The organism is Nocardioides sp. BGA-UO-ETr-FS32 (genome assembly GCF_059567905.1).
This window is the reverse complement of sequence record NZ_JCAQOX010000004.1, coordinates 1-56,973: the sequence shown is the minus strand read 5'-3', so window position 1 is coordinate 56,973 and position 56,973 is coordinate 1. Positions and strand designations below refer to the sequence as shown.

At 67.8% G+C, this 56,973-nt stretch carries 54 protein-coding genes and 1 pseudogene (1 of these 55 only partly in view); 24 read left to right on the top strand and 31 right to left on the bottom strand.

Annotated features, from left to right (window positions below; translation table 11 throughout):
• Positions 1–439: the 5' portion of a fibronectin type III-like domain-contianing protein gene (locus AC57BS_RS01575; RefSeq protein WP_496409776.1), read on the bottom strand. 188 nt of this gene lie to the left of the window's left edge; the window shows 439 of its 627 coding nt (coding positions 1–439); it begins with the start codon at positions 437–439; its stop codon lies beyond the left edge, outside the window.
• Positions 440–781: 342 nt separating this feature from the next.
• Here AC57BS_RS01575 and AC57BS_RS01570 point away from each other — a divergent pair, with 342 nt between their 5' ends.
• Both AC57BS_RS01570 and AC57BS_RS01565 read left to right on the top strand, forming a co-directional pair.
• Positions 782–1,318: a hypothetical protein gene (locus AC57BS_RS01570; RefSeq protein WP_493824501.1), complete on the top strand. Its 537-nt coding sequence runs from the start codon at positions 782–784 to the stop codon at positions 1,316–1,318.
• 63 nt (positions 1,319–1,381) lie between these two features.
• Positions 1,382–2,038 (top strand): STAS domain-containing protein, encoded by a 657-nt coding sequence (locus AC57BS_RS01565; protein WP_496409775.1) that lies wholly within the window; start codon positions 1,382–1,384, stop codon positions 2,036–2,038.
• A gap of 1,217 nt (positions 2,039–3,255) precedes the next feature.
• Here AC57BS_RS01565 and AC57BS_RS01560 read toward each other — a convergent pair.
• The 3 genes from AC57BS_RS01560 to AC57BS_RS01550 all read right to left on the bottom strand — a co-directional run bounded on the left by AC57BS_RS01560 (position 3,256) and on the right by AC57BS_RS01550 (position 8,504).
• On the bottom strand, positions 3,256–4,752 hold the full coding sequence (locus AC57BS_RS01560; protein ID WP_493824499.1) for a S8 family serine peptidase: 1,497 nt from the start codon (positions 4,750–4,752) through the stop codon (positions 3,256–3,258).
• 162 nt (positions 4,753–4,914) lie between these two features.
• Positions 4,915–7,794: a M36 family metallopeptidase gene (locus AC57BS_RS01555; RefSeq protein WP_496409774.1), complete on the bottom strand. Its 2,880-nt coding sequence runs from the start codon at positions 7,792–7,794 to the stop codon at positions 4,915–4,917.
• Positions 7,795–8,339: 545 nt separating this feature from the next.
• Positions 8,340–8,504 (bottom strand): hypothetical protein, encoded by a 165-nt coding sequence (locus tag AC57BS_RS01550; protein WP_496409773.1) that lies wholly within the window; start codon positions 8,502–8,504, stop codon positions 8,340–8,342.
• Positions 8,505–8,613: 109 nt separating this feature from the next.
• Between AC57BS_RS01550 and AC57BS_RS01545 the strand changes: the two genes are divergently transcribed.
• The 4 genes from AC57BS_RS01545 (at position 8,614) to AC57BS_RS01530 (ending at position 10,574) form a co-directional block, all read left to right on the top strand.
• On the top strand, positions 8,614–9,018 hold the full coding sequence (locus tag AC57BS_RS01545; protein WP_496409772.1) for a four-helix bundle copper-binding protein: 405 nt from the start codon (positions 8,614–8,616) through the stop codon (positions 9,016–9,018).
• Positions 9,019–9,185: 167 nt separating this feature from the next.
• A complete protein-coding gene (locus AC57BS_RS01540) occupies positions 9,186–9,446 on the top strand; it encodes a hypothetical protein (protein WP_496409771.1) in 261 nt (86 codons plus the stop codon).
• Positions 9,447–9,459: 13 nt separating this feature from the next.
• A complete protein-coding gene (locus tag AC57BS_RS01535) occupies positions 9,460–9,879 on the top strand; it encodes a metalloregulator ArsR/SmtB family transcription factor (RefSeq protein WP_493824493.1) in 420 nt (139 codons plus the stop codon).
• Positions 9,876–10,574, top strand: a complete 699-nt coding sequence (locus AC57BS_RS01530; protein ID WP_493824492.1) for a DUF305 domain-containing protein — start codon at positions 9,876–9,878, stop codon at positions 10,572–10,574. The genes AC57BS_RS01535 and AC57BS_RS01530 overlap by 4 nt, the downstream gene beginning before the upstream one ends.
• Before the next feature lie 72 nt (positions 10,575–10,646).
• Here AC57BS_RS01530 and AC57BS_RS01525 read toward each other — a convergent pair whose 3' ends face one another.
• The 7 genes from AC57BS_RS01525 to AC57BS_RS01495 all read right to left on the bottom strand — a co-directional run bounded on the left by AC57BS_RS01525 (position 10,647) and on the right by AC57BS_RS01495 (position 16,359).
• On the bottom strand, positions 10,647–11,219 hold the full coding sequence (locus AC57BS_RS01525) for a hypothetical protein (RefSeq protein ID WP_493824491.1): 573 nt from the start codon (positions 11,217–11,219) through the stop codon (positions 10,647–10,649).
• Positions 11,220–11,377: 158 nt separating this feature from the next.
• Entirely contained in the window at positions 11,378–11,776 is a 399-nt protein-coding gene (locus tag AC57BS_RS01520; protein WP_493824490.1) for a hypothetical protein, read from the bottom strand.
• An 894-nt stretch (positions 11,777–12,670) separates the two neighbouring features.
• A complete protein-coding gene (locus AC57BS_RS01515) occupies positions 12,671–13,348 on the bottom strand; it encodes an ANTAR domain-containing protein (protein WP_493824489.1) in 678 nt (225 codons plus the stop codon).
• 396 nt (positions 13,349–13,744) lie between these two features.
• Entirely contained in the window at positions 13,745–13,882 is a 138-nt protein-coding gene (locus tag AC57BS_RS01510) for a hypothetical protein (protein ID WP_493824488.1), read from the bottom strand.
• A 24-nt stretch (positions 13,883–13,906) separates the two neighbouring features.
• Positions 13,907–15,232, bottom strand: a complete 1,326-nt coding sequence (locus AC57BS_RS01505) for a hypothetical protein (protein WP_496409770.1) — start codon at positions 15,230–15,232, stop codon at positions 13,907–13,909.
• Positions 15,229–15,684: a hypothetical protein gene (locus AC57BS_RS01500; RefSeq protein ID WP_496409769.1), complete on the bottom strand. Its 456-nt coding sequence runs from the start codon at positions 15,682–15,684 to the stop codon at positions 15,229–15,231. Before AC57BS_RS01500 ends, AC57BS_RS01505 begins: the two co-directional genes overlap by 4 nt.
• A gap of 84 nt (positions 15,685–15,768) precedes the next feature.
• A complete protein-coding gene (locus AC57BS_RS01495; protein ID WP_493824485.1) occupies positions 15,769–16,359 on the bottom strand; it encodes a hypothetical protein in 591 nt (196 codons plus the stop codon).
• A 641-nt stretch (positions 16,360–17,000) separates the two neighbouring features.
• Here AC57BS_RS01495 and AC57BS_RS01490 point away from each other — a divergent pair.
• From AC57BS_RS01490 to AC57BS_RS01475, 4 genes are all read left to right on the top strand, one after another.
• The gene (locus AC57BS_RS01490; protein ID WP_493824484.1) at positions 17,001–17,531 is read left to right on the top strand and encodes a DUF1295 domain-containing protein; all 531 of its coding nucleotides are present in this window, start codon (positions 17,001–17,003) and stop codon (positions 17,529–17,531) included.
• A gap of 165 nt (positions 17,532–17,696) precedes the next feature.
• Positions 17,697–18,188, top strand: a complete 492-nt coding sequence (locus AC57BS_RS01485; RefSeq protein WP_493824483.1) for a sigma-70 family RNA polymerase sigma factor — start codon at positions 17,697–17,699, stop codon at positions 18,186–18,188.
• Positions 18,185–18,841, top strand: coding sequence for an anti-sigma factor family protein (locus tag AC57BS_RS01480; protein ID WP_496409768.1), 657 nt, complete (start codon positions 18,185–18,187; stop codon positions 18,839–18,841). Before AC57BS_RS01485 ends, AC57BS_RS01480 begins: the two co-directional genes overlap by 4 nt.
• Positions 18,842–18,896: 55 nt before the next feature.
• Positions 18,897–19,586 carry a hypothetical protein gene (locus AC57BS_RS01475; protein WP_496409767.1) on the top strand — a complete coding sequence of 230 codons (690 nt, stop codon included), beginning with the start codon at positions 18,897–18,899 and terminating at the stop codon, positions 19,584–19,586.
• Positions 19,587–19,718: 132 nt separating this feature from the next.
• Here AC57BS_RS01475 and AC57BS_RS01470 read toward each other — a convergent pair whose 3' ends face one another.
• On the bottom strand, positions 19,719–19,982 hold the full coding sequence (locus AC57BS_RS01470; RefSeq protein WP_496409766.1) for a metal-sensitive transcriptional regulator: 264 nt from the start codon (positions 19,980–19,982) through the stop codon (positions 19,719–19,721).
• A gap of 336 nt (positions 19,983–20,318) precedes the next feature.
• Here AC57BS_RS01470 and AC57BS_RS01465 point away from each other — a divergent pair, with 336 nt between their 5' ends.
• On the top strand, positions 20,319–20,771 hold the full coding sequence (locus tag AC57BS_RS01465) for a CBS domain-containing protein (protein ID WP_493824479.1): 453 nt from the start codon (positions 20,319–20,321) through the stop codon (positions 20,769–20,771).
• A complete protein-coding gene (locus AC57BS_RS01460) occupies positions 20,768–21,154 on the top strand; it encodes a DF family (seleno)protein (RefSeq protein ID WP_493824478.1) in 387 nt (128 codons plus the stop codon). The genes AC57BS_RS01465 and AC57BS_RS01460 overlap by 4 nt, the downstream gene beginning before the upstream one ends.
• Before the next feature lie 70 nt (positions 21,155–21,224).
• Here the strand turns inward: AC57BS_RS01460 and AC57BS_RS01455 are convergent, their stop codons facing one another.
• The 5 genes from AC57BS_RS01455 to AC57BS_RS01435 all read right to left on the bottom strand — a co-directional run bounded on the left by AC57BS_RS01455 (position 21,225) and on the right by AC57BS_RS01435 (position 27,762).
• Positions 21,225–22,352 carry an Mrp/NBP35 family ATP-binding protein gene (locus AC57BS_RS01455; RefSeq protein WP_496409765.1) on the bottom strand — a complete coding sequence of 376 codons (1,128 nt, stop codon included), beginning with the start codon at positions 22,350–22,352 and terminating at the stop codon, positions 21,225–21,227.
• Positions 22,349–25,210, bottom strand: coding sequence for a molybdopterin-dependent oxidoreductase (locus AC57BS_RS01450; protein ID WP_496409764.1), 2,862 nt, complete (start codon positions 25,208–25,210; stop codon positions 22,349–22,351). Before AC57BS_RS01450 ends, AC57BS_RS01455 begins: the two co-directional genes overlap by 4 nt.
• A 42-nt stretch (positions 25,211–25,252) precedes the next feature.
• Positions 25,253–26,713 (bottom strand): 4Fe-4S dicluster domain-containing protein, encoded by a 1,461-nt coding sequence (locus AC57BS_RS01445; RefSeq protein ID WP_496409763.1) that lies wholly within the window; start codon positions 26,711–26,713, stop codon positions 25,253–25,255.
• A gap of 328 nt (positions 26,714–27,041) precedes the next feature.
• Positions 27,042–27,413: a DUF202 domain-containing protein gene (locus AC57BS_RS01440; protein ID WP_493824473.1), complete on the bottom strand. Its 372-nt coding sequence runs from the start codon at positions 27,411–27,413 to the stop codon at positions 27,042–27,044.
• Positions 27,414–27,417: 4 nt separating this feature from the next.
• Positions 27,418–27,762, bottom strand: a complete 345-nt coding sequence (locus tag AC57BS_RS01435) for a YidH family protein (protein WP_496409762.1) — start codon at positions 27,760–27,762, stop codon at positions 27,418–27,420.
• A gap of 65 nt (positions 27,763–27,827) precedes the next feature.
• On the opposite strand from AC57BS_RS01435, the gene AC57BS_RS01430 reads away from it, so the two are divergent.
• Positions 27,828–29,381: a SulP family inorganic anion transporter gene (locus AC57BS_RS01430; protein WP_493824471.1), complete on the top strand. Its 1,554-nt coding sequence runs from the start codon at positions 27,828–27,830 to the stop codon at positions 29,379–29,381.
• Positions 29,378–30,154, top strand: coding sequence for a GntR family transcriptional regulator (locus tag AC57BS_RS01425; RefSeq protein WP_496409761.1), 777 nt, complete (start codon positions 29,378–29,380; stop codon positions 30,152–30,154). The genes AC57BS_RS01430 and AC57BS_RS01425 overlap by 4 nt, the downstream gene beginning before the upstream one ends.
• Here the strand turns inward: AC57BS_RS01425 and AC57BS_RS01420 are convergent.
• The 4 genes from AC57BS_RS01420 to AC57BS_RS01405 are packed head-to-tail and all read right to left on the bottom strand — an operon-like array spanning position 30,138 to position 34,205.
• On the bottom strand, positions 30,138–31,868 hold the full coding sequence (locus AC57BS_RS01420) for a SulP family inorganic anion transporter (RefSeq protein ID WP_496409760.1): 1,731 nt from the start codon (positions 31,866–31,868) through the stop codon (positions 30,138–30,140). The genes AC57BS_RS01425 and AC57BS_RS01420 overlap by 17 nt on opposite strands.
• Complete coding sequence (locus AC57BS_RS01415) at positions 31,865–32,254, bottom strand: carbonic anhydrase (RefSeq protein ID WP_493824468.1); 390 nt, start codon at positions 32,252–32,254, stop codon at positions 31,865–31,867. Before AC57BS_RS01415 ends, AC57BS_RS01420 begins: the two co-directional genes overlap by 4 nt.
• Complete coding sequence (locus AC57BS_RS01410; protein ID WP_493824467.1) at positions 32,251–32,829, bottom strand: rhodanese-like domain-containing protein; 579 nt, start codon at positions 32,827–32,829, stop codon at positions 32,251–32,253. Before AC57BS_RS01410 ends, AC57BS_RS01415 begins: the two co-directional genes overlap by 4 nt.
• A 44-nt stretch (positions 32,830–32,873) precedes the next feature.
• Positions 32,874–34,205 (bottom strand): MBL fold metallo-hydrolase, encoded by a 1,332-nt coding sequence (locus AC57BS_RS01405; protein ID WP_496409759.1) that lies wholly within the window; start codon positions 34,203–34,205, stop codon positions 32,874–32,876.
• A 184-nt stretch (positions 34,206–34,389) separates the two neighbouring features.
• Here AC57BS_RS01405 and AC57BS_RS01400 point away from each other — a divergent pair, with 184 nt between their 5' ends.
• Complete coding sequence (locus tag AC57BS_RS01400) at positions 34,390–35,592, top strand: NAD(P)/FAD-dependent oxidoreductase (protein ID WP_496409758.1); 1,203 nt, start codon at positions 34,390–34,392, stop codon at positions 35,590–35,592.
• A gap of 21 nt (positions 35,593–35,613) precedes the next feature.
• On the top strand, positions 35,614–36,882 hold the full coding sequence (locus AC57BS_RS01395; protein WP_496409757.1) for an ATP-binding protein: 1,269 nt from the start codon (positions 35,614–35,616) through the stop codon (positions 36,880–36,882).
• A 29-nt stretch (positions 36,883–36,911) separates the two neighbouring features.
• On the opposite strand, the gene AC57BS_RS01390 is transcribed toward AC57BS_RS01395, so the two are convergent.
• The 4 genes from AC57BS_RS01390 to AC57BS_RS01375 are packed head-to-tail and all read right to left on the bottom strand — an operon-like array spanning position 36,912 to position 39,610.
• On the bottom strand, positions 36,912–37,784 hold the full coding sequence (locus tag AC57BS_RS01390) for a cytochrome c biogenesis CcdA family protein (RefSeq protein ID WP_496409756.1): 873 nt from the start codon (positions 37,782–37,784) through the stop codon (positions 36,912–36,914).
• The gene (locus AC57BS_RS01385; protein WP_496409755.1) at positions 37,781–38,497 is read right to left on the bottom strand and encodes a DsbA family protein; all 717 of its coding nucleotides are present in this window, start codon (positions 38,495–38,497) and stop codon (positions 37,781–37,783) included. Before AC57BS_RS01385 ends, AC57BS_RS01390 begins: the two co-directional genes overlap by 4 nt.
• Positions 38,490–38,948, bottom strand: a complete 459-nt coding sequence (locus tag AC57BS_RS01380; RefSeq protein WP_496409792.1) for a hypothetical protein — start codon at positions 38,946–38,948, stop codon at positions 38,490–38,492. Before AC57BS_RS01380 ends, AC57BS_RS01385 begins: the two co-directional genes overlap by 8 nt.
• 14 nt (positions 38,949–38,962) lie before the next feature.
• The gene (locus tag AC57BS_RS01375; protein WP_496409754.1) at positions 38,963–39,610 is read right to left on the bottom strand and encodes an ArsR/SmtB family transcription factor; all 648 of its coding nucleotides are present in this window, start codon (positions 39,608–39,610) and stop codon (positions 38,963–38,965) included.
• Between the two features lie 163 nt (positions 39,611–39,773).
• Here AC57BS_RS01375 and AC57BS_RS01370 point away from each other — a divergent pair, with 163 nt between their 5' ends.
• Positions 39,774–40,013 (top strand): YgaP-like transmembrane domain, encoded by a 240-nt coding sequence (locus tag AC57BS_RS01370; protein ID WP_493824536.1) that lies wholly within the window; start codon positions 39,774–39,776, stop codon positions 40,011–40,013.
• 5 nt (positions 40,014–40,018) lie between these two features.
• Entirely contained in the window at positions 40,019–40,780 is a 762-nt protein-coding gene (locus tag AC57BS_RS01365; protein ID WP_496409753.1) for a sigma-70 family RNA polymerase sigma factor, read from the top strand.
• A gap of 22 nt (positions 40,781–40,802) precedes the next feature.
• Here AC57BS_RS01365 and AC57BS_RS01360 read toward each other — a convergent pair whose 3' ends face one another.
• Positions 40,803–41,966 (bottom strand): cysteine--tRNA ligase, encoded by a 1,164-nt coding sequence (locus AC57BS_RS01360; protein ID WP_493824458.1) that lies wholly within the window; start codon positions 41,964–41,966, stop codon positions 40,803–40,805.
• Positions 41,967–42,012: 46 nt separating this feature from the next.
• Entirely contained in the window at positions 42,013–43,500 is a 1,488-nt protein-coding gene (locus AC57BS_RS01355; RefSeq protein WP_496409752.1) for an MBL fold metallo-hydrolase, read from the bottom strand.
• On the opposite strand from AC57BS_RS01355, the gene AC57BS_RS01350 reads away from it, so the two are divergent.
• The 4 genes and pseudogenes from AC57BS_RS01350 (at position 43,493) to AC57BS_RS01335 (ending at position 46,972) form a co-directional block, all read left to right on the top strand.
• Positions 43,493–43,834, top strand: a complete 342-nt coding sequence (locus AC57BS_RS01350; protein WP_493824456.1) for a rhodanese-like domain-containing protein — start codon at positions 43,493–43,495, stop codon at positions 43,832–43,834. The two genes, AC57BS_RS01355 and AC57BS_RS01350, sit on opposite strands and share 8 nt — an antisense overlap.
• A 2-nt stretch (positions 43,835–43,836) precedes the next feature.
• The gene (locus AC57BS_RS01345; protein WP_493824535.1) at positions 43,837–44,286 is read left to right on the top strand and encodes a rhodanese-like domain-containing protein; all 450 of its coding nucleotides are present in this window, start codon (positions 43,837–43,839) and stop codon (positions 44,284–44,286) included.
• Between the two features lie 44 nt (positions 44,287–44,330).
• Positions 44,331–46,091 (top strand): annotated as a pseudogene (gene ctaD, locus AC57BS_RS01340) (aa3-type cytochrome oxidase subunit I).
• Positions 46,092–46,462: 371 nt separating this feature from the next.
• On the top strand, positions 46,463–46,972 hold the full coding sequence (locus AC57BS_RS01335; protein ID WP_493824455.1) for a DUF2243 domain-containing protein: 510 nt from the start codon (positions 46,463–46,465) through the stop codon (positions 46,970–46,972).
• Between the two features lie 32 nt (positions 46,973–47,004).
• Here AC57BS_RS01335 and AC57BS_RS01330 read toward each other — a convergent pair whose 3' ends face one another.
• Genes AC57BS_RS01330 through AC57BS_RS01320 form a run of 3 tightly spaced genes read right to left on the bottom strand, consistent with a single transcriptional unit; the run spans position 47,005 to position 50,105 of the window.
• Positions 47,005–48,006 carry a cytochrome d ubiquinol oxidase subunit II gene (locus AC57BS_RS01330; protein WP_496409751.1) on the bottom strand — a complete coding sequence of 334 codons (1,002 nt, stop codon included), beginning with the start codon at positions 48,004–48,006 and terminating at the stop codon, positions 47,005–47,007.
• On the bottom strand, positions 48,003–49,424 hold the full coding sequence (locus AC57BS_RS01325) for a cytochrome ubiquinol oxidase subunit I (protein ID WP_496409750.1): 1,422 nt from the start codon (positions 49,422–49,424) through the stop codon (positions 48,003–48,005). The genes AC57BS_RS01330 and AC57BS_RS01325 overlap by 4 nt, the downstream gene beginning before the upstream one ends.
• A gap of 21 nt (positions 49,425–49,445) precedes the next feature.
• Positions 49,446–50,105 (bottom strand): peroxiredoxin, encoded by a 660-nt coding sequence (locus tag AC57BS_RS01320; protein WP_496409749.1) that lies wholly within the window; start codon positions 50,103–50,105, stop codon positions 49,446–49,448.
• Positions 50,106–50,158: 53 nt separating this feature from the next.
• Here AC57BS_RS01320 and AC57BS_RS01315 point away from each other — a divergent pair, with 53 nt between their 5' ends.
• Positions 50,159–50,839, top strand: a complete 681-nt coding sequence (locus tag AC57BS_RS01315) for a GntR family transcriptional regulator (RefSeq protein ID WP_496409748.1) — start codon at positions 50,159–50,161, stop codon at positions 50,837–50,839.
• Positions 50,840–50,985: 146 nt separating this feature from the next.
• Positions 50,986–56,502: an ATP-binding protein gene (locus tag AC57BS_RS01310; protein ID WP_496409747.1), complete on the top strand. Its 5,517-nt coding sequence runs from the start codon at positions 50,986–50,988 to the stop codon at positions 56,500–56,502.
• Positions 56,503–56,556: 54 nt separating this feature from the next.
• Here the strand turns inward: AC57BS_RS01310 and AC57BS_RS01305 are convergent, their stop codons facing one another.
• Entirely contained in the window at positions 56,557–56,898 is a 342-nt protein-coding gene (locus tag AC57BS_RS01305; RefSeq protein ID WP_496409791.1) for a thioredoxin family protein, read from the bottom strand.
• Positions 56,899–56,973 lie beyond the last annotated feature (75 nt).

Genomic DNA, 56,973 nt, shown 5'->3' with positions numbered 1-56,973 from the left:
AGGCGAGCGACTTGCAGGCCAGCTCAACGGTGACCCGCTTTCGCGACTGTCGCTGAATGTCGACCCGCGCCCAACCTGCCAGCTGGGTCACCGGCGTCCCGACACGTCCAGGCAACCCGCCCGCATACACCTGTGCCACTTCCACGCCTCGGCGCTGCCCTTGATTCCGGACAGTGAAACTGGCCCTGACCGTGCCGTCCTCGACAGCGAGCGCGAGATTGCGGTAGCGGTAGCTGGTGTACGAAAGGCCGTAGCCGAACGGGAAGAGCGGCGTTGCTCCCGCAGCCGCGTACCCGCGGTATCCGACGTCGACGCCTTCGGTCAGTTCAACGTCCCGGGTCTCCGGGAACAACAGTGAGTTCCGGATCCCCAACTCGTCCGTCGCCTGGGTCTCCGTAGCGGGATCCCGCACCGGCGCGTTCCGCGAGCCGATCGACATCCGAAGAACCTGATGGGCAACCACGGGCGCAACCCCGGCGTCGCGCTCACGCAGCCTGGGTACCCGCTGGGTGGTGGCGGAACCACTACCGTAATCTGCGACCTGGATGCGGGGGGAGTTCCTGGAGTCCCACGGCGGCCCGGGTGGCACCGTGCGCATTGCGCGGGCGGCCCGACCCCGTGAGGAACATGGCTGACGTGCGAGGAGACGTTCAGCGAAACCGCGGCGTCCTCATGACAGGCCCGGGTACGCGGCCCTGCCTTCTGGGCGGTTGGCGGATGTGTGACCGGCGAGGCGGCTCCGTGGATCCTCGTTCATCTTCGGGTGCCACCATCACGCCTTGTGATCGAGTTCGATGAGGGTCCGACCCATGAGCAGGTGCATGAGCTCTTCCAGGAGACCACGGTCTTGCTGACAATGCTGAGTCATCCTGTGCTGGGCGACGAGGCCGATGGGGTGCAGCAGGCCGAGCAGACCTATGCACTGTCCCCTCCGTACGCGCTCGTCGTTCTGGCCAGCATCGGAGCCGGGAGGTTCTGGCGCATGGCTCGCGTCGACGACACTGATCGCGATCTGCCGGCGCAAGAGCGGTTCCCGCGCGACGTGCTCCAGACCGTTCCGAGTGAGGGGAGGCCGGATCTGCTTCTCCTTGCGATCGACTTGGTCGAGGAGGTTGCGCGGGGTGGGCGCGCGCGACTGTTCGTCGATCAGCTACTCGTCGACGGAGCACGGGCCTCCCGGCGGCTGTTGGCCGTGGTGCACGAGCTGGAATGGCTGGCAGCACACGCCGATCCCAGCGTCAAGAGCCTTGCCGAGCTCGTGGCGGTGGAGGCGGCGACGGCAGAGCAGGACTGGTATGCACATCAGCAGGGCGGCTAGCGACAGCGTCTCGCGGGTGCCGAGGCGACGTCGAGCGTCGACAAGGTGTCGCGACTCTGCGTCATGACTGGGAGCAGTCGAGGTCTCGTGTACGAGGGCGCGGCGGGCGAATGGACGGCGAACACAGTGGAGGTCAGTGAAGTGACGCGGCCCGAACCGGAGAGCCTCTTCAGCCTGGGCTTCTGGCTAGCGTGCGAGCGTGAGGCAGCTCGGATCGTGCGCACCATGACCGACGTGGATGACGGGCAGGTCGGACGACACGCAACCGCGCCCGCGCAGTCGGCCCGACCACCGGTTGCGTGCTGGCCGCGCACGGCTGCTCGACGCGCTGGGGGGCGCGGCAGCTTGATTGCGACACCTGAGATGCTGGTCAGGGAAGGTGAGGCGCGGAATGCACCGATCAAACATCCGTCATCACGAGGGCGCGGCATGAGGAGTATCTCGGTACAGGAGTTCGACGGCACGGTCGTCCTCGAAGTCGACGGCGTGCTCGACATCGTCACCGGTCATGACCTGCGACGGCTTGTCGCCGAGAGTGGGGGACCCTCGTGCCGGTCGGTGGTCCTCGACCTGACCCGGGTGGGCGCGGTTGACGGGGACGGCGTTGCGGCCTTGCAGTGGTGTTCCGACTGGGCGGTCCAGCAGCGTAAGGTCCTGCGATGGTCCGGCTGCAGTGGCCCCACGCGGGCTGCCCTTGCCCAGCGCCCGCGCTTGCCCTGACGAGACGCGACAACACCGGTCACACCTCTCACCGGGGCGCAGCCGCTCAGGGACACCTGCGCCCAGGCGTCGTGGAACTCGCGGACGGCTGCCGCGGCCCGCGCCTCCTCCAGCATGTGCAGCCGACCGTAGGTGAAGCCGTTGAGACCCTCGACGTGTGCACGCGCACCGTGGTCAGGCAAGACCCGGCGTGACATCACCGTGCCCTGGAACTGGCCGGAGGTTCGGGATTCGCCGTCTTCGAGAAGCCTCACAGCCGGGCGCGTGCCGGATGCCAGTTGGCGCCCGCTTTGAAGGGTCCGGCGACGACGCTTTGAACACCACCGCGACTCGGTCGCGCAGCGCGTCAGTCTGGGTTTGACGGGACTCGGTCGGCTACGACCCGACTACCGCTGGCTCGGTCGACCTAGATAGGCGCGCTCCGTCCCGCAAACGCACCGTCGGCAGACGAAATCTGGGCACCTCGTCGTGGAGAACGGTCAACGTCCCGATGAGGTGTCGCATGCGGGACCGTCGGTCCTAAGCGGATGGGCAATCGGGACGGTGCAGCTTCGGCCACCGCAGTTACGCGAGCCGTCACCGTTGGTGCTTCAACTCTTGGGGGCGGAGTCGGGTGAGGTTCCTGACGTGCGGTCCGCCTGCGAAAACGGTCGCGCGGAGGGCTGCACGGTGCCTCAAGCAAGATCGAAAAAGTGCGCAAGCGCTTTGACCACGGTCTCGAGCGAGTCGGAGTCGACGTGGTCCACGCCCACTCGGTCGGCTCCAACGGGGGTGATGTATTGGCGCAATCTGTTTGTTAGTTCGTCGGGCTCGGGCATAGAGTCAGGATCGATTTTGATCACGACGATCCCCCGGTCCGCCACGTTGGACAAAACTCGGGATGGGCACCGAAGCGACGCGCCACGGAATCGTCATTCGGAGGAGTGACCAGTAGGGGGTCGTCACGCGGGACGTGACCGCACCCGGCTCCCCGAGAGGGCAGGGTGAGGGACCGAATGCGGTGGTCCGCACTTTGGGTAGCCGCCCAGCGCGGCCCTCACGCCGACGTGCCGCCCGCCTCGCGCGGTGGGGCGGGCTGCACTGTGGTCCCGGCGCGTGGGGGTTGTGCCGGGGATGGGGGCGTGCACCACAGTAGTTGAGGTGCTCGAGGTTCGTCACGTCTGGGCTGGGGTGGGCTCCTCCGAGGGCTGCTGCCTTGAACCGCAGCGTGGGCTCGTTCAGCGCCTCTTCCTGTTGATCGTGAGTGCGTGGATGCAGGTGAGCGCGGCCTTGGTGTCGACCATCCCCTCACCGGAGTGGATGTCGAACCCGGGGGTCATCATGTCGACCGCTGCCGAGAGCAGGCACTGCTTGGCCTGTGCGGGAGTCGCTGCGGGGTTCGCCTCGAGCATGAGTGCTAGGACGCCGGCGACGTGGGGCGACGACATCGAGGTCCCGGAGATACAGAAGTAGCCCGGCTGCTGGATCTCGGCGCACTCGGTGAGGGGGGCCAGCACGGAAGGCGAGAGGGCGGCCATGATGGTGTCGCCCGGGGCCACAACGTCGATTTGGGGTCCGGTGCCGTCGGCTGCGCCGCGGCTGGAGAAGTCGGTGATCTGCTGGCCCGCCACACACCCTGAGGAGTCGACGGACTTGCAGGCGGCGCCGACGAGGACGGCTCCGTTGGCTGGGTCGTGGTAGCCACCGATCGTGCCGGGCTCGGGGCCGGCGTTGCCGGCCGAGAAGACCACGTGCACCCCACTGTCGACGACCGAGGCGATCATCTGCGACATAGCGTCGAAGTCGGTCGGTTCGCCGCAGTCGAGGCCGAGGCAGTTGGGCTCGGTGGGCAGCAGTCCCCAGGAGTTCTGGGTGATGTCGATGCCGTACTCCTCGCGGTGCCGGATGGTCCAGTCGAACGCGGCCAGCGCGGCCTCCTCCCAGTCGAGGTCGTCGGCGATGCCGAAGCCCGGGGTGGCCACCCGCATGGAGATCAGCGACGTGCCCGGGGCCACGCCGGCCAGGTCGGGTCCGCCCTGCGACTGTGACAGGCTGCCGTCGCCGGCGACCGTGCTCGCGACGTGGGTGCCGTGGCCGATCTCGTCCTGCAGTGCCAGGGTGCCGGTCGACTCGGCGTACGCGTCCCACTCGTCGGCGGAGAAACCCGCCTGCTGCGCTGCCTCGGCGTAGGAGAAGTTGAGCCCCTTGACCACACGGTCACCGAAGTCGGGGTGGGCGGCGAAGATGCCGGAGTCGAGGACGGCCACGGTCACGCCCTCGCCGGTCACGCCGGGGCGGGTGCCGGTGACCCGCTTCGTGCCGACGCGCGTGGTGTAGGACGTCGGCTGGTCGACGCCGATCGCGTTGATCTGCTCCTTCGAGGCGTACAGATGCGACACCAGCCGGCGCTGCGGCTCGACCGCGACGACGCCGGGCAGGGTGCCGAGCGCGCCGGCGATGGTCGGGTCGACCGTCACCGCGACAGCTCCGATGCTCGGGAGTTCGATGGCGTTCTCGACGCCCAGGTCCCGCAGCGACGCGAGCGCGCCGGCCGGAGCCACGCCGTCCTCGAAGGCCACGATCGCCTTGGCGAAACCGGCCGCGTCCCTCGGGAGTGAGGGAGCAGCGATGGCGGTCGTGTCGGGGGTCGCCCCGGCCGCCACCGGGGCCAGGAGGGCTGCGCTCGTCCCGAGCGCTGCTGCGAGCGCCGTCAGGTGGCGGGTTGGTCGGAGCATCGTGATGAACCTCCAGAGTGAGACGTTGACTCTTCCAACGATCCACGCCCTCGCGGGTTACCGAGCGCGCGAACGGGTCCGGTGTCAATACGACACTGCCGCGGCCGGCGCGGAGGATGTCCGGCTGGCCGCGGCAGGGTCACGTGGTGCGCTACTACGTGGTCATTGGGTGTCCTCGGCGAGGACCGTGACGTCTACGTTCGCGCCTGACCACAGGTGGCTGAGCACGTATCTGGTCCCGCTCGGGATCGTGCCGGACTCGTCGGCGGCCGACGAGGCGGCCGTCCCAGTGAGGGTGCAGTCCGCGGCGTAGAAGTACACGTCAAGGTCCCACGGAGCCACCGAGGCTCCGGTGACCTTCACGGTGTGCACGCCGTCGCCGAACGAGCTCGGCAGCTCGGTGACCCAGCCGTCACTACCTTGGGTGGAGGGCGGCATGACGCAGCTGCTGGCGAAGTCGACGCCCGTCACGCCGCCGTCGGTGTTGTCTCCGACCGGCGTACCGAACGCGATGGTGCCGGTGTCGGTCACGGGCTCGTCCGGCGGCGGGGGCGGCAGCGGGGTGACGTTCTTGACCTTCCCCGAGAAGACCTGCAGCTCAGCCACCTGGACATTCTCCTTGGTCTCACCCTGCGGGGCGTCGGCGTAGAAGCGGACGTACCGCGCCGTCACCGGGTCGGCAAGGTCGAACGACTGGTAGTGCAGGTCGGGCGCCGTTGGGCGGGGTGCCTGGTAACCGAAGGCACCCTTCCTGATCACTGCGTTCTTCCAGACCTTGCCGTCGGTGGACACCTGCAGCGTGAAGTCCTTCAGGCCCTCGAACCTCGACGTGGTGTACGCCGACACCTGGACGGCGTCCACCCTCGCCTTGCGGCCCATGTCGACGACGACGTTGCCGCGGCGGACGGTCTTCCACGAGCTCGCCTCGGTGTCGTCCAGCAGTGCGCTGGCGTCGCCCGCCGAGCTGGAGACGACCTTCGCGCCGTTCGCCTGCGACACCAGGTTGGGAGCGAGGCTGAACTGCAGCGAGGTCGTCGTCCCGGCCGTGACGGTGACGTCGGAGAAGGTCTGCGCGCCGAACCCGCGGGCCTGGATCGTCACCGGGTAGGTGCCGCCGACCACGGGAGCCGCGAACGCCCCCTCGCCGGACGTGGTCCGCAGGGGGCTGACCCGGCCCTCGAACACGCCGAGGATCACCTTGGCGTCCTTGACCGGCGCTCCGGTCGAGGCGTTGACGACCGTGCCCGTGAACGTGCCGTTGCGGGTCGCGTCCTTGTGGTCGAACGCAGGCACCGGGTCGACGTCGTTGCCGCCGTCGGTCTGTGCCTGGGTGCCGAGCCCGCGCTGCGCGAACTCGGTCCAGAAGATGTCGAAGATCCTCTCGTAGTCCGCCGAGTCGTGGAAGCGGTCGTCGACCGCGAGCTCGATCGCGTTGCGCATGTCGATGAACGTGGGGTCCATCGGCGAACGAGGCATGGCGTCGGTCACGGTGTGCTCGGCGATGCTGGCCCCCTTCGCCTGCCCGAAGGCTGACACCAGTGCCTTGCGGTAGTCCCACAGGATCGTCGTCCAGATCTCGCCGTCGGAGTGGACCTCCGGGCCGGTCAGGTCGTAGCCGACGTCCCCGAAGGTGGTCGGGTTGGCGTCGTAGGCCCAGTTGCGGATGCCGCGCTCGCTGTTGCCGGTGACGTACTCGCCGACCACGGAACCGGTGTCGAGGCCCTCGCGATGCAGGTAGTTCAGGGCGTACCAGTCGCCCCACCCCTCGCCCATCGAGCCCGACTGGTGGGCGTTGAGGGCGTTGTCCTCCTCCGACACGTAGCGGTTGCTCAGACCGTGTGCGTACTCGTGCTCGATGACGCCTGCGTCGAAGTCACCGTCTCGGCACGGGCCCTCGAACGCGTCGTTGATCGGCTCCCAGAGGAACATACCGCTCCACGGCGGGATCCCGTCGGGAAGCGTCAGCATGTAGGCGTTGTCACGGCCGGTGTACAGCGGGGCCCCACCCGAGGCCGCTCCTGCCTGCACCAGCCCGAGGATCGGGTCGCCGCCGCCTTCGGTGGCACCGTTGTTGACCTGGAAGTTGTCACCGGACTCGGTGAAGCCCAAGCGGTAGAACTCGTCGTGAATCCGGTTGTGGTGGTAGAAGAGGTTCGTCGCGGCCGGGTCGACGTCAAGGGCGTACGACGGGGGCACCGCGGCGCACTCCTGCTTCTCCCACGCGTTGCTGAACGCGTAGTTGAAGTGCGAGAGCGGGCTCACCGGGCGCGGACCCTGGTCGGCCGGCACGAGGAAGTTCGACCAGTTGGCATAGGTGTTCGCGTTGTTGCCGAACGTCGTGGGACCGGGCACGCCGGCAAGCCCCGTCGGGTCGACGTACCCGGACGGTGACTCCTCGTTGGGTCCGAAGCTCTTCACCACCGGGCTGCCGCCGGGACCATCGTCACCTGGGAAGTTCTCGTACACCGTTCCCTCGGAGTCGGAGTGGGCGACCAGCGATGCCTGGCGCAGCGTCTCCCCGCTCTGCGCGTCGACCAGCACGTCGTAGGCCTCGTCAAACTTCTCGACGAAGAGGACCTGATAGGCCGGGCGGGCACCGTCGGCGGTGACGAACACTGTCCTCTTGACGTAGGAGTCCGCAGCGAATACCCCCTTCGCGAAGACGGCGTAGCCCGCCTTCTCGCCGGTCGCTCTCGCCACGAAGTCGCTCGCGCCGGCGAGGTCGCCTGCCACGCCCTCCAACGCCTGCGCCGGCGAGAGGTTCCAGTCCCCGCTGAGCTGGGTGCTGCGCACGGTCTGCCCGGCGTAGGACTCGACCGCGCCACTCGCGCGCACCACCACGGTCATCGAGCCACCGTGAACGGCCTGCACACCGCCGAACGTCTGCCGGAATCCCACGACGTGGGTGCCGGTACCGAGCACGTGGTCCCGAGTGTTCTCCAGCGCCGCGACGTCTGCGCCACTGAGCCCGAGCGCGGCGCGGTTGTCGGAGAGCCACTGGCGTGCCACGTCGATCGCCGCACCGCTACGGGGCGCCGTCAACGTCCCCTCGTTCGGGTACACCGTCCGCGGAGTCCCGAAACGGTCGTCATAGGTCACGCGCGCACCCTGGGGTGCGGCGCGAACCATGTCGGACACCGCCTGGAGCTGGGCGTCGGTCGGCTTGACCGACGCCGAGGCCCTGACGTCGATGAAGTCGTGCGCACTGTCACCGAGTGCGTCGACGGCAGCCGACGCCAGCGTGGGTTGGTGTGCGGGGGCCAATGAGAAAGCGACTGCAAGAGCGGTACCTGCGCCGACGAGCGCGGCGCTGCGGGATCTCCACATGGGCAACTGATCCTTCCGAACGGGACGGACGACACCGGGGTTAGCTCGCCCTTTGCCACAGGACTCAACGAGACAGGGTCACGTGGGGTCACGTGTGAGCCAGCGGACGGCGGGCCACGGACACACCACCGCCACATGCACGTGGATGCCCCGTACCGCGCACGACGGGCAAAGGGCAGGTGCGACGGGCCCGGGAGATCGCGTTGGGGTACGCCCCAGGAATCGGCCGGGCCGGGTGCCGTAGGCGTGGACGCGTCAGTTCAGCTCAATGACGCGTCACGAGCAGCAACGAGCGGCGCCCCGGGACAGGCGCCCGACCGCCAGCACGCGATGTCCAGCAGCGCGAGGTCGAGGAACGAGCCGATCGGGTGCGCGAACAGATCGGAGGCAAGGACGCCGGGGTGCTGCAGGAAGCGACCTCGCATCAGTTACCCGCACGGTCGTACGGATATAGCGGTCGCGAGCGGGTACCGAGAGAGTGACGCGCGCTCAGGTCGCCACCGGGGCGGCGAATGTCGTCGACGAGGAGGACAGATGACACACCAGGAGATGTTGAGGACCTACCCAGGAGACGTCGGGCCCATCGACCAGGAAAAGCTTGCGGCGTGTATTGCCGCGTGCTTCGAGTGTGCTCAGGTGTGCACGGCGTGCGCCGACGCGTGCCTGGTCGAGGACATGGTGGCCGAGCTCCGTTCGTGCATTCGCAACAACCTCGACTGTGCCGACGTCTGCGTCGCGACGGGAGCCGTCCTGTCGCGCCAGACCGCGGGTGACTCCCGTGTGGTCCGCGCGATCGTGGAGGCCTGCGCAGCCGCGTGCAAGGCCTGCGGCGACGAGTGCGCCGAGCACGGTGACGAGCACGAACACTGCGCAGTGTGCGCCGAGGCATGCCGCCGGTGCGAGAACGCCTGCCGTGAGCTGCTCGCCGCACTGAACTGACTGGCAGATAGTGCTCGGCGGCTCGCTGCGCCGGACCAGGCAGCGGGCTGCCGCCCGACCAAGCCTTCATCAAACTCACTGAGCCGCTCGGAAAGCGAGATCGAGCATGAACCGCCAGCCTGAACACGACCACAAGCCACCAGCGGACATCAACGCGCAAACCGGCCGTGCCGGTCCCGCTGCCATCGAGCACGGATCTGGCGACCATGGCGAACAGCACCCAGATCACGACGACCAGGGGGGTCTGTACCACCACGGCCCCGGTCATCGGCGCCCGCCGGTACATCCCCACCTTCCCGACGTCCACCCTGATCGCCGTCATCGCGGCCTTCATGCTCGGTGGACTCATCGTTTCGATCGCCGCGGAAGGCGGATCGAGCTCGAGCGGCGGAGGCACGCCGCCCCGCCCGCTGCCGCTCCTGAAGTGAGCGGAGCGTAGTGATGGGCCAGACCGAGACATCGGACCACCGGCATCCCGTCGACCCGGAACGGGTCGCGAGAGCCCGTGCACGGGTGCCCACCGGCGAGGAGGGCGACCGGCTAACCGGTGTGCTGTCGGTGATCGCGGACCCGACGCGGGCCAGGCTTCTGTACGCCCTCGACGTCGTCGAGGAGTTGTGCGTCGGCGATCTCTCCCTAGTCCTCTCGGCCAGCGAGGACGCCGTGTCCTACGGGCTGCGGATCCTGCGCACCGCGGGTCTGGTCACCCGACGCAAGGAAGGCCGGATCGTCTACTACCGGCTCGCCGAGGGGTTCCCGGAGCCGTTGCGCGAGCACTGCCTGCGCCAGCTCATCGAGATGACTCACAGGCCCGTGGACGACGACATTCCCACATCGCAACCAGAAAGTGGCACACCATGAACAGCTCATCCCACGGAACCCACGACCAGCACGACGCCGCCGGCCACGACGGCGGACATGACGGCGCGGACGACGACCAGCAGATGAAGAAGAACGAGCGGCGGATGTACTGGCGGTTCGCCGCCATGATCGCGACCTCCACGGCCGTGATGTTCGTGCTGACCTACAGCAACACCTACCAGGCAGGGCACATCCACTACAGCCAGGAGCGGCTCTACATGGCGCTGCTGATGGGTGGCGCGATGGCGCTGGTGATGCTGTCGTTCATGGTGTCGATGATGTACAAGAGCCGCACCCTCAACGCTGTCGTCGTCGTCACGGCGGTCGTGGTGTTCCTGGCGGCGTACGGCGCCTCGCGGGCCCAGCTGTTCATCGACGACGAGCGGTACATGGGCGGGATGGTGCCCCACCACTCGATCGCCATCCTCACTAGCGAGCGCGCCGACATCGACGACGTCCGGGTCCGCGAGCTCGCCGACCAGATCATCAAGACCCAGCGTCTGGAGATCAAGGAGATGGAGTGGCTGCTCGAGGACATCGAGAACAACGGCCTCGCCACCAACGACGAGGATGCGAAGTCTCGCCCCGTCCCCGACTTCGAGGCGACTGCCGCCGGCGACGGTGCATCGCGGGCTGACGAGCGCCGCATCATCGCGGCGCTGGAGCGGCTGCTCGGGGCCGGAACCGGAGAATGACGAAGTGAGGAAGGCGCATAGCCCACTTCTTACGCTCTGGTCCCCCCATTTGGCGCCCCGATGTGCCCGTACTTATTCCACGAACGCGTAGACGCCTCGTTCGTTTGGACCGTGAAAGTCACCCCTGACAAGGATGGCTGCCACGAGCAAGGCGGCTTCTCGGACTCCGGAATCGTCCTCGCCTTCTCGCCATACAGTCCACCCGCCCGCTTCCGGAAGGCCACGCACCTCTGCCTGCCAGGTCTCGACGAGTCCGAGATCCCTTCCAGTCGGGCGCGCGAGCGGCTTCCAGGCTTCGTTGGTCCTGTACTGACCGCTCAACCAATGAGTTGCTTCGGTGAAGAAGAGGGTGTAGGTGGCCGCGCCATGCCTCCAGTAGTCACGGTGTACGCAAAGCGCCCAAGCAGCGCCGAGGAGTTCATATTCAGTGCTCCGTCTTCGGGCAGCCGTGTCTTCGGCTGACTTGGCACCGAAGATCTGCACAGGGGTCAGTCCCGTCTCGCGCACGCACTGGACCAGGTGCCCACGCCACTCCTCAATTCTGCTCTCGACGCGGTCACGGTCTTCGTCATCGCCCCGTCGTCGTGTTTCGCGGTCGATGTCCCGCTGTGCGGCCAGTCTGGCGACCTCGGACTCGAATGACACGAGGCGAGCCTAGTTCTTCGCCTTGGTCGCCATGCAGGATCCAGGTCGGCTGCTCTGGGCGTACCCAGCGTCGGAAGGCGAGCACGCTCCCTCTTCAATATTGGCGGGAGCGAATGGCCCGTCCCTGCGCATTCGCGCCCGGTGGGACGGCGCGGACTTCAGCACTCAAAGGTGATGTCGGCAGCAACTGCCGTGCCGTCGCCTTCGTTGCTTGGCATTTCGAGGTCCCGGATCGAGAGCCCTTTCAGGTCAGCTGCGCCGCTGCTGAAGATGGTCTCATCAACTTGACCGGAGTAGGTGGCGCCTTGGGCGTAGTCCACGATTGCAATGGAGTAGAGCATCGCGCCGCTCTCGTCGTAGCCTTCGGCGGCCTGCGCCTCGGCGCGCTGGCTTCCGTCCTCGGAGAGCGCCGCGTAGAGGGTCGTGAACCCCATGACGTCACTACCCGCTATTGCTTCGCTCTCCCACGAACCTTCTGCAGCGCCGGTCACGTTGACCTGCGCGGAGCAGAATACGAAGTCCCCAGGCGTGGGCCACTCCCCGGCGATGCGGGTCACCACGGCAGCGGGAGCCGGGCCCCCAATATCAGGCATCGGCTCTGCGTCTGGCTCCTCGGAACCGGCAGTCGATGGAGGCTCGTTGGACTGAGTCGCCTCAGTGCCGCTCTCCGATTCAGTACCGGAACCGGCACCGGAACAGGCGCTTGCAAGCACTGAAAGCATTGACACCATGAGTGCGGCGCGGGTGAACCCAAGTAGACGTGGCAGAGCGAACTTCGTTTGCAACGAACCTCCTAGAGGCGATGACAGGACGGACCACTCGACCTTCGTCGACAGGGACAGCCCCGAGACGCTCCGGGAACCATATCGATTCGGCTCGTCCGTGAGGTCATTCCGGGGATGCCAGCGCTGCTCCGCACGCTGACCTGGCTGATTGCCCCGTCGTCTCGCCGCGTTCGTCTGTCGAGTGCGGGTATGGCGCGAGGGGGATCCGTTCTATCCCAACGACGCAACATGACAACTTCCGGACGGGGTGCTCGTGCGCCCCATCGCCCGCGGGCCTTGCCCGCTCGCACTGTCCCTTGTGCATGTTGGCGGCGACCTCCACGGGGGTGCTTTGAGCGAGGAGTGCACCCTCGATGTTGGTCTCCGACGATGGTGTGCGAGACGATCGCCCACCAAGACGGCGAGGGTCGAGGTGTCACCTATCCATCCAGCAGGCCATTGTTCGCTACCCGATGGCGGGGCATATCTCCACTCGTCATTTGAGGCGTGCGCCTCGTCAACAGCAGTGGTAAAGCCACCTTTGAGCATCCACTCATAGACGGTTCGCATGCTGGTCCCTGCAGTTACGTCGGGGTTGCGGCGGTCGACATGCTGGTGGGGAAGCTGGGAGCCGACGGCGTCGCTCAACCGTCCGCCATCACAAGGGGCGCAAAACGAGAGGAGCTACTACGTAGGTTTGGGGCGGCTGCCGTGCGTTGCGTCCTCCACCGCGCTCACGACCTCGCTCGCGACCAGTCGGAGCTTGCGGTTCTCGGTGCTGGACTGTCGCAGCAGGTAGTTGAACGCCGCTGCTTGAGTCATGCCGTAGCGCTCCATCATGATGCCCACGGCGGTTCCGATAACGGTGCGGGTCCCGATCGCTGTGCTCAGTTGCTCCTCCTTCAGCACGTGGCCCAAGGCGAGTCCGGCGTGGACACCGAAGTGCTCCGCGACCCCGACCGAGCCGGCGTCGATGTCCACATGGGTGGTGGAGTGCAGGTTGAGGCAGATGACCCCGTGGGCGTCGCTGCGAAGCCGTACCCCGATCTGGGACAAGAGGCCTAGCCTTGTGGCCGAACTGATGTAGGCCGGCCAGCGCTGCTCATGTCGGGCATCACGCAACACCACCATGTCGTCGTCGGTGGCCTCGATGCACGGACCCTGCCGGGCAGCAGACTGGGCATGGTCGAACTTCCGGGCCAGTTCGGTGCCCGCGACCAGGGTCTCAAGGGTGTCGTCGGAGTGGATCCGGGACACACTCACGTGCTCGAACTCCGGCAGGCAACGCCCCGCTTGGGACACGATCTCCTCGAGCGTGGCCATCCGGTCCGGCTGGGCGTGGATCGCTGCGGTGGCCTGGACCACGGACTCGCCTGCGGGCTGAGCCATCATCGTTCTCCCTCTATGACTCGCTCCCAAGCCAGCAGCAAAACGGCTCGCGCCGCTACGCCCCTGCGCGTGCATCACCCTCGTGGATGAGGGTACTCGCGAGACTAGGTCCTCGCGTGCTCCGGAGCACCCGAGCGACCAAGGCTCGGGCATTCAAGCAACCGGATGCCCGAGCCGCCACGCCGGCCCGTGCCCGTCATTGATGTCAAGCAGGATACAGAGCCAGCGCTCCCCGGCGCAGTGCCTCGCCCCCGATGAGGTGTGTCATGGGACTGCCCCGAGTTTGGGTGGCACCAGTGCATAGCGTGCCGCCACACGCCGCCGCATCGGCGGTCCTGGTTCTCGCCGGAAGGAGAGTGTCGCCGTTGGCGTTCAAGAGTCGCCGGGGTCCGCTTGCTCATCGTCGCGGCCTGATCGGTGTCGAATTACCACTGCCAACGCGAGCACGATGAACGGACCGAACGCCAGCAGCAGCACCAGCCCTTGTTCAAGGGGATGCAGGGCACCCATGTGCATGGGAACTGTGACCATCACTCACGCCCCGAACAGCAGGTACAGACCCATGAAGGTGTACAGCACCATCGCGAGCAGCAAGGGGAGCTGGCCGGTGACCTGGTGCCTCTTCGGCAGGATCTCCAATGCTCGGTCGTGCGCCGCGATCACCCCGAGCACGTGCCCGGTGACGATGGCCAGCACCTTGGTCGTGGCCAGGACCGTTGGATGATGCGCAAGCCAGTAGTTCACTTCCCAGTCAGCGGTGCCGAACAGGTTCGACCCGACACCCATGGGGTCGCTGAGCTGCATCAGTGTCAGCTGTCCGGTCTGGACGAAGAAGCTGAAGTAGTGGGCGACCATGTAGCCGACGATGATCGGCACGACGGAGTGGGCCAAGAGCTGCGGAACCTGCAAGCGATGGACGCGGTCCACCCCCGTGGCCATAGAAGCGGCAGCAAACGTGATGCCGACGATGGCGATGGCAGCCAGGAGACCGAGGGTGCCCCAAATGGTCGGGCTGATGCTGCTGCCCTGCAGGAAGCGGATCCAGGTTGCGGTGTCGCGCAAACTGTCGTAGGCGGTGCTCCCGAGCAGCACGGCGACGACCGCGACGAGCCCTCCCTCGGCGGGGATCCGTGACAGGTGTCGCAGCGGACTCACCCACACGAGCCGGCCGCCTTCGTCGCGGCCCCAGGGTGACAGGTGGGCCAGCAGCGTGGAGTAGACCTCGAACGGGTCGGCTCGCTCCAGCCAGCGATCCCCGTAGACGGCGCTGCCGACGACCATCACTGCCACGTAGAGCGCCACCCACAGTCGCAGCGGGCCGAGGTAGGTCGCGTCCGGCGAAACCAGCTCGAGCCACACGAACGCGAACAAGCCACCAACAGCAGGCCAGTAGCCGAGCCACGCCGGGTAGTCCCGGAGCCCGTGCGAGGGCGGCTGCCCGGTGGCCCTGGCCAGCATCAGGTACAGCGTACGAACCGGGCTGATCACCCGGTAGAACCGGCCGAACAGCAACGATGCGGGCACGACACCGACCCACAACCACACGTAGACCACCCCGAAGATCGGGTTGATCAGACTGTCGGGTCCGAAGAGCGTCGGCCAGAGCATGAAGGAGAAGAACACCAGGCCCAACCCCCGGAGCAGCAGCGACCAGCCGGTGCTGTCGAGAATTCGCGCAAGGGCAGCGGGCACGGCGCGGCCGCCGCGTCCGTCACCGAAGCGCGGAGTCCGCCAGGCGAGCAGCAGCACCACGAACGACAGGGTCAGAGCGGCCGTGCCGGCGGCGATGGCGAGAGACGCCGGGATGGGGAGGTCCCCCCCGCCGCCCAAGCCATGCATGGGCAGGATGAAGGAGCTCATCCGCGCACCGTGATGAGGGCGACCACGGCGCTGGTGTCGTGCTCTTCGACCTCGACACTGCCTGGCGTCTCGATCACCAGTCGTGCCCTGGTCGTCCCAGCGTCGAACTCAACGAACTGCTCAGGCGTGGAGTGGACGTGCAGCTCGCCGGCCCGGTCGGACCGGATGTCGATCGTCAGCTCATCCCCTGTGCCCAGGTCGATCTCCTCGGCGTTCGGGCCTACGTCTTCGCCGTCGATCGTGACACTCAGCACGGGTCCGGCCGGGGCGGGCTCTTTCTCGTCCGTAGCGGACGAGCTCGGCGAGGGCGTCGGGGTGGAGGACGTCGATGTCGACGCCGAAGATGTTGGCGTCGGCTCGGGGGTCGCATCGGTGCTGGAGCAAGCTGTCAGAGCGGCCGCGGCCGCTAGGGCAGCAACGAAGTTCTTGGTCGCAAGAATGGGGGTGGGCATGGTGCATCTCCTGATGACGTGATCTGGGCAGCGGCCGGCGAACGCAACGACACAGTCGTGCGTGCAGGCGCATGAGGTGAGGGGTCAGATCGCGATCAGAGGAGGTCCACGGCGCCCGAGACCTCCGGTCATGGGAGCGAGAAGCAGACACCATCGCTGGGCCTGGACGGTCCCGGGGGTCGATGGCCGAGCGAACAGCGGGGCGATGTCGTACGCGGCGATGAGTCGCACGAGCGCCTGCATCACGGACGCGCCGAGCAACGTCAGAACGGTCCAGAGTGCTTGCTCGCCCCGCGCGAGCCACCAGGCCACGATCGCCGCGGCCGCTAGGTGCGCAACTGCCATGGCAGCGTGGGGGCCCGTCACGTCATCGACAATGTGAGACGCCCAATGGGGCAGGACGAAATCACCGTCGGTTGACGGTTCGACGCGGCCCATCATCAGGTCGTGCAGCGATCCACTGCGCCCCGAGTCGACGTCGGCGATGCGTTCCTGCGCGTTCGTCAACGGCACTCGGACAGGTCGGTGGTCACCGTCATGACCCGCCAGAGCAGTGAGCATCAGGTGGGTGGCGAATTGGCCCCCGCCCACCAGGACCATCAAGCGGACGAACCCTGCCGGGCTACCCATCGAAGCGACAGCGACGGTTGCCGCTCCTGCGACGATCAGGATCATCCAACCTGCAGGAGGAAGGAGCCCGCCCGCTGAGACATGAGCTGTGAGACCGAGCCCAACCGCGACCGCGGCCGCGACTACTCCGCGCGCCACCCGCAGACCGGGGCCGACGCACGGATCGTTCACTCGTCCATAGTCCCTCATCACCCAGGAGGCTCGACCGTCGGTGGCTCTCCATCCGCACGCCGCCGGGAACAGCCGCTTCCGCGTTGCCCCGTTCGCGGGCTCGCAGATGCGGGCTTCGCGAAATTGACCTACCCGCACTCGATGCGAGTGATGCGGGCTTACAGGCACTGAAGATCGGTCTTGTCACGCTCCCGCGGCCGGCCGTCGTCCTTGGCACCTGAATCGGTGGCCCTACTTGCCGACACGATCCACAGCTTCTTCCGCGCGCTAACTGAGGGGGTAGTGCCAGGCCGACCATCGCGCTGGCGCATTCCTCGTGGCCAGGATCGCGCTGCCCGCGTCAAGTCGCGGGCGACAAGGTCAGTGCGGCGACACTGTGGTCGCCGGCCGCTGCCGTCCGAGTGCACCGACCCGCCTTCTGTTGATGCCGCTTGCCACGGCGAGGGGCGCCGAAGAACTCGTCAGCACCTGAAACGCCAAGAGCGACGCCCGCGATTAGGTGTAAGAGTGCTCACGTGGAGAACCGCCAGCAGGATGGAGCCGCTCATCTCGCCGTCCCGACCGCTCAATCGAGAAAACGTCGCGAGGTCGTGCTTGCCTGGACCTTCGTCGCCGTCCAGTTCCTTCTCATTGGCCTGGTGGTCCTCCTTCCGCGCGGCGACGCCTGGAGTCTCCCTGCATCGTTCAGCCTCGCCGCAACCGTCGGCACGTGGACTGGGATCGGACTGATGGTGCTCGCCGCCGCTGCGCTGCGCCGCGGACTGACCGCAGCACCGCTCCCCAACGCACACGCGCGCCTGCGTACCTCGGGGCTGTACCGCTACGTCCGCCACCCGATCTACACTGGACTCCTGCTCTTCACCGCGTCACAGGTCGTCAGCTCTCGCAGCGTGCCCGCCTCCGCCGCTGGCATCGGGCTTCTGCTGCTGATCAATGTCAAGGCCCACTGGGAGGAGCAGCGGCTCGAAGATCGCTTCGCGGACTATTCAGACTACGCTCGCGCGACCCCGCGATTCGTCCCCAGTTGGCCCCGTCGCCGGGCGTGATTCACCCCTCGCGGCGACACTGGATCTCCACGGGACTGAGTGTGACGAGCAGGGCCAGGTGCCAACGCTGTGAACCGATCGGGGAAGCGCGTCGTACCGACGTTTGTGAGATCACTGCGTACAGGTTCGTCGGGATCCGGGGCGACGGCTCAGGCCGACGACCGGATGCTGACCGAGCTGTACCTCCGTCACGGAACGGCCCTCATGACTTTTGTGCTGCGCCTCGTCGACGACCGTGGCCGAGCCGAGGACGTCGTCCAGGAGACGATGCTGCGCGGTTGGCGCAACCTCGATCGCATCGACCCGAGCCGCGGTGATCCGCGGGCCTACCTCTTCGCTGTCGCCCGAAACCTGGTGATCGATCTGTGGCGCGCCGATGAGCGCCGTCCTCGACTCGCCGGCGGCGAGCAGACACTTGCCGTGCAGTCCGTCAGCGATCGCGCCGACGCGATCGTCGACGCACACGTCGTGGAGGAAGCACTGGAGCGGCTCTCGCCCCAACACCGAGCCGTGGTCGACGAGCTCTACTACCGCGGCGCGACGGTCACGGAGGCCGCAGCGACTCTCGGGCTACGACCGGGGACCGTGAAGTCACGGTCGTACTACGCGATCCGCATTCTGCGCACCGCATTCGAGGAGATGGGAGTCGAGCGATGAACCACCACGAAGAGGATGGGGATCACCTGCGTCTACGCGAGCTGCTGGGTCCCTACGTCCTGGGCGGTCTCGAGGCCGACGACCGGACCCAGCTCGAGATCCACTTGTCGACCTGTACGACATGCAAGGACGAGCTCGCAACGTATGCGTCGCTGCCGACACTGCTGCGGGCCGGCGCGCCGAGAGCCGAGAACCGCGGGTCGTCCGACACCGCCCTGACGGATGCGATCGGGGTCCTGCGAATCCGCCGTCGACGTCGTCGGGTGCTCCTCGGCGCTGCCGCCGCACTCGTTCTGGTCGCTGGGGCAGGTACCGGCACCGCGGTGTTGCTGATCGGCCAGGACCAGCCTGCCGCGACCAACCTCGCGCTGATCGCGCCCGCTGGTGTCGACGCCACCGGAGAGACTTCGCTGAACGCCAAACCGTGGGGCACGTCGGTCGACCTGACCTTGCGGGGGCTCCCGCAAGGGGAGCAGTTCGTCGCGTGGCTGGTCTCGCCCGAGGGAGAGAGTCAGCAGGTCGCCACCTGGGGATCGACCGGCAACGGCGAGGTGCGCGTGACCGGTGCCGCCGCACTGGTTCCCGGAGAGGTCGCTCAGGTGCGGGTGACCGACGCCGACGGCGATCTCGTGCTGTCGTCTGCCAACCGGTGAACCGATCCGCGAGCTCTGGCGTACCCCTGCCTGACATCCGACGAAAGGACCCACCATGAAGAAGTCCACCACCGCCGTCACCGCCCTCACTGTTGCCGCAGCCCTTGCCGGCACCTACGCCGCCACCACCGGCAGCGCCTCCGCCACGGCCGGGGGTATGCACGATGGCCGGGCGCACCAGTCCGTTGATGTCGAGATCGTCGCCCCCGGACGCGGCGACAACGCCGGCGTCGCGGGCGCCGGGTGGTTCGTCGACCTCAACATCGACTTCCGCAACACCTCGCTCGCAGGCACCGGATTCACCGGCAACCAGTTGACCGGGCCGGCCGCGCACAACAACACCGCCCCGTTCCCCAGCAGCTTCTCGCCCGGCGCCGACGACAGGATGCCCGGCCTGGTCGTGCTCACCAGCACCACCAACAGCACCCTTCCCGGCTTCTCCGGACCTGGGACCAACCTCGCCAACCTGTTCAACCTCAGCGGCGTCACGGACCGTTCCAAGAACGACGTCGAGCTCTGGGACACCTGGATCGTCGGTGCGCCGATCGCTGGAAGGGATGTCACCACCACGCTGACCGTCGCTGTCATCGACGACCTGAATGACGACGGCATCTACAACGACGCCCCCGCCGTCGTCACCGACCAGAATGCTGACGGCCGCATCGACCAGGGCGACCTCGAGCTCATCGGCGTCGCCTCCAAGGTCGAGACGGTCGAGTTCCGCATCAACGGGGCCCCCGCCTGAGCACCGACGCTGACAAGGACGGCACCGCCCTCGCCAGTACCTCCACGAAAGGCCGACACGGCGCCACCTCCAACCACGCGTGAGGCACGACGAGCGGCCCGCACCTACAGGTGCGGGCCGCCGTCGGCGTCTTCATGCGAGTGAGAGGAAGAGCTTCTCCATCTTCTTCACGTCGACGCTGTCCAGCTCGTCCCCCGATGTCAGACACTGCTGCAGGCCGCTGGCGACGATGGCAAAGCCGGCCCGGTCCAGGGCCTTCGACACCGCAGCCAGCTGGGTGACCACGTCCTCGCACTCACGCCCGTCCTCGAGCATCCTCAACACCCCAGCCAGCTGACCTTGGGCTCGCTTGAGTCGATTGATCACGGGAGCCATGCTTTCCGACTCCAGCTCCATCACCGATCACCTCCGGCCAGAGCGCCACCTCGCGTGGCGACCAAGGCCCCGTACGAACCTGCAACGGCTGTACACATCGTGTGGTTCACGCTGCCTCCTGCTCGGTAGTGCCGCCGAAGGATGTCGGGCACTACGCTCAGTGTTACATACCCCTTGGGGTATTCCAAGGCTGAAACGGCCGGCAGTGGGAAGCTCGGTCCGCTGAAATGCCCGGACATATGGTTGTGCAGGAAAGTCTCGCACGTCTAGCCTCGTTCATCTGAAGACCGCGCTCGAGTCGACGGCGCCGAGTCAGCCCAGAGTTGCCCGCCGAGGACGCAAGGACGGGAAGGAAGGATGATTGTCGAAGGATGTTCCGGGCCACCGCAGAGTGCAGCCCTGAAGGAAGCCGGCTCCATCGTGGCTGAGGCGATGGTTCGATCTCCGCGCGTCCTTCCGGCCGATGCGGTGCTTCGCGACGTACGTGCCGAATTCGAGGACGACCACGTCCACATGGTGCTTCTCACCGATGGCGACTTGTTGTGCGGAACCCTGGTGCGAGGCGACCTCCCCGACCGCGAACTTGACCTGCAGACAGCACTCGGCTTCGCCCAGCTCGCAGATCGCACCGTGTCCGCGACGGCGCTCACAGAGGCGGTCCTGGAGTGGCTGGGCGCGCGTCACCAACGCCGTCTCGCCGTGGTCGACGACCATGGTCTGTTGTTGGGCCTGCTGTGCCTCAAGGCGAATGGGACCGGCTTCTGCTCTGATGCCGACGTGGCCTCGCGCGTCCGAAGAACCAGTCCATGAAGCGGGCCGCGCCTCACAACGGGGATCTGAGGCGCGACGTGCCTAAAGTGGGAGTCGACGTCCCACTCAGGAGGAACCGACCCGTGCGAGTTGAACTTCTCTACTTCGATGGATGCCCGAACTGGACGGTCGCTGAGGAGCGACTCCACGAGGCGCTGCGGTCGGTGGATCGAGATGACGTCCGGGTGACCAGGGTGAGGGTCGGTAGCGCTGAGGAGGCGGAGGACCTAGGGTTCGTCGGCTCGCCCACCATCCGTGTTGACGGGGTGGACCCGTTCGCGTCCGGTGGTGAGCAGGTAGGCCTGGCTTGCCGCGTCTACACGACCCCGGGCGGATTGGGAGGCTCCCCCTCCACGGAGCAACTGGTCGAACTCTTGACCTGACGCGCACCGCTGGAGGTGCCATTGCGGATGGCCTCGGGCGGCCCAGCAGTCCTGGACCAGCGGACGCCGCTCAAGCGACGACGCTGAGCGGCAACGGCACACCCACGATGCTGCGCCGGACGGTGGGAAGGCTGGCTGCCAGCGCGCGGAACACGTGCGACGCCCCGGAGACGGGGTCGCGGCGCACGACGGGCACCCCCTCGTCGCCGGCTTGCCGTATCGCGATGTCCAGCGGGATCTGTGCCAGGAGGTCGACACCGAGCTCGGCGGCCAGCTGGGCCCCTCCCCCTTCGCCGAACAAGGGCGTCTGGTGCCCGCAGGACTGACAACTGGCCGTCGACATGTTCTCCACGACGCCGGCGACAGGCATCCGGGCGCCGAGCGCCATCCGGCCGACACGGCTCGCGACAGCTCGAGCTGCGGGCTGAGGGGTCGTGACGGCGAGGAGCGCCGCTGACGGAACGAGTTCGAGCAGCGACAGCGTGATGTCCCCCGTCCCCGGGGGCAGATCCATGAGGAGGACGTCGAGGTCTCCCCAGTGGACATCGCTGAGGAACTGCTCCAGCGCCTTGTGGAGCATCGGTCCGCGCCAGATGACGGGCTCGTCCTCGGACACGAGGAAGCCGGTGCTCATGAGCCGAACGCCGTGGGCCTCGATGGGGAACATGATCCCGTTGAGCGCGACGGGGGCACGTCGTACGCCGAAGAGCTGAGGCACCGAGTAGCCCCAGACATCGGCGTCCAGCAGCCCCACCGCCAGGCCTTGGTCGGCCAGAGCGACCGCCAGATTGGCGGTGACCGACGACTTCCCCACGCCGCCCTTCCCGCTGGCCACTGCATAGATGCGCGGCGCGACCAGCGGGACCCCACCCGTCTCAGGACCACGCAGCGTCATGGCGAGGTCGCGGCGGGCCCGGTCGTCGAGAACACCGAAGGTGAGCTCGACGGAGGCTGTGGGCACGACGCTGCGCACCGCTGCGGTCACCTGCGACCGGAACGTCTCCCTCAGCGGGCACGACGGGGTGGTGAGCCGGATCTCGACCGTGACCGTACCGCTGCGGTCGGCACCGATCGCTCCGACCATTCCCAAGTCACCGATCGGCCTGTGGATCTCGGGGTCCTCGACCCGGCCGACCGCCGCACGGACGACCTCGACATCGAAGCGGGGCGGTGGCGCTGATCGCCGGAACCTCGTCACGACACTTCCTCTGGCTGGTCGACCCGATAGGCCTTCCGCTTCGGGGTGACGTGCCGCATCAGGAACTCGGGGCGGCGCTGGCCGCCCGGACCGGGGCCCGGCCGGGTCATGGCGAGCCATCGGCGATACACCTCGCGTGACTTGTTGACGTCGACCTCGACGTCACCGTACTGATCATCAGGGTGGGCCTTCTCGATACGCACCTTCTGGTGCCAGCAGTGCATACCTGACACCGGGTCGGGCTGGACCGGGAAGGTGAGGTTCTGGTGCACCCCCGGGTCGTCCCAGTAGATCCGCTCGGAATCGGGGTCCTCGCTCTTGAACGGCTTCACACCGTCGGTGTAGCGGAGCTTCCAGATCCCCTCGTCCGAGCGGTCGAGCTTGACCTTGCCCATCGCCCAGCGGCTGCCGGGCGCGCCCTCCTGCGTCCACCGACCCATGTGGTGGGACAGGCCGACCACACCAGGACGGATCGCCTCGGTGGCCCAGACGCGGACGATGAAGTGACCGATCTCGGTGGTCACCCGGACCAGGTCGCCGGTGGTCAGGTCGAGCGCGGTGGCGTCGCCCTGGTTGAACCAGAGCGGATGGGTGTTGCTGATCTCATTCAGATACTTTGCGTTGCCGGAGCGCGTGTGGATCAGCGTGGGGAGCCGGAAGTTGGGCATCAGCACGAATTCGTCGTTGGAGCGGTCGATCTGCCGGGCCGAGACGTGCGACTCGATGTAGCCCGGGGTCGCCTGCTCGGGCCAACCCCAGTCGGCAAGAGTCGTGGAGTAGAGCTCGAGCTTGCGAGAGGGTGAGAGCCAGCCGGCCGTCTTGGTGCCGTCCTCGTGCACAAGGCCCACGGCGCCGGCTTCCCCGACGAGTGGCGGCGCCGTCTCCATCGTGACCGGCTTGCGCAGCACGCCGGTCTCGTCCGCAGTCGCCCCTTCGAGCTCTGCGTCCGTGAGGACGCGCTCATCGAGCCGATAGAGGTCCTTCGCGACCTCGAACACGCCGTACTTGCGCATGTATTGCAGCGGCGTCATGCCCTGCGCCTCGGCAGCTGCCGGGAGGCCGGGAACGCTGCTGCCGAACAGGGTGTCGTAGTACTCGTCCTGCGTCATCTTCTCGCCGGGGTGGGCCTGCGACTCGAAGTACTTGCGGATGCCGAGCGAACCGTCCGGGTCGATCTGCCACGAGACGTCGAACCAGAACTCGTTCTCCTCCCACACCTCACCGGGGTTCGCGTCACGGCTGTCGCGGTAGGGCATCCCCCGCTGCTCCATCGCGACCCGCTTGACGGGCTGCCTGAAGGCGATCCACTTGGACGTGTGCGTCTCGAACGACATGGTGTCGTGGCGTTCAGAGGCGTGGCCCATCGGAAGCACGTAGTCGGCAAACGTCGCGGACTCGCTCCAGGTGGGCGTGAGCGCGACGTGCAGGCCGATCTTGCTCTCGTCCTTCAATACGTCGATCCAGGTGAACCCGTCGGGATTGACCCACAGAGGGTTGTAGACCCGACTGAAGTACACGTCGAGCTTTCCACGACCGTCCTTGAGCAGGTGTGGCAACAGGATCGACATCTCGTTGGTGGTCAGCGGATACTCGGCCGGCCAGAGCTTTTCGCTCCAGATGTCGTTGGCTTCGGGCATGTCGGGATAGTGCGCGATGAACTTGTCCCACCCGTTGGGGTGCGTGCCCCCTTCGGTGCCGACGCTACCGGTGAGGACGTTGAGGAAGAAGAGGCTGCGAGTGATCTGCCACCCGCCCAGGTTGCCGGCCGCGGCGGAGCGCCACGTGTGGGTGGCGAGCCTCGTGTCGGCGTTGGCGACGATGCGCGCCAGCTCCTCGATCTGTGCGACCGGGACGTGGGCTTCCTTCGCCGCGTACTCGAACGTGTATTGCTCGTAGTCCTCGGTGAGGCGGTCCAGGAACACCTCGAAGTCCTTCGGCGCGTCAGGGTGCAGCCGCTCGAGGTAGACGTCCCAGTTGACCCAGCGGCGCATGTACTCCTTCGCGACCTTGCGGGTTCGCAGCAGGTAGGAAGCGACAGCCAGGAAGATCGCGGACTCGCTGCCGGGCCACGGGGAGATCCAGAGGTCGGCATGGGAGGCGGTGTTGGACAACCGCAGGTCCAGGACAACCAGCTTGGCGCCGTTCTGCTTCGCCTCCATGATCCTCTGGGCGTGCGGGTTGAAGTAGTGACCGGTCTCGAGGTGGCTCGACAGCAGCAGCATCACCTTGGCGTTGGCATAGTCCGGCGACGGACGGTCGTAGCCCATCCAGTGGGTGTAACCGGTACGCCCGCCTGAGGAACACACGTTGGTGTGGCTGTTGTGACCGTCCACGCCCCATGCCTGCAGTACGCGCTCCACGAAGCCGTCCTCGCCTGGCCGGCCGACGTGGTACATCACCTCGTCCTTGCGGTCCTCGATGATGGCCTTGCGGATCCGCGCGGCGATGTCGGCGACGGCCTCGTCCCAGGAGACGCGCTCGAACTGGCCGGATCCGCGCTCGCCGACCCTCTTGAGGGGGTGGAGGATCCGATCGGGGTCGTTGACCTGATTGATCGTCGCCGGACCTTTGGCGCAGTTACGCCCACGCGAGCCGGGATGCGCCGGGTTTCCCTCGAACTTCTTGATCGAGAGGTCCTTGTGGTCGACATAGGCCAGGAGGCCGCACGACGACTCACAGTTGAAACAGATCGTCGGGATCAGCGAGTAGCTGTGCGGGACCTTGCGTGGATGAGCCTTCGCGTCGTACTCGACGTGGTTGTCCCAGTCCTCGGCCGGCGGGTAGTTGCGCAGCCCCTCGTGGGAGCGCGCCCCGGGCATCGGGACCTCGGTCCTCTGACGTTCCTGCTCAGCCGTCATGGCAGTTCCTTCCGACTCGGGTTGCGCCCGTCGATGTCCTGGTCACGAGAGCGGCGGGTCCTGGCCCGCGCGGACGAAGACACTCTCGTAGGCGAGCAGTGCGGGCTGGACGATGAGTCCCGCGACCGCCAGAAAGACGACCGATGTCGCGCCCAGGGCGAGTCCGCCAAGCACCGCGGCCACGACCGTGGGCGTCACGGACGCAAACCAGAAGGTCTGGGCGTACCTACCGTGGGTGACCATGTGGGCGGCGACCGCTGCTTGCCGGCTCGCGTGCTTGCCGAAGTACTCCAGGCCCAGGATGAGCAGGTGCATCACTGTCGAGATCACGAAGGACGCGGCGACGAAGCTCCATGCGGAGTCGGTGAGGTCGGCGAAGAGCCCGGCCACCGCAAGCGCACCGCTACCGACCATCACCGCTTGAGCGAGCAGGTGCCAGAACAGGACCGGCGACTGCCACAGGTCCCGACCCTCGGCCTGTCCGAAAAGGAAGGCGGTGTAGCCGGCCATCATCGCGCTCGCGGGTATGCCCAGCCAGGCCAGAGCAGTCGTCATCCAGCCGAGGTCGAGGACAGCGGCTAGCAACCACAACACTGCACCCCCCGAGAAGATGGTGAGTGCGTAGGCGCCGAGCACGATCCACGACGTGAAGTTGGACTTGAGGAAGATGTAGAGGAAGCGCTCCGGCCGCTTGAGGTCCCACACGAGGAGGGCCCCGGTCGTCGCGGCACCGAACAGTCCCAGCAGCGGGGCGATGTAGTCGCCCGTCGCGCCCAGCTCGACGCCGAGCAGGTGGGCCAGGCAAGCCAGTGCGAGCGCGCCCGCACCGATGCCCTTGGTCCACAGGTAGGTGACGACCTTCCAGCCCCAGGGACGCGGGTGGGCGGTGTTCAACGTGGTCCGCGCGTTCGTGGCCGGGTCGCCCGGAAGGTCGTTGGCGGTCTCGAGACGCTGGGCGTCAGGCCTTGCCCAGATGTAAGTGTCGTCGACGGGGGCGGCCAACGGGTCGAGGACTGCACGATCTGCCCCGAGGTAGAAGACGTTGGGGCCCGTGTTCTGCTCCGGAGCACGCACAGCGGTCGGGTTGTTGTTGACCAGCTTGCTGATGCCTGACGTCGGGTCTTCGAGGTCTCCCACCCAGATGGAGTGGGTCGGACAGACCACGACGCAGGCCGGCTCGAGGCCCTCGTCGATGCGATGGGCACAGAAGTTGCACTTCGCGGCGGTGTGGGTGTCGGCGTCGATGTAGATCGCGTCGTAGGGGCACCCCTGCATGCAGCTCTTGCAGCCGATGCAGCGATCCTTGTCGAAGTCGACGATGCCGTCGTCCCGCTTGAAGAGCGCTTCGGTCGGGCAGATCTTGATGCACGGGGCGTCGGTGCAGTGATTGCACCGCATCACGCCGAAGTCCCTCGTGGTGGCGGGGAACTCGCCGGAGTCCACGTACTTCACCCACGTGCGGAACTGCCCGAGAGGCACCTCGTGCTCGGTCTTGCAGGCCACCGTGCATGCGTGGCAACCGATGCAGGTGCGTTGGTCGATTGCGAATCCGTACTGCACCGCAGTGTCCTCACCTTCGTCTCACCTGCTGTCAGGTGACGGACGCTAGACCTCCTCGCAGAGGACCACAAGCATTTGTCCGGGCATTTGTCGAATCCACTACTGCGCCGGCGTGAGGTATGCGGACGCACTGCGCGCGCGTGCGCTTGAGATCGAGCTGCCACGAAATGCACGGACAAATGCTTGTGGCCGCGACATCCCCGGTCTAACGTCCGTCATCTGGACGTCGACAGTTCAGGCGACGTAGTCGCGTTGCTGAGGGAACCGGACCTCAGATCGCACCGGACACCCAGAGGTCCAGGACAACCACAACGACGGTGATGCTGATGATGCACGAGGTCGCGAGGAGCACACGCGGTCGCCAGCGGTCATCGTCGACGAATGGCTTCGCCAATGTGTCTGGATCAACGCGGTCGTGGGCGCGCCGATACCCCAGGGGCACCATGGCCAGTGTGATGGTCGCCGCCAGGGCCACCAGTACCAGGCCGGCAGCCTGCGTGGCTCCTCCCCCGTCCACGACCTTCACCAGCAGGAGGCCTACTGCACCCAGCGAGACGGCCGTCCGCTCCCAGGCGAGGGCCGTCCGTTCCAGTGCGGCGACGCTGTGGCGCAGGGGGCGTGCGCCCTGCGGGTCCTCACTCACCGGCTCACACCAGGACGAGCGCCGCGACCAACAGCGCAACGATGACCAGTCCGCCTGCCACGAGGCGCAGCATCCCGGGACCGGGGAGGGTCGTGTCGGTGCGCAAGGCGTGCTCGGTGGCTGCCCAGCGGCGATAGGCCAGAGGAGGAAGCACCGCAGCCAGCACCAGAACCGCTGCGCCGGTCACGATCCGTACGACGGGGTGGCCCACGTCATCGAGGACGGCCAGCACGGCGACACCCCCCGCGAGCAGCCCGAGCGCAGTACGGATCCACGCCAGGAACGTCCGCTCGTTGGCGAGGCTGAACCTGTAGTCCGGGTCCGAGCCCACCTCGTCGTGGTCTGCCACGGCGTGACTCCTCGTCGGTCGAGATCAGTGGTCCGGATCATTCTGGCCGACGAGCGTGGTCGGTTGTGATCGCCCCCCGACGCGGCGATGTCGTCGCCGGCGTCACCGTCGCGATGGTGCTGGTGCCGCAGTCGATCGCCTACGCCGCGCTCGCCGGACTGCCGCCCCAGGCCGGACTCTACGCCGCCGCGGCAGCACCGATACTGGCCGCGCCCGTCGGCTCGTCCCCCTACCTCCAGACCGGACCGGTGGCCCTGACGAGCTTGTTGGTAGTGGGCGCCCTCAGCCCTCTCGCCGACGCTGGAGAGACCCGGTATGCCGCACTCGCCGCCCTGCTTGCCCTGGTCGTAGGAGCGATTCGGGTCCTCGTCGGAGTGACCCGCACCGGCATGGTGGCGTACCTGATGAGCCAACCCGTGGTGAGCGCGTTCACCTGGGCAGCGGCCGCCCTCATCGTCTGCTCGCAAGTGCCCACAGCACTGGGGCTCCAGTCATCGTCGACGGACCCCGTCGCCGGCGCCGCGGCTTCCCTCACCTCACCCAGCCTCTGGCTGCTTCCCGCCGCGGCGATCGCGCTGTCGGTCGCAACGGCGACCTGGGGTCTGCGACGCGTGAGTCCGCTGCTGCCGGGTGCGATGATCGCCTCGTTCGTCGCCGCCCTGGTCGTGTCCACGGCCGGTCTCGACGTGCCGCTCGTAGGGTCCGTCCCCGGCGGCCTGCCAGGCCTTGCGCTCGATCTGCCTTGGTCCTCCCTCCCGGACCTTCTGCTGCCTGGTCTGGTGATCGCGCTCGTCGGCTTCGCCGAGCCCGCCTCCATCGCGCGCCAGTACGCCAGCGCCGACCGTTCCGCCTGGGATCCCGACCGTGAGTTCGTGGGCCAGGGCCTGGCCAACCTCGGAGCGGGCTTGGTGGGCGGGTACCCAGTGGGCGGCTCCTTCTCCCGGTCGGCGCTCAACCGGCTCTCCGGAGCCCGCACCAGGTGGAGCGGGTTGCTCACCGGGGCGTGCGTGCTGGCAGTGCTCCCGTTCTCCCAGCTGCTGTCGGCGTTGCCGACCTCCGCGTTGGCCGGGCTCGTCGTCGTCTCCGTCCTCCCACTGCTCAACCCACGTCCAGTGCTGCGCACCTGGCGCATGTCCAGGCCGCAGCTGGGTGTGGCGCTGGTGACACTCGTCGTGACTGTCGTCGCCGCGCCAAGCGTGCAGTGGGGTGTGATCGCAGGCGTCCTTGCCTCGCTAGCCGTCCATCTTTGGCGGGAGCTACGCCTCGACGTCGAGGTCTGGCGGAACGAATCGATCCTCCACGTCCGGCCTCAAGGAGTTCTCTACTTCGCGTCCGCGCCGCGACTCGAGACGCTGGTTCTCGCCGAGCTCGCCGGACACCCCGACCTCACGCACGTGACACTCGAGCTGCAGAGGCTCGGAAGGATCGACCTCACTGGTGCACTGGTGCTGCGTGCCATCTGCCGGGACCTGGGAACCGGCGGCGTCGTCGTCGCCATCCAGGGGGTCCAGCCCCAGTGGCGCCCTCTGGTGGAGTCGGTCTTCGCCGGGGAGGAGGTTCACTACACTCGTGCGGCATTGCCACACGACCCCCGCACGCGCCCAGGAGATGGTCCATGACACCCCGCAGCCGCGGCCCCGGCGGACTCGACCGTGCCGACGCGTCGCCGTTGTGGCAGCAGCTGTACGACGACCTGGTCCGCCGGATCGAAGGCGGGGAGTTCCCCGACAGGTTTCCCGGCGAGATCGAGCTGGTCGACGACTACGGCATCAGCCGGCACACCGTGCGCGAAGCACTCGGACGACTTCGACGCGATGGTGTCATCCAGTCGTCCCGCGGCCGGTCGAGCGTGGTCGCCCCAGGTGTCATCGCCCAGGACCTGGGCGCGATGTACTCGTTGTTCCACGAGCTCGAGTCCCGAGGGATGGAGCAGCGCAGCGAGGTGAGGGTGGTCGACCGGCGACCCGACTCGGTGGTGGCCGACCGCCTCGGCATCGCCGGCGGACCCGACCTCATCTACATCGAACGCCTCCGCTACGCCGACGAGCTGCCGATCGCCTGGGACTGCGTATGGCTCGACCCGGCCCTGGCTTCCGGATTGCTCGACGTCGACCTGTCGCACACGGCCCTCTACGACGAGTGGCACCGCGTCGCCGGCGTGCGGCTCAGCGGCGGACAGGAGACGATCCGGGCGGTCGTGCCCACGGTCGGCCAGCGCGAGCTGCTGGGCATGGACGCCACCGAAGCCGCGCTGCTGGTGGAACGAGTGGGGCTCGTGGATGAGCGCGCCGTCGAGTACCGGCGCACCCTGGTGCGCGGCAGCAGGTTCAGCCTGACCGCGCAGTGGTCGACGACGCGCGCCTACCAGGTGGACGTCAGCGGTCGGCCGTAGCGGTCTCGTCGAGCCATCCCACCGGATCATTGGTCAGGGGCAATCCTCGCACGCTGTCCAGCACCGTCCCACGCACGCGACCTGACGTCGCGAGCTCCCGGAACCAGTCGGTGCGCTCCAGGACGTCGCGAACCGGTCCGCGCAGCCCGCCCAGGTGCGTCTGGACCCCGATGCCGTCGAGGTCATCAATCAGCTGGCCGAGCATCTCGGCACCGGTGAAGTCCGCCGCGTTCACGGCCGTGGCGTCGACAACGAGGAATCGTGTCCCTTCCCGTCCGCGTAGCTGCTCGGCGAGGTCGTCGGCGATTGCCCGTGCTCCGACGAAGGACAACGGAGCGTCGATCCGCACGACCAGCAGCTCCGGGTGGGTGACCGTTTCGTGGCGCTCAACGTTGCGGAACATTCCCTCCGCCGGGCAGTAGCCGAGCTCCGGCATGTGTGGTCGGTTGAGGTGGCGCAGGAAGAGCGCAAAGCTCACCCCGACGCCCAGAGCGAGACCCCACGTGGGCCCGAGGACCAACGTCGCGGCGGCTGTTGCCAGGAGCGCTACGAGGTCGCTTCGCCTCACGCGTCCCACAGCACGTGCACCCCGGACATCGATCAGTGTGGCAACGGCGACCAGGATGATGGCCGCCAGCGCTGCCTTCGGGATGAGGGCCAGGACGGGCGTGAGGACCAGCAGGCTGATCGCCACCAGCACCGATGCGACGACGCCGGACATCGGAGTTCGCGCTCCTGCGTTGTAGTTGACCGCGCCGCGCGAGAACCCGCCAGCAACAGGCATCCCTTGCATCAGGCCGGCTGCGCCGTTCGCGAGGCCGACCGCGACGAGCTCGCGGTCCGGCTCGATGCGGGTGCGCGTCTTGCGGGCGAAGGCGCTGCCGGTGCTGATCGACTCCATGTAGGAGATGAGCGCGATGGCTGCCGCCGAGGGCAGCAGAGCCGTCACGTCGGCCCAGGGGCTCGCGGGCAGCCGCGGTAGCGGGATGCCGGAAGGGATCTCGCCTATCTGGCGCACTGGCAGGTCGAGCAGGACGACCACCGCAGTTGCCGCGCCTACCAGGAGCAGGGGACCGGGCACCCGAGGAGCCCAGCGCTTGATGCCGACCAGAGCCACGATGGACAGGACGCCGAGGAGAGCCGTGGAGACGTCGAGAGACTCGAGGTTGGGGACGACCTGCACGAGCCCGTCGACGAAGGTCGTGCTGGAGCCGCTCAGCTGGAGACCGAGAAGATCCTTCACCTGGGTGAGCCCGATGGTGAGAGCGGCCGCGCTGGTGAAGCCGGCGATGACCGGGACGGACAGCAGGTTGACCAGAGCGCCGAGCTTGGCCGTCCCTGCGGCCACCTGAAGGACGCCGATCATCACGGTCAGCAGGCTGGTGAGTGCTACGTATCGCCCGGCATCACCGTCCGCCAGTGGTGCCACGGCTGCCGCTGTGAGGAGCGAGTCGATGGCCACTGGGCCGACGGAGATGAAGCGGCTGGTGCCGAAGACTGCGTAGACGACCAAGCTGACCATGGCGGCATAGAGGCCGGCGATGGGCGGGACCCCCGCGAGGGCGGCGTACGCCATCGCCTGCGGGACGACCAGCACCCCGACCGTCGCACCCGCCCGGAGATCCGCAAGGGCATCCCCGCGGCGGTAGGCAGGCAGCCAGCCAGCGATCGGGAGGACACGGGCCAGTCGGCCGCTGTCAGGTAGATCGGTCATTCGACCTCTTCGATGGTGCTGGTGTCGGTGTGCACGAGCCACCCGGTCACATCGGTGCCGCGGAGGAGATCGCGAACCTGGAAGACGGCCTCGCGCAGCTGGTCCCGTCGCTCCTCGAGGTCGACGGCGTTGGCCGCGCAGTCCGTGTGCGCGACCACTGCCGCTCGGGTGGAGCCGTGCCGGTGCACCGAGACCTCGAGGGCGTCCCACACCGCGTGCTCGTCGGGGAGGTTGCCGACGGCCGCCTCCGGCCCCGGCAGGGTCACGACGTCGATGTAGTCGACGCCCCACTCGCGGCGCAGCTCCTGACGCACCACCTCAGCGATGCGGCCGTCGATGCACGTCAGAGCGACGCCGAAGGAGGCAGCGGCGGCGGTTTCGCTCAACGCGCGCCGAGCCTGGTGAGCGCCTGGTCGATGTCGCAGGCCGGGCCACGGTTGTAGGGCAGCTTGCTCAGCAGGTTGCCCATCATGCAGGTGTTGCTGACGGCGGCGAAGACCAGTCCCCCACCGACCCCGGCACCGACCCACTTGGCCTTCGGAAGCAAGGCGCTGCCGGCGACAGAGGCGAAGACGAGAGATCCTGCCACCAGCCGGACCTGACGCTCGAGCGCCCACCGCTGCACCTCGCCGCGACGCACCGGCGCGCCGGCCTGCTGCCAGGCGTTCATCCCGCCCTGAAGCAGGACGAGGTCCTGCTTGCCGTGGTTGCTCAGCTTGGTCGCAGCCTGTTCGGCACGTCCGCCGCTCTGGCAGACGAGGACCATGGTCCCGCCTGCGTTGTGCACGATCTCGCGAAGGTGGGGGTCGAGCCGGTCGACGGGGATGTTGACGGCACCGTCGATGTGGGCGGTCTCGAACTCACCGGGGCTGCGGACATCGAGCACCAGGGTGTTGCTGTCCTGGATGAGGCCTTGGGCCTCGGAGACGTCGACGGACTGGACAGGTGTCGGGGTCGCCATGAGATGGACCTTTCGTTCGTGGTGCAGGGGGATGGGCGGGACGATCAAGCAGGGATGGGCGCGAGGTCCGGTACACCGGCACCGGTGAGGACTCGGACGTCGGAGAAACCGGCTGCCACGAGCCCACTGGCCGCGATCGACGCGCGACGACCGCTGGCGCACGCCACCAGCACCGTGGCCGACGGGTCGAGCTGATCAGGGACACCCGTCGTGAAGACCTCGGGGGCGAAGCGCTCCACCGCACCGGGCAGGCGCACCTGTGCGAGCTCGCTGGGCATCCGCACGTCGAGCACCTGGACGCCATCGTCGACGAGCTTCCGGGCCTCGTCCACCTCGATGAGGCTGAAGCCCGGTCCGAGCTCATCGGTGGGCTGGACCTCGACCACTCCGGCGACGGTGTCGAATCCGATCTGGGCGAGCTGGGTGATGGCCTCGGCTGCGTCCTGACCGGGCTCGGCGACGATGGCCACCGGCTCGTTGTAGGGCAGGAGCCACCCTGCCCAGCTGCCGAAGTCGATACCCATCTCGATGCCGACGCTTCCGGGCACGAGACCGGCGGCCTGGCGCTGGCGCGGGCGCATGTCGACCACGTTGAGGTCGCGCTCGCTCAGCTCGTCCAGGGTCAGGACGGGACGGTCCTTCGCCGGCATCGGCTTGACGCCCATCGTGTTGGTCGGGCCCATGAAGCGGTAGAAGCCTGGGATCGGCATCGGCAGGCGGAGCATCTCCTCCGCGAGCTCGTCGGGGCCACTGAGCTTGAGGAGAGGGTTGGTCGCGACCTCGTCGGCGATCGTCGAGGTGTAGAGGCCGGCCCCCGAAGAGGTGCAGAACGAGCCCTCACCGTGGGTCGGAAGGAGCTCGACGTCGCCCGGCAGGGCGGCGAGGCGGTGGAGCGAGCCGTGCTGGAGCCGTGCCAGCGTCTCGGCGCGCTCGGGACCGAGAAGATCTGGACGGCCGGCCGAGCCGACCAGCAGGCTGCCGCCGGAGAAGACCGCTACCTCCTTGCCGTCGATCAGGATCACGTAGCTGGTGTGCTCGGGAGTGTGGCCGGGAGTGTGGAGGGGCCGGATGCTCAGGCCGTCCTCGCCCTTGAGCTCCTCGAGGTGGAAGGCCGGGGTGTAACGGTAGGCAGCGGCCGCCGCTGCCGGTAGGACGAGCTCGGCGCCGGTCCGCAGTGCGGCTTGCTCTGCGCCAGAGACGTAGTCGTTGTGCAGGTGGGTCTCCAGCACGAAACGGAGCTCGAGGTCACGCGCAGCCGCCTCGTCGAGGAAGCGAGAGATGTCGCGCTGGGGGTCGACGAGCACTGCCTTGCCCTCGTGCTCCAGCAGGTAGGTCTGGTCCCCCAGCCCGGGGGTGCGGAAGGAGTGAATCTCCATCGCTGTCGTGCCTCCTCGTGTAGATACCCTGTGGGGTATCTAATGTACGGACTTTTGATCGGACGTCAAGTCGGCTGCCCTTGTCCGCTGCGACAGGCGCGGCGTAATGTGCGTCACTCAAGCAAATGTCCGTTCATTCCGCATCTGCACCAGGGGTGCGACGTAGGTGGGAGTCCACGACCTCATGGCCACTGCACGGCAGCACAAGATCGTCATCATCGGAGGCGGCTCGGCCGGGATCAGCGTCGCCGCGCGCCTTCGGAAGGCCGGCGAGGCCGACGTCGCGGTCATCGACCCGGCCACGACCCACTACTACCAGCCTCTGTGGACGCTGGTCGGTGGCGGCTGCGCACCCGCCGCCGAGTCCGCTCGGCCACAGGCCAAGGTGATGCCGTCGGGTGTCAGCTGGATCCGGAAGCGGGCCGAGGGCGTCGACCCCGAGCGACAGCTGGTCGCGCTCGACGACGGCACCGACGTCGGCTACGACTACCTCGTGGTGTGCCCGGGCATCCAGCTCAACTTCGAGGGCGTCGCAGGAATGAAGGAGGCGATGGACGCACCCGCGGTGTCGACCAACTACTTGCTCGACTCCGCTCCAACAACGTGGCGCAACATCCAGGCTACGCGTGGCGGTACCGCGGTGTTCACGATGCCGGCAGGTCCGATCAAGTGCGCGGGCGCCCCCCAGAAGATCGCCTACCTGGCCGCCGACTACTGGCGGCAGCAGGGCACCCTGAAGGACACCCGTGTCGTCCTCGTCCTTCCCACCCCCGGCATGTTCGGGGTCAAGGTGTTCGCCGACGAGCTCGAGCGCGTCGTGGCTCGCTATGGCATCGAGGTCCACAAGAACTCCGAGCTGGTCGAGATCGACGGCCCGGGCAGGAAAGCGGTCATCCGCAACAACACCGATCAGTCGACGACCGACATCTCGTTCGACATGGCTCACGTCGTGCCGCCGCAGTCAGCCCCCGACTGGATCAAGGGTGGTCCCCTCGCCGACCCGGAGAACCCGATGGGCTATGTGGGCGTGGACAAGCACACGATGCAGCACACGCGCTTCCCCAACGTCTTCGCACTGGGCGACGCCGGCTCCACGCCCAACTCCAAGACGGGCGCGGCGATCCGCAAGCAGGCACCTGTCGTCACCAAGAACCTGCGCTCCGTGATGGCCGGCGAAGAGCCGGACGCGTCGTACGACGGCTACGCGTCCTGCCCCCTCACGACGGCGCGCAACAAGATGCTGCTCGCGGAGTTCGACTACAACCTCGATCCTGCTCCGTCGTTCCCGTTGATCGACGCCACCAAGGAGCGCCGCGACATGTGGTACCTCAAGCGGCGCGGCCTCCCGTTCATGTACTGGAACCTGATGCTGAAGGGTCTCGCCTGACCTACGGGTCAGGTGCGCCGGATGGAGTGGCTGCTGCGCGAGGCGTCCCCACAGGACGTCGAAGACCTGGTGCGACTCGACGACGCGTCCTCGACCGCGCACGAGGACCCCGCCTTCACCATGGCAGAGGTGGTGTCGGCGGTGACGGACCGCCACCCGGGGGTCGTTGCGGTGCGCGAAGGCGCAGTGGTGGGCGCGGCCGTCAGTCGCGTCGACGGTGACACCGCTTGGGTCCTGCGGCTCACGCTCCACCCCACGGCACGCGGACGGGGGCTCGGGAGCAGCTTGATCGGTGCTCTCGAGCAGCGGCTCGTGGCGCTCGGCGTACGCCGGATCCGCGGCGTCCTGCCCGCGCACGAGACCGGTACCCAGGCCTTCTTGAACTGTGGCTTCAGCGAGCGTGCCCCGATGCTGCTGTTCGAGAAGACCGAGGGTGTCGATCCCCGCACTGCCGCCCTGCTCCGCGATCTCGGTGGCGAGATGCTTCCCCAGGGCCTGTGGGCAGACATCTCCGGGATGACCGAGGAGAAGTCGTTGATCGAACGCCGTCTGATCCTGCCCCTGTCACAGCCACAGACTGCAGCGGCACACGGCGTCCAGCCGCCGCGCGCCGTCCTGCTGTTCGGCCCACCCGGGACGGGGAAGACGACGTTCGCGCGCGGCGTGGCGAGCCGGCTGGACTGGCCCTTCGTCGAGCTCTTCCCGTCCCGCATGGCGATGGCCGACGGCGGCCTCCCGGCAGGGCTCGGTGCCGCCTTCGCGCAGCTCGACGACCTCGAGCATGCCGTCGTTTTCATCGACGAGGTCGAGGAGATCGCAGCCCAGCGCGAGGCCTCGGCCGGATCAGTGGCAGTGGTCAACGAGCTGCTGAAGGTGCTGGTGTCGTTCAGACGGCGCCAGGGTCGTCTCTTCGTCTGCGCCACGAACTCCGTCCGGACCCTCGACTCGGCCTTCCTCAGGCATGGCCGCTTCGACTACGTCCTGCCGGTCGGACCGCCCGACGACGTCGCCCGCAAAGCCATGTGGGAGCGACACCTGATGCAGATGGGCGAGCACGATGTCGACCTGGATGCTCTGGTCGTCGCGTCGGCCGACTTCACGCCTGCGGACATCGAGCACGCGGCGCGTGGGGTGGCCCAGCGCATGTTCGAGGCGACGGTCGATCACGGCAGTCGCCGCCCCGCCTCGACTGCCGACGTCCTTGACGTCCTAGACGGAACCCGCCCCACGCTGGAGCCCACGACGGTCTCCGACTTCGCCGACGACATCAGTCGCTTCGCCCGCACATGAGCACGGCCCTTCCAACGCGCAGGACGGCGTCAGCGCGCGTCGACCCGATCGTCCTCGGTTGACCGCTCGGCCTCACTCCCCCGCCGGCGCCAAGCCACTGTCAGGGCGACCAGCACCACCCCCAACGGGAGCACCCACGATGGCACCTGGGCCGCCCACTCGGTCACGGTGCGCTGCGCGTCGTACTCCACGTCAGTGAGGTCTCCCATGCCGAGCGAGCCGGTCAGTCCCGCAGTGCCGTCGTATCGCAGGAACACGGCACCCACCGCGATGAACAGCAGCCCGGCGACCAACGACGTGGTGTGCACCTGGAGACGGCCGAAGGACAGCATCCGACCGCGCAACCAGCGACGACTACCCAGGTCGAAGCGGTCCCAGAGGACTGCGAGGACGAGGAGCGGCGCCGCCATGCCGAGCGCGTAAACGGCAAGAAGCGCCCCGCCCTGCCATGGCGAGTCCTGCGTCGCAGCCAGAGTGAGGATGGCGCCGAGCACAGGCCCGGAACAGAAACCGGCAAGGCCGTAGACAGCTCCGAGGACCAGTGTCGACGCCCACCCCTCACCTCCGCGCGACGCCGCCCACGACTGCAGCCACTGAGCTCCAGGCATTGCGAAGCCTCGCCCGAGTAGCTGGAGGACACCGAGCCCGATGATCGTCCAGCCCGCGATCGCGATGAGGAGCGGCCGGTGGCCGTAGAAGAGGGACGAGGCAGCACCGGCTCCTGTGCCGAGGGGCACGAGGGTCAGGAGGAGCCCGAGGTAGAAGACCGACGTGCGCCCGACCAGCGCCCGACGGCTCGCAAAGGCGTAGGCGAAGAACGACGGCAGCAGCAGCGCACTGCACGGCGAGAGCAGTGCCAGGATCCCGGCGGCGAACGCCGCCAGCACGCCGACTTCGCTCACGACCCAGCGTCCTTCGCAGCCTGCTCGATGGTCTGCTCGAAGACCTCGATCGGCTGGGCGCCGATCACGGGTACGCCGTTGATCACGAAGGCCGGAGTGCCAGTTACTCCGATCGCTTGCCCCTCAGCGAAGTCCTTCTGCACCAGCGCCTCACTGGCAGCAACGTCCGAGAGGTGCTCACGGAACTCGTCGACGTCGAGGCCGATGTCCTCGGCCACCGAGGTGAGGTAGTCCGCGTTGAGCTCGCCGCTGTTGGGCGGGAGCTGGTCGGCGTACATCGCCTCCTCGAACTCCCAGAAGCGGTCCTGCGCAGCCGCCGCTCGACCGCCGCGGGCGGCCACCATCGACTCCGAGCCGAGGTAGGGGAAGTCGCGCCACTCGATGCGCAGGATGCCGCTGTCGACGTACTTCTCCACGAGCGTGGGCTCGGTGTCGCGGGCGAACTTGCCACAGAACGGGCACTGGAACTCGGAGTAGGCGATCATGACGACGGGCGCGTCGACGTCACCGAGAGCCATCGGGTCGCCCGGGTCGCGTCGTGCCAGCTGCTCGGCGGCCTCCGCGGGAGCCGCGGACTCGGTCACCGGCGCACTTCTGACCGCGGCTTCATTGCTTTCCTCGCCGTTCCCCTGGACGACCACGAAGAGAAGGACGATCGCCGCGATCACTGCAACGACGATCGGAAGGACGGGGCTCTTGCGGGGCTCAGGCACGGACAGTGTCTCCAGACAGCGTGGTGGGACAGGACAGTTCTCCGAGCAACCGACTTCGCAGCGCCCAGAGCAGGACCAGGACCGCTACGCCTTGCAGTAGCGGCTGGAAGGGTTCGAACCATGTGATCGCTCCCGCGCTCCCGAGGGCGAGGAGCACGAGCTTGTTGCACACCGGGCATCCCACGGCAAAGTAGGTGAGCATGCCGCCGATCCAGCCGCCGCGCCGGGTGGAGACCCGGTCAGGCTGCGACGGTGCGCGCACATAGGTAGCGGTGAGCAGGCCGCCCAACACCGAGGACACCAGCAAGGACGGCCACGCCCACCACGTGGGTGGGATCTCCCGGCCGAACACGGGGGTGTCGATCAGGTCGGTCGGCACGGCAACGACCAGCACGAACGCTGCAGCAGCGCCGAACGCGACCGCCCACCGGCGCGCGGGCCAGGCGAACATCACCCGCACGGGCGTCACGGTGCGCCGCTCGCGACCGGCAGGCCCGCGGTCCGCCACTCGAGCATGCCGTCCTCCAGGCGGCGTGCCTCGATGCCCTCCCCGCCCAGCAACCGGACCGCGTCGTGAGCCATCACGCAGAAGCTCCCGCGGCAGTAGGCGACGACCGATGCTGAGGCACGCAGACCGGCAGCCTCGTCGGTGAGGGACCCCAGCGGGGCGTTGCGCGCACCAGGGATGTGACCGGCGAGGTACTCCTCGGGCGGGCGCACGTCGAGCAGCGTGATCTCGCCTGAGGCCAGCAGCTCCGCGAGCTCGGGGCGCGAGATCAGTCCCACCTCGTCGGAACCGGGTAGGTTGAGATAGGCCTCGAGCGCCTGGCTGACGTCGGCCGAGCGCTCACGCGCCACGGTGCGCATCGCCGAGTAGAGGTGGGCGACGTCGTCGCCTGCGAGCCGGTAGTGAACCTTGGTGCCCTCCCGCCGGGTCATCACCAGGTTGGCCAGCTTGAGCACCTGCAGGTGCGCTGACGCGGTGCTGAGGCCCATGCCCGCGGCACGCGCCAGCGCGTCCACCGTCCGCTCCCCCTGCGCCAGAAGCTCGACGAGCTCGAGCCGCTTGGCACTGCCGAACGCCTTGCCCACCACGGCGAGCTCGTCGAACACGCGTGCTCGGCGATCGTCTTCTTCCACCATTCCTCCAAAGATCTTTGGAAGAATGGTAGGTGACGTCCTTGCCGCATTCAACCGGCACGCGAAGGCCGGGCCGATGTATCCCTCTCGCCACCTGCTGCGTCCATGGGGCACCATCAACTCGAAGGAGACCATCATGAAGACCAACATGGGCACCCTGGACCGTCGGCTGCGACTGTTCCTCGTCGCTCCTGCTCTTGTCGTCGCCGGGATCGTCGTCGGCCCGCTCGGGGTCGTTCCCGTCATCCTCTACGTCGTCGCAGGCGTGATGGCAACAACGTCACTGGTTGGGTCGTGCCCCCTCTACACCGTGCTGGGGATCCGCACCTGCCCGGTCGATGGCGGCATCGGATCGCGCTCGCGGGTCACGCGGTAGGACCCGTGGCAGAGTCGATCGACGAAGGCGTCCTGACCAGGGAGGCGGCAGGGCTCCTGCGCTACGCCAGCAGCATCGCCCGAGACTCCGTGCTGGCCGAGGACCTGGTGCAGGAAGCATTGGCCCGGGCCTGGGAGCGACGGGCTTCGTTCCGCGGCGAGTCGTCGCCGGCCACGTGGCTCCACCGCATCCTGCACAACCTGGCCGTCGACCACGCCCGGCGGGCACGCGAGGTGCCCAGCGACGATGTCGTGTCGATGGTCGAGAAGCAGTGGCAGGACCCGGACTACGTCGTCGACGCAGAGCTGGTGGCTGAGCGCGCCCAGACGAACGAGGATCTCAAGGATGCCCTGTTGCGTCTCCCGTTCGACCACCGCACCGTGGTCGTGCTGCACGACATGGAAGGACTGACCGTGGCCGAGATCGCACGCATCCAAGGGGTGGGTCTCGCCGCCGCCAAGCAGCGGTTGCGTCGTGGGCGGATGATGCTGGTCAGCGCCCTGGCCCAGGGACCCGAACGGCTCGCGGCGCGCAAGGGGGTTCCGCTCACCTGTTGGGACGCCCGCTCCTTGGTCTCGGACTATCTCGACGATGTCCTGCCTGGACGTGATCGCCGTCGTCTCACCGCGCATCTCGAGGCGTGCCCGACCTGTCCATCGCTGTACGCCTCCTTGGTGCGTGCTCGCGATGCTGTCGGGCACCTGCGTGACCGCGATGCGGTCGTCCCCGCTCACCTTGCCCGGCGCATCGGGAGGGCCGTGCGCTGACGGCGACGCGGCGCACCGATGATCAGCCCAGTTTGAGAAGGGCGATGGCCCGGCGGGCCACCTCGCCCCCGTGGCGCTCGGCGAGCGCCAGGGCTCGTGGAGCGTCGAGATCGACGCTGAGCGCCGCGTGGACGAGTTCCGGATCGCCGCCATCGGGGCCGGACGCAGCCGCATAGAGGCGGGCCAGTCGCTCCTCCGCTTCGTCGAGCATGTCGGGTCGGAAGTCCCAGGGCTCGGCAAAGGGCCGGCTCAGCAGCAGCAGTCGCATGGCTGCCGGGGATCGGGCACCGAGGAGATCGTCGACCAGCACCAGGTTGCCGGTGGACTTCGCCATCCTGGCGCCCCCGATGCGAACCTCGCCGACATGCACCGTGGCGCGCGCGAAGGGTGTCACTCCTGACACACCTTCGACCATGGCTGACTGGTAGGCGTGATGGGGAAAACTCAGGTCCTGACCTCCGAGCAGGACGTCCACCGACGATCCGTGGACAGCCATGGCCATGGCCGCACACTCCGCGTGCCACCCTGGCCTCCCCCATCCCCAGGGACTGGGCCACGCGGGGGCACCGTCGCCGGACGGTCTCCACAAGGCCACGTCGAACGGACCCTCCTTGTCGGGACTCCCGGGCTCGTCGCCGTACTGCTCAGCGAGGCGCCATGCGGCATCGTGGGTCAGGCCGGCGCGGGCCGGCACGTCCTGGCCGCGAAACCACACAGTCCCCTGACGCTCGTAGGCCATCCCCGCCCCGAGGAGCGCGTCGGTCAGCTGCACGACAGCCTGCACATGGTGCCGAGCACGGGGTTGGGCCGACGGCGTGGCCACCCTCAGAGCAGCCATGCTTCGATCGAAGACCGCCTCCTGCGTGAGCGCGAGCTCGTCGTAGTGCCACCCGCGGGCGCGTGCGGCGGTCGTCAGGACGTCGTCGACGTCCGTCACGTTGCGACACGTGCGCGCCTGCACCGACCCGGTCGACAGCACGGTTGCCAGCAGGTCAGCCCACACGAAGGTGGACGCGTGACCCAGATGCGTGACGTCGTACGGCGTGATGCCACACACGTAGATGCGGGCGACTCCGACGGTGGGCAGTGTGCGTCCCCCCAGCACGAGAGGCGCAGGAACCCGGGGAACCGGTCCGACGCGCTGTCGAGCATCGTCGACCCCTGAACTCATCTGCATGGCAGGCATGACTCATCCTCGCAGCCGCACCCGAGATGCAAAAGGAGGTGGGACCTCAGGTGAGGCCGAGTTCGCCGGCCTTGGCGTACTCGTCGTTCACGAGCGTCACGTCGTGGCCGGCGCGAGCCAAGAGGCTGGCCGCGATGGAGGCGCGGTAACCGCTGGCGCAGTGCACCCAGACAGGGACGTCCGGCACCTCGTCCATCCTCTGCAGAAGACTGTGCAGGGGGATGTGGATGGAACCCTCGATGCCTCCGGCCGCCCGCTCGTCGTCGCGTCGGGTGTCCAGCACGGCCAAGGTGTCGCGGTCAGCCTCGGCCAGGTCCGCAAAGGTGGCCACCGGGTAGGCGTCCACCCGGCTCTCGTCCGTCGTTAGCTCGGACAAGGGTCCGAAGGCCGCAGCGTCCGGTCGGTCGATGCCGATCCGGACCAGCTGGCGCTGGGCATCCTGGACCTGCTCTGCGGTGTCCCCGATCAGCGTGAGAGGGCTGCCCCACGGGATCAGCCATCCGAGATAGGTGGAGAACTGGGGGCCGAGCTCGATGCCGATGCTGCCGTCGAGGTGCTCAGCGGCGTACGCCGTGCGGGTGCGGAGGTCAACGACCCACTCGCGAGACTCCAGCAACTTCCGGAGACGATCCGCGTCCAGGCGCTCGGGGAGGCTGAGGTTGATGGGACCCGGACCTGCCAGGTTCCGAGCACCCATGTGCGCGTAATAGGCGGGATATGCCGTCAGGTTCGCGATCAGCGTCTCGACGAACGAGTTCTCGTCCGATGCCGTCAGAGCATCATTTCGCCCCCGCTCCTCCTCGATCGTGGAGGCCTCTCCTCCCGAGGCGGATCCGGACGAGCAGAAGCTGCCGAACCCGTGGGTCGGGAAGACCCGAGTCTCTCCGGGTAGCTCGGCAAGGCGTCGCGCGGAGTGGAACTGAGCGCGCGTGAGCTCCTCAGTACGACCCTCGTCGACCAGGTCCGTACGCCCCACGGAGCCGTACAGCAAGGATCCTCCAGTGAAGGCAGCGGCGGGCGTCTCGCCGTCAGCGTCCTCCACCAGGTAGGAGAGGTGGGTGACGGTGTGTCCGGGTGTGGCCATCGCCGTGATGACCATCGATCCGAAGATCATCTGGTCTCCGTCGGACACGCCCTTCCGATCGAACGCGACCGGGTCGTCACCATTGACGACGTAGTCGGCATCCGTGCGTCGCGCGAGCTCGAGGCCACCGGTCACGTAGTCGTTGTGGATGTGCGTCTCGAGAACTGCGACACAGCGGAGGCCCTGGTCGGCGAGGACGGCCTCGACCCGATCGATGTCCCTCTGCGGGTCGACGACCACCGCCACAGTGCCGTCGTGGACGACGTAGCTGCGGTCGCCAAGGTCGCTGGTCTCAAGAACATCAACGTGCAGCATTCGGGGCTCCTTGCCGGGTAGTGCAGGATGTACGTACATTTCAGACAGTACGCCGCGACCTTCGTGCAACGCAATGAATCGGTCCCCCGATCGGCGACACGTCACGAAGCCCCGACAGGAGAACACCTTGACCACCAACACCCGTGCCCCACGAGACGTCGACGTCACCCAGGCCGAACGGCTGGTGGACGCCGGAGCGATCCTTCTCGACGTACGCGAACAAGGTGAGTGGGACTCCGGGCACGCTGACGCAGCAATCCATGTGCCCCTCGGGCAGCTCCAGCCCAACGCCTTCCCCACCGACGCGACGATCGTCGCCGTGTGCCGGTCCGGCAACCGCTCCTCACAAGCGGCGTCGATCCTGGCCGCCGCCGGACTGGACGTCGTCAACCTCGACGGCGGCATGAAGGCGTGGGCGCGCGAGGGCCGTCCGGTCGTGCGGGCCGACGGACAGCAGGGATCGGTGTGACGATGCCGTCCATCCGTCTCGGCGCGAGGTCAGCCCTGATCGGGCTGGTGCTGGCTGCCGCTCTGGTTGCGTCCTCCTGCGCGTCTGAGTCGGAGGACCAGCAGGAGGGCCCGTCGTCCGGCAGCGGCGCGACCGCCGTGTCCACTGCTGTGGTCGAACCAGGCGTCGTCGAAACGGCCCTTGAGGGAGATGCCGCCCTCATCGACGTTCGCACGCCAGCCGAGTTCGACGCCGGACACCTGACCGACGCAGTGAACATCGACCTCGCCTCACCGGACTTCGACCAGCAGATCGCGCAGTTGGACCCGAAGGAGTCGTACGTCGTCTACTGCGCTTCCGGCAATCGTGCGGGCCAGGCCGTGGAGCTGATGCTGGCGCAGGGCTTCCCGGATGTTGTGAACGGGGGCGGGTACGAGGACCTCGCCCGAGCGCTTCCTCCCCAATACCGCTGACCGCACGATCGCCGACTGCACCTCCACGAAACGAGGCTCCTCACATGACTGCCACCAACGTCCGGCCACCCCCCGCCTCGACCGAGAAGTCGCTGGGCCAGCACGTTGTGCGGCTGCTGACGACCACCGATCACAAGCTGATCGGGAAGATGTACCTCGTCACGTCGTTCGGGCTCTTCATGATCGGCGGGCTGATGGCCATGCTGATCCGCTCCGAGCTGGCCTATCCCGGCTCGCAGGTGGTCAACGACGAGCTGTACAACCAGCTCTTCACCATCCACGGCACGATCATGCTCCTCCTCTTCGCGACCCCACTGTTCGTGGGCTTCGCCAACGTGATCATGCCGCTGCAGATCGGCGCGCCCGACGTGGCGTTCCCGCGCCTGAACATGTTCAGCTACTGGTTGTACCTCTTCGGTTCGTTGATCGTTCTGTCGAGCTTTCTCACGCCCTCAGGGGCGGCGAGCTTCGGCTGGTTCGCCTACACCCCGCTATCCGACGCCGTGCGCAGCCCCGGGGTTGGTGGCGACCTGTGGGTGATGGGTCTGTGGATGTCAGGGCTGGGGACCATCCTGGGATCGGTCAACTTCATCACCACGATCATCACGATGCGAACGCCGGGCATGACGATGTTCCGGATGCCGATCTTCACCTGGAACGTCCTCATCACGTCGTTCCTCACGATCGTCGCCTTCCAGGTGCTGGCAGGAGCGTTGCTGATGCTCGCGGCCGATCGACTTCTGGGAGCCCACGTCTTCGACCCGTCGCACGGCGGTCCGGTGCTGTGGCAGCACCTGTTCTGGTTCTTCGGGCACCCAGAGGTCTACATCATCGCGTTGCCGTTCTTCGGCATCGTCTCCGAGATCCTCCCGGTCTTCAGCCGCAAGCCGATCTTCGGCTAGGTCGGGTTGGTGGCCGCGACCCTCGGCATCATGCTCTTGTCAGTGGCGGTGTGGGCGCACCACATGTACGTCACCGGCGCAGTCGACCTGCCGTTCTTCTCCGGCATGTCTTTCCTCATCGCCGTGCCCACAGGTGTGAAGTTCTTCAACTGGATCGGCACGATGTGGGGCGGGTCCCTGTCGTTCGACACCCCGATGCTCTGGTCGATCGGCTTCCTGGTCACCTTCCTCTTCGGTGGTCTCACCGGTGTCATCCTGGCCAGCCCGCCGCTGGACTTCCACGTCTCCGACTCCTACTTCGTGGTGGCGCACTTCCACTACACGGTCTTCGGCACCGTGGTCTTCGCGATGTTCGCCGGCTTCTACTTCTGGTGGCCGAAGATGACGGGCAAGATGCTCGACGAGCGCCTCGGCAAGCTCCACTTCTGGCTCCTGTTCGTCGGCTTCCACACGACCTTCCTGGTGCAGCACTGGCTCGGCGTCGAGGGCATGCCCCGTCGCTACGCCGACTACCTGCCCGAGGACGGCTTCACCACGCTGAACCAGATCTCCACGGTGGGTTCGTTCCTGCTGGGCGCCTCCACGCTCCCGTTCCTCTACAACGTCTACGTGTCCGCCAAGGGCCCCAAGGTCGAGGTCGACGACCCGTGGGGCTGGGGCCGCTCGCTGGAGTGGGCGACCAGCTGCCCGCCGCCGCGCCACAACTTCGTCACCCTGCCGCGCATCCGCTCGGAGTCCCCGGCGTTCGACCTGCACCACCCCGAGGTCGCGCTCATGGAGCTGGGCGACAACGAGGCCGAGCGCAACGGCGACGTCGCCGACGCACCGGACGTGCACGGACGCGAGGAGATGCTCGACGAGCGCGCGCACGGGAATGAGGACGCAGAAGGTCGTGAGAGGTGAAGCCGGCCGCCCTGGACTCGCTGACTCGGCGCACGCAGACGAAGCTAGGGCGGCCAGTCCGGCCTCTGCGTGAGATACGCATCGTGCCCGAGATTCCGAGAGCCATCTACCTGGTACCGCTCTTGGCCGTCATCGTCGCAGTGATTTTGATCGTCAGCGTGATGCACGGCTCAGGCAGCAACTAGTCTCGCTGTCCCGCGAGCTGCTGGCTGTTCGGGCGCACGCAGGTGGCCCGGCGCCAGCGGCCCGTGGGGGCGAGGTCAGACCTCGGACGCCGTCCCTCACCGTGTCGCCCGGCCGCGAATGTGCCCTTGAGTTCCGGGTACCGGGCCGTCATGTACCCGCCCTCGGTCGCAGCCACCCGTCGAACTATGCCGTCGAAGGCAGCAGGTCTTCTCTATGGTCTCGGCTTTGGTGGCTTCATCGACGGCATCGTCCTTCACCAGATACTTCAGTGGCACCACATGGTGAGCCACGTCGAGAGTTACCCCACGAACACAGTTGCGGGCCTGGAGGTGAACACGTTGGCTGACGGCTTCTTTCACGTCGCTACCTGGTTCCTGGTCCTCGCAGGCTCCGTCATGGCCATCAAGTCATGGCGCGAAGGGCGCCTGGCTCCGAGCTGGTCATTTCACTTCGGGCTCGTCCTGGCAGGCTGGGGCATCTTCAACCTGATCGAGGGCATCGTCGACCACCACATCCTGGGAGTTCACCACGTGCGCGACGACGTCGGTTCGCCACTGGCCTGGGACATCGGCTTCCTCGCCTTCGGCGCCTTGCTGGTCGTCGGCGGGTGGCTACTGCACAGGCGCGGACTGGCCAGTATGCAGGGTCGCGACGAGGCAGCGGCGACTGCTGGAACCGGTCAGCGGACGCGGTGACCGTCGGACCGCGATCTGGTCAGCGTGCGACGTCAGTGATGCACCCATTCTTCGGATTGGGTGAGGCGGAACAGGTAGACCAGTGGTGGCAGGACGAGCAGGCACGCCAGACCGACCACAACGAGTAGGCCGACCAACGTGGCGTCGGCGCCCGCGCCGTCGGAGATACGCACCTCGTCGACGAGCAGCCAGGGGTACTGGCCGACGCCCCAACCGCTGACGACCGACGCCACCGCGACGACAGCTGTCACGCGTGCCGGGCGATAGCGACGCAGGGCCACGAGGAGCATGGTTGCGGCCCCCGTGAACCCCGAGATGATGACCAGTGGTGCGGCACGCCCCGTCAGCCCATCGGCAAGCGTGGGCGAATCCTGCAGGATCGGGATCAAGGCGGCGAAAACGATCGTCCCGGTGACCGCCCCTACGGCGAGCGTGCGCTGGCGAATCGACGCCGCCAGCGCACGCCGATCCGCGCGCTGGGCGTCGGCGGCGAGGAAGACCCCGGCCAGGAAGGCACTGCTCCCGACGGCGATGACCCCACCCCACAGCGAGGTGGGATTGAGCCATGACGACCAGACGTCACCGCGACCCTCGGCCGGCACCCGACCAGAGGCGATGGCGCCCGCAACAGTCCCGAAGAAGAACGGGGTGATGATCGACGCGCCGGCGAAGATCGCGCCGTAGAGCTGCGCCTGCCCGATCGTTGGCGCGAACTTGCGGAATGCGAACGCGGCGCCCCGCAGAACGATGCCCAACAGGGCAAACAGCATCGGTAGGATGAGGGTGCTCATCGCGCTGGCGAAGGATTCAGGGAATCCGGTCCACCACATGACCAGCACATAGATGAGCCACACGTGGTTGGCCTCCCACACGGGCCCGATGCTGTGGTCGATCAGCGTCCGCAGCTCGGCGCCGCGCCGAGTGCCGCCTGCGGTCAGGTCGAAGAAGCCGGATCCGAAGTCGGCGCCGCCGAACAGTGCGTACGCGACTACCCCAGCGAACAGTGCCGCGGCTACGACGTTCTCAAGTGTCACGGATCCACTGGTCCTTGCTCGACGCGGTGCCTGGTGCCACCTGGTGTGGTCGACTCGGGTCCGTACGGGCTGGGCAGGTCCTCCTCGCCTGCGCGCCACCTCCGGGACATCGACCGCAGCACGACTATCGCCCCAACTGTGAGACCAGTGTAGAGAACGGCCGTCGCCGCCAGGAGGATCCAGATCTGCGGGTTGTCGCCGGCCGCGTCCGGGGTGCGCAGGTAGCCGTACACAACCCAGGGTTGGCGCCCGACCTCGGTCGCTATCCAGCCCGCCTCCATCGCCACCACGGCCAGTGGACCAGCGACTACTGCGAAGCGCAGTACCCATCGGTTGCTCAGCAGATCGCGGCCCCGCCACCGAGCGAACCAGTAGATCAGCACGGCGACGAACAGCAGGGTGCCGATGCCGACCATGGACTGGAAGGCCAGATGCGTGATGTTGACAGGAGGCCGATCTGCGGGCGCAATGGTCTCGAGCCCTTGGACGGGCTTGGTGAACGAGTTGCGGGCGATGAGCGAACCGAGACCAGGAATGTCGAGCGAGTAGCGGACCTCGCCGTCGATGAGCAACCCGCCGAGGCGTAGCGGGGACGGGCTCTCGGTCTCGGTGGCGAGCTCGAACGCAGCGAGCTTGGCCGGCTGCGCCTCCGCGATCCGCAGACCGAGGACATGGCCGATGAAAGGCTGCACCAGAGCGGCAGCACTACCGAAGACAAGAGGAATGGTGAACCCCAGCCGATGGTGTTGGTCATGTCTCCCCCGGAGCATCCCGGCGGCGTAGACCCCGGCAACGCTGAACCCGACGACCATGTAGGCCGCTACCCACATGTGTGCGAACTGCAGGACGGCGCCGGGGTTCAAAAGCACCGCCCACGGGTCCACGTCGACGACCTGCCCGTTCTCCAGGCGGAATCCCACAGGCATGTTCATCCAGGCGTTGACGGCGATGACGCAGAAGCTTCCTACTACGCCTGCCAACGCCATCGGTACGAGCATGAGCAGGTGTCGCTTGGGCGGGACTCGCCCCCAGCCGTAGAGGTAGAGGCCCAGGAAGATGGCCTCGACGAAGAAGGAGAGTCCCTCGAAGGCAAAGGGCAGACCCAGGACGTCGCCGTAGGGGCCCATCAGGCCGGGCCAGAGCAATCCCATCTCGAAGCTCAAGACCGTTCCGGACACTGCTCCGATGGCGAAGAGCACCGCTGAGACCTTGGCCCACCGCTTCGCCAAGCCCAAGGCGACCGTATCGCCGCGATACACCCCTCGCCAGTGCGCGACCAAGATGATCGCTGGGAACGCAACGCCGAACGACGCCAGGATGATGTGCCAACCCAACGAGAGTGCCATCTGCTGGCGAGCCGGCATGAGGCCGGCCGGATCGCTGAGAGCCAGCAGCTGAACGGCATCGATCATGGTCATCCTCACGAACCTCGCCGGCTGCTAGGACTGGGCGTCGAGCGATGGAGCGATGAAGTTGGGCTGCGGGGTGAGCCGGAGGTAAGGCTTCACCGCACGGTACCCCGGAAATCTCACCTGGGCGTCGTCGTCGCTGACGCCCAAACCGATGATGACGTCTTGGCCGGGCACCCAATCGGCCGGGGTGGCCACGGGGTTTGCTGCGGAGAGCTGAAGGGCGTCGATGGCCCGCAGGATCTCAGCGAAGTTACGGCCGGTGGTCATCGGGTAGAGCAGGATGAGCTGGATCTTCTTGTCCGGATCCACCACGAAGACCGCGCGCACCGTCTGCGTGTCGTTCAGGCCCGAGTGGATCATCCCGTAGAGCTCGGAAACCTTCCCATCGACATCAGCGATCACGGGGAAGTTCATCTCCGTGCCTTGGGTCTCGCCGATGTCGCCCTCCCAAGCGTGGTGGGACTGGAGGGAGTCCACGGAGAGGCCGAGGAGCTTGACGTTGCGTGCGTCGAACTCCGGCTTGAGGGTTGCCGCTGCCCCAAGTTCGGTCGTGCAGACGGGGGTGAAGTCGCCGGGATGTGAGAACAGAACTCCCCAGCTGTCGCCCAGGTACTCATGGAAGCTGATCACGCCGCGAGTGGTCTCGACGGTGAAGTCGGGGGCCACATCGCCCAGTTGCAGGTTCACTTGCTCTCCTTGGATCATCGATCATTGATGATCCTCGAGGCTAGCATGCTCGCATGACGCCGGTTCCGCTCTCAGCGCACAGCGATGACGCCCCACCCCGCCCTGTGCGAGGCATCCCAGTTCCTCAGCAGGTTCGCGACTTGATCGTGCGGCGCATCCTCGGCGGGGCGTACCCCGCGGGAGAGAGACTGGTGGAGACCCGCCTCGCGCGGGAGCTGCAGGTGAGTCAGGGATCGGTCCGGGAAGCCCTGCGCCAGCTCGAGGCGGGCGGACTCATTGAGTTCACCCCCAACCGAGGAGTCACAGTGCGCAAGGCCTCGAAGAGCGAGTACGCCGAGGTTGCGTTGGTACGCGCGGTCTTGGAGGGCGCCGCTGCCGAGCTGGCCGCAGCCCGCGGGATGCCGACGACACCATTGAAGGAGCAGCTCATTGCGATGCAGAGTGCGGTCCAGGAAGGCGATCTCCGGTCATGGGTATCCGCAGCCGTGCAGTTCCATCGGCTCATCGTGGAGGGCTCAGGCAACAGCGTGTTGCTGTCGACGTGGGAGGGCTTGAACATCGAGGCCCGCACCATCCAGGTAGCCCTCCACCCCGATGTGAAGATCGCAGACCAGGACACCGCCCATGCAGCCATCGTGGACGCACTCGGCGCACAGGACGCAGCGTTGGCGGGAGCCCTGTCCCGGGCACACGAGGAGTCCTTCACCCCATCGTCAGCCAGCGGATCGGACTGAGGCCACCGATCCACCAGTCCGTCAGTGCACGCGAGTCTGCGCAGATCGTGTCCCGGATGAACCGCGCCCCAGATAGGCCAGAGTAGATTCGCCGGGCGACAGTGTCGCGCCAAACTGCCACATCAAGGGGTCCTATGTTCACTCGAGTGGCGATCGTGAATCGTGGCGAGGCTGCGATGCGGCTCATCCATGCCGTCCGCGACCTCAACGCCGAGGGCGGTGGCGCACCGATCCGGTCGATCGCCCTCCATACCGACGAGGAACGTACGGCGATGTTCGCCCGGGAGGCCGACGAGGCGCACCCACTGGGCCCCGCCTCGGGCCGCCCCTACATCGACCTGGCTGTTCTCGAGCGCGCGCTGGTCGAGTCCGCAGCAGACGCCGTCTGGGTCGGTTGGGGCTTCGTCGCGGAGGACCCCGCGTTCGCGGACCTCTGCGACCGCCTCGGCCTCACCTTCATCGGCCCGAGCGCCGACGCGATGCGCAGACTCGGCGACAAGATCGGCTCCAAGCTCCTTGCGGAGGAGGTCGGCGTGCCCGTCGCCCCGTGGAGCGGGGGGCCGGTCGACACGCTGCAGGACGCGCTGTCCGCAGCCGACCGCGTCGGCTACCCATTGATGCTCAAGGCCACCGCCGGCGGCGGCGGACGAGGCATCCGCCGAGTCGACACGGGTGCCGAGCTCGAGGACGCCTACCAGCGCACCCGCGACGAGGCCGAGCGCGCCTTCGGCAGCGGCGTGGTCTTCCTCGAGCGCCTCGTGACCGGGGCACGCCACGTGGAGGTCCAGCTCATCGCCGACAGCCACGGCGCGGCGTGGGCGGTCGGCGTACGCGACTGCACGGTGCAGCGTCGCAACCAGAAGGTGATCGAGGAGTCGGCCTCTCCCCTGCTCGACGCCAGCCAGACCGATGAGCTCAAGGCATCCGCCGAGCGGCTGGCGCTCGCCGTCGGCTACGTCGGCGCCGGGACCGTGGAGTTCCTCTACCACCCCGGCGAGCGGACCTTCGCCTTCCTCGAGGTCAACACTCGCCTGCAGGTCGAGCACCCGATCACCGAGGCGACGACCGGTCTCGATCTGGTCAAGGCACAGCTGCACGTGGCGGCCGGCGGGCGCCTCGAAGGCGCCAAGCCAGCGGAGCGCGGGCACGCCGTCGAGGCACGGCTGAACGCCGAGGACCCGGACCGCGACTTCGCCCCCTCCCCCGGGCGTATCGCCCTCCTCGACCTGCCCTCGGGCCCGGGCGTCCGCGTGGACACCGGCGTCGGAGAGGGCGACACCATTCCTGCCGACTTCGACTCGATGATCGCCAAGATCATCGCCTACGGCAGCACCCGCGACGAGGCCATCGCCCGATTGCGTCGGGCGATGGCGGAGACCACGGTGGTCATCGAGGGCGGTGCCACCAACAAGGGCTTCATCCTCGACCTGCTGGACCAGTCCGAGGTCGTCGACGGCGAGGCCGGTTGGGCCGACACGAGCTGGATCGACCGGGTCCGAGCGGAGGGACGGCTCGTCGTGCACGATCACTCCGGCATCGCCGTGGTCGCGGCGGGCATCGAGGCCTATGAGGACGAGGCGCAGGTCGAGGTCCTCCGCCTGCTCGAGAGCGCGCGCGGGGGTCGCCCGCAGGTGCAGCACAAGGTCGGCCGCGCGATCGACTTCAAGCTGCGTGGCACGGCTTACAAGGTTGCCGTGATCCAGATCGGACCGCAGCGGTTCCGGGTCGCGGTGGAGGCGGGCGGGGTCGAGCAGGTCGTGCTGGCCGACGTCGAGAGGCTGGACAAGTTCCGCACCCGGATGACCGTCGGCGACCGGCGCTACCGCTTGGTGACCGCCACGCACGGCCCGGTCCACGCCGTCGAGGTCGACGGCGTGACCCACCGGGTGAGCCGCGACGAGGGCGGCGTGCTCCGCTCGCCGGCACCCGCACTGGTCGTCGCCTCACCCGTCGCGGCCGGCGACATGGTCGCGGCCGGCGCACCGGTGCTGGTCCTGGAGAGCATGAAGATGGAGACGGTGCTACGTGCGCCGTTCGCGGCGCGGGTGAGCGAGCTGCTCGTGCTCACCGGCAGCCAGGTCGAGACCGGAGCCCCGCTGGTCCGCCTTGCGCCCGTCGAGGAGGATGCGGCAGAGCAGGAGCTGACTCCCAACGAGGCAGGTCCTGCCCTGGACCTTCCGACCTCCACCCCGCCCGCCTCCGCGTGGGAGCGTGCCGCACGGGGCCGGGCCGACGTCGCCGCGATGGTGATGGGCTACGACGTGGACGCGAGTGAGGACGGCGACGTGGTCGCCGGCTATCTCACGGCCCGCGACGAGCTCGTGGCGCGGGGCGTGGACGTGGTGGCCGAGGAGATCCAGCTCCTCGGCCTGTTCGCCGACCTTGCCGAGCTCAGCCGCAATCGACCCGTCGGGGAGGATCTGCACACCGAGCTGCGCGTCCACAGTTCCAAGGAGCACTTCCACACGTTCCTGCAGAGCCTCGACGTGGACCGTGGCGCCCTTTCCGAGCAGTTCCGCGACCGCCTTGTCACCGTCCTCGCCCACTACGGCGTGACCCACCTGGACCGGACCCCGGAGCTGGAGGAAGCGGTGTTCCGCATCTTCTTGGCACAGCAGCGCCCCGCGCCCGAGGTCCGCCTCGCCACCGAGCTGCTCCAGCGGTGGATCGTCGAGCCCCCGCCGGGCGCGGACCTCGCGGTCGCGGCACGGGGCCTGCTCGAGCGGCTCGTCAGGTCCACGCAGCTGCGCTTCCCGGTGGTCGGCGACCTGGCCCGCAGCACCCGCTTCCGCTGGTTCGACCAGCCGCTGGTCGACGAGGAGCGCTCGAGCGTGCTGGCGCGGGTCAGGGACGAGGTGGCATCGCTCGCCACCGACCCCGACGCACCTGACCGGACCGCCCGACTGGAGGCGCTGGCCGCCATCCCCGAGCAGGTCGTGCGGTTCCTCGCCGAGCGGCTCGAGAACGGCGTACCGAAGCAGGAGCCCCTGCTCGAGGTGCTGCTACGCCGGCACTACCGCGAGCACGAGCTGCACGACCTGCGGTCCGCCGTGCTCGTGGGGCGCACCTTCGCGGCGGCCGACTACGTCCTCGACGACCGCCCGACCCGCGTGGTGTCCACGGTCGGCATGATCGCCGAACTCGGCGACCCGGACAGCGACCTGGTCGCGGCCGCGGGCGACCAGGTCGCCGCGCGAGACCCCGGTCACGAGGCGGTGGTCGACCTCTACGTGCACTGGCCAGAGGCCCCGGAGGCACCCGAACGGGCCAGCGCCGAGCTCGCCGGCATGGTCGGGTCGCTGCCCTTCGCCCCCGACGTACGCCGGATCGCCGTGGCGGTGTGCGCCGGTGCGGACACGCCGGTCACCTACTACACCTATCGTCCCGGCGCCGACGGTGGCGTGGTCGAGGACGACCTGGTCCGCGGCGTGCACCCGATGGTCGGGCGCCGGCTCGACCTCTGGCGATTGCGCAACTTCCACGTGACCCGGATCGAGGCGCCCGAGGACGTGCTGCTCTACGAGTGCGTCGCGCGAGAGAACCCGGCCGACCGCCGACTCGTCGCACTCGCCCAGGTCCGTCAGCTCGCCGTAGTGCGCGACCAGACCGGCAAGGTCACCGGCCTTCCGCACGCGGAGCGGGCAGTGGAGAACTGCCTCGAGGCGATCCGCCGAGCCCGCACGTCACGCGGCGCGGCCGGGAGCAAGCTCGACACCAACCACGTGTGGGTCCAGGTCTGGCCGGTCGTCGAGGTCGACCTCGACCAGCTCACCACCCTGCAGGACAAGATCACGCCGCTCACCGACGGCGCCGGCATCGTGGAGGTGCTCGCGCAGGGTCGCCTCGCTGGCCCCGACGGCACTGCCACGCCAGTCGCCCTCCGGTTCCACGCCCGGCCCGGGGCCGGTGTCACGGCGTCCGTGGAGGCTCAACCGACCGAGCGGCTCAAGCCGCTCGACGAGTACGCCGCCAACGCCGCGCGCGCCCGCCGCCGTGGCCTGGTCTACCCCTACGAGCTGGCCGGGGTGCTCACAGGTCCTGATGGGGGCTTCGTCGAGCACGACCTCGACGACGCCGGCACGCTGGTGCCGGTAGACCGCGGACCCGGGCTCAACACGGCCGGGATCCTGGTCGCCGTCGTCACCACCCCGACCCCCCTCCATCCCGAGGGAGTCACCCGGGTCGTGCTGTGCGGGGATCCGACGAAGGCGCTCGGTGCGGTGTCGGAGCCGGAGTGCTCGCGCGTCATCGCCGCGATCGACCTCGCGGAGCGGATGCAGGTGCCGGTCGAGTGGTACGCCCTGTCAGCGGGTGCACGGATATCGATGGATTCCGGCACGGAGAACATGGACTGGGTGGCGGCCGCGCTCAGGCGGATCATCGAGTTCACCCAGGCCGGTGGCGAGATCAACGTCGTCGCAGGCATCAATGTCGGCGCGCAACCCTATTGGAACGCCGAGGCGACGATGCTGATGCACACCAAGGGCATCCTGGTGATGACGCCGGACAGCGCGATGGTGCTGACGGGCAAGCAGTCACTCGACTTCTCCGGTGGTGTGTCCGCGGAGGACAACTTCGGCATCGGGGGCTACGACCGGGTGATGGGACCCAACGGGCAGGCGCAGTACTGGGCACCCGATCTGGCCGGTGCGTTCGGCGTGATGTTGGCCCACTACGACCACACCTACGTCGTGCCCGGCGAGTGCCACCCACGGCGGGCGGTCACGACCGACCCCGTTGACCGCGACGTCTCACCGTTCGAGCACGTATCTGTCGACAGCGAGTTCACCACCATCGGCGAGATCTTCTCCGCAGCCTCGAACCCCGACCGCAAGAAGGCCTTCGACATCCGCACCGTGATGCGCGCCTTGGCCGACCAGGACCATCCGATGCTCGAACGTTGGGCGGGTATGGCCGACGCCGACACCGCTGTTGTCCAGGACGCCCGCCTCGGGGGCTACCCGGTCTGCCTGCTCGGGATCGAGTCCCGACCGCTCCCTCGCCGCGGGTTCCCGCCTACTGACGGCCCGGACACCTACACCGCTGGCACGCTGTTCCCGCGGTCTTCGAAAAAGGTGGCCCGGGCGATCAACACGGCGAGCGGCAACCGACCCCTCGTCGTGCTCGCCAACCTGTCCGGCTTCGACGGCTCACCGGATTCGATGCGCAACCTGCAATTGGAGTACGGCGCAGAGATCGGCCGCGCGATCGTCAACTTCGACGGCCCGATCGTCTTCTGCGTCATATCGCGTTACCACGGTGGGGCGTTCGTGGTGTTCTCGAAGACCCTCAACCCCAACATCACCGTGCTGGCCCTGGAGGGGTCGTACGCCTCGGTCATCGGTGGCGCCCCCGCAGCGGCGGTCGTGTTCGCCGGCGAGGTCGACAGGCGCACGGCGGCCGACCCGCGCGTCCGCGAGGCAGAGGCCTTGGCCGCCGACGCGACCGGCCCGACGCGAGGCCGCCTCGTCGTCGAGCTGGCGGATCTCATGTCAGCGGTGCGCCCGGAGAAGATCAGCGAGGTGGCCGCCGAGTTCGACATCGTTCACGACATCCATCGGGCGGTGCGGGTGGGATCGGTCGACGAGGTCATCTCGCCAGACCAACTTCGCCCGCGGATCATCCGCGCTATCGAGGCCGGTCTCAGCGGACCAGACGCCTAGGTCACGACCGCCCCGGACGCAGCTGGGCCTGCATGTCACCGCGCGCAGGTGCGATCAAGCGCCTTGCGCTCCATCGGCGAGGGCAGGATCGACGTCCAGGTCACGGACGCTGGCGATCACCTGCTCCAAGGCGGCGGCCGGCAGGGCACCGGGCTGCGAGAACACCAGCGTGCCCGCCTTGAACGCCATCAGGGTCGGTATCGAGGTGATGTGGGCCGCCGTGGCCAGAGCCCGCTCGGCCTCGGTGTCGACCTTGCCGAACACCATGTCCGGATGGTTGGTCGACGCCTCCTCGTACACGGGCGCGAACTTGCGGCACGGACCGCACCAGGACGCCCAGAAGTCCACGAGGGTCTGCCCCGGATCTGGTTGACACTCGGGGTTTGTAGTAGTCAGGCCGCTGCTGCGGTCGCGTAGATCATCTCAAACTCGACTGGGGTGAGCTTGCCGAGGGCTCGTTGGCGACGGCGG

Excerpts from the sequence above, each read along its gene's own strand:
- AC57BS_RS01565 (WP_496409775.1), top strand. The coding sequence starts at position 1,382 with ATGACTGGGAGCAGTCGAGGTCTCGTGTACGAGGGCGCGGCGGGCGAA.
- AC57BS_RS01560 (WP_493824499.1), bottom strand. The coding sequence starts at position 4,752 with ATGCTCCGACCAACCCGCCACCTGACGGCGCTCGCAGCAGCGCTCGGG.
- AC57BS_RS01550 (WP_496409773.1), bottom strand. The coding sequence starts at position 8,504 with ATGCGAGGTCGCTTCCTGCAGCACCCCGGCGTCCTTGCCTCCGATCTG.
- AC57BS_RS01545 (WP_496409772.1), top strand. The coding sequence starts at position 8,614 with ATGACACACCAGGAGATGTTGAGGACCTACCCAGGAGACGTCGGGCCC.
- AC57BS_RS01535 (WP_493824493.1), top strand. The coding sequence starts at position 9,460 with ATGGGCCAGACCGAGACATCGGACCACCGGCATCCCGTCGACCCGGAA.
- AC57BS_RS01530 (WP_493824492.1), top strand. The coding sequence starts at position 9,876 with ATGAACAGCTCATCCCACGGAACCCACGACCAGCACGACGCCGCCGGC.
- AC57BS_RS01510 (WP_493824488.1), bottom strand. The coding sequence starts at position 13,882 with ATGGGTGCCCTGCATCCCCTTGAACAAGGGCTGGTGCTGCTGCTGGCG.
- AC57BS_RS01505 (WP_496409770.1), bottom strand. The coding sequence starts at position 15,232 with ATGAGCTCCTTCATCCTGCCCATGCATGGCTTGGGCGGCGGGGGGGAC.
- AC57BS_RS01500 (WP_496409769.1), bottom strand. The coding sequence starts at position 15,684 with ATGCCCACCCCCATTCTTGCGACCAAGAACTTCGTTGCTGCCCTAGCG.
- AC57BS_RS01495 (WP_493824485.1), bottom strand. The coding sequence starts at position 16,359 with ATGATCCTGATCGTCGCAGGAGCGGCAACCGTCGCTGTCGCTTCGATG.
- AC57BS_RS01485 (WP_493824483.1), top strand. The coding sequence starts at position 17,697 with ATGCTGACCGAGCTGTACCTCCGTCACGGAACGGCCCTCATGACTTTT.
- AC57BS_RS01480 (WP_496409768.1), top strand. The coding sequence starts at position 18,185 with ATGAACCACCACGAAGAGGATGGGGATCACCTGCGTCTACGCGAGCTG.
- AC57BS_RS01475 (WP_496409767.1), top strand. The coding sequence starts at position 18,897 with ATGAAGAAGTCCACCACCGCCGTCACCGCCCTCACTGTTGCCGCAGCC.
- AC57BS_RS01470 (WP_496409766.1), bottom strand. The coding sequence starts at position 19,982 with ATGGAGCTGGAGTCGGAAAGCATGGCTCCCGTGATCAATCGACTCAAG.
- AC57BS_RS01465 (WP_493824479.1), top strand. The coding sequence starts at position 20,319 with ATGATTGTCGAAGGATGTTCCGGGCCACCGCAGAGTGCAGCCCTGAAG.
- AC57BS_RS01460 (WP_493824478.1), top strand. The coding sequence starts at position 20,768 with ATGAAGCGGGCCGCGCCTCACAACGGGGATCTGAGGCGCGACGTGCCT.
- AC57BS_RS01450 (WP_496409764.1), bottom strand. The coding sequence starts at position 25,210 with ATGACGGCTGAGCAGGAACGTCAGAGGACCGAGGTCCCGATGCCCGGG.
- AC57BS_RS01425 (WP_496409761.1), top strand. The coding sequence starts at position 29,378 with ATGACACCCCGCAGCCGCGGCCCCGGCGGACTCGACCGTGCCGACGCG.
- AC57BS_RS01420 (WP_496409760.1), bottom strand. The coding sequence starts at position 31,868 with ATGACCGATCTACCTGACAGCGGCCGACTGGCCCGTGTCCTCCCGATC.
- AC57BS_RS01410 (WP_493824467.1), bottom strand. The coding sequence starts at position 32,829 with ATGGCGACCCCGACACCTGTCCAGTCCGTCGACGTCTCCGAGGCCCAA.
- AC57BS_RS01405 (WP_496409759.1), bottom strand. The coding sequence starts at position 34,205 with ATGGAGATTCACTCCTTCCGCACCCCCGGGCTGGGGGACCAGACCTAC.
- AC57BS_RS01400 (WP_496409758.1), top strand. The coding sequence starts at position 34,390 with ATGGCCACTGCACGGCAGCACAAGATCGTCATCATCGGAGGCGGCTCG.
- AC57BS_RS01395 (WP_496409757.1), top strand. The coding sequence starts at position 35,614 with ATGGAGTGGCTGCTGCGCGAGGCGTCCCCACAGGACGTCGAAGACCTG.
- AC57BS_RS01380 (WP_496409792.1), bottom strand. The coding sequence starts at position 38,948 with ATGTTCGCCTGGCCCGCGCGCCGGTGGGCGGTCGCGTTCGGCGCTGCT.
- AC57BS_RS01370 (WP_493824536.1), top strand. The coding sequence starts at position 39,774 with ATGAAGACCAACATGGGCACCCTGGACCGTCGGCTGCGACTGTTCCTC.
- AC57BS_RS01360 (WP_493824458.1), bottom strand. The coding sequence starts at position 41,966 with ATGCCTGCCATGCAGATGAGTTCAGGGGTCGACGATGCTCGACAGCGC.
- AC57BS_RS01345 (WP_493824535.1), top strand. The coding sequence starts at position 43,837 with ATGCCGTCCATCCGTCTCGGCGCGAGGTCAGCCCTGATCGGGCTGGTG.
- AC57BS_RS01335 (WP_493824455.1), top strand. The coding sequence starts at position 46,463 with ATGCCGTCGAAGGCAGCAGGTCTTCTCTATGGTCTCGGCTTTGGTGGC.
- AC57BS_RS01325 (WP_496409750.1), bottom strand. The coding sequence starts at position 49,424 with ATGACCATGATCGATGCCGTTCAGCTGCTGGCTCTCAGCGATCCGGCC.
- AC57BS_RS01315 (WP_496409748.1), top strand. The coding sequence starts at position 50,159 with ATGACGCCGGTTCCGCTCTCAGCGCACAGCGATGACGCCCCACCCCGC.